Genomic DNA, 57,671 nt, shown 5'->3' with positions numbered 1-57,671 from the left:
ACTACTAATAATCAGCAATTTTAAAAAAAATCGTAAATTTGCATCATGATAAAAATAGGCAATATACAACTGCCGGAATTTCCACTTTTGCTGGCTCCAATGGAAGATGTAAGTGATCCTCCGTTCAGAAGACTATGTAAAATGCATGGTGCGGATTTGATGTATTCAGAATTTATTTCTTCTGAAGGTCTGATTCGTGATGCTATCAAAAGTCGAAAAAAATTAGATATTTTCGATTACGAAAGACCTGTAGGAATTCAGATTTTCGGCGGAGATGAAGAAGCAATGGCAATGTCTGCAAGGATTGTTGAAACTGTAAATCCTGATTTGGTCGATATTAATTTTGGTTGTCCTGTAAAAAAAGTTGTTTGCAAGGGAGCCGGAGCAGGAGTTTTGAAAGATATTGATCTAATGGTTCGTCTTACAAAAGCTGTTGTAAGCTCTACAAGTCTTCCTGTGACAGTAAAAACCCGTTTGGGTTGGGACAGTACTTCGATTAATATTGACGAAGTTGCAGAACGTCTTCAGGAAACAGGAATTAAAGCCTTGACAATCCATGCAAGAACGCGTGCTCAGATGTATAAAGGCGAAGCAGATTGGGAGCATATTTCAAGAATTAAACAAAATCCTAACATTGAAATTCCAATTTTCGGAAACGGTGATATCGATTCTCCTGAAAAAGCTTTAGAATATAAACAAAAGTATGCATGCGACGGAATTATGATCGGTCGTGCAGCAATTGGCTATCCTTGGATCTTTAATGAAATTAAACATTTCTTCAAAACCGGAGAGCATTTACCTGCACCAAAAATTGAAGACAGATTGTTGGCTGTTCGTCAGCACGCAGAATGGAGCGCAGAGTGGAAAGGCGAAAAATTAGGTCTAATTGAAATGAGACAGCATTATAGCAATTATTTCCGTGGAGTGCCACATTTTAAGGATTTTAGAAAGAAATTCTTAGAAGTATTCACTTTAGAGGAAATGGACGCCTTGATTAAAGAAACTCAGGAATTTTACTCAGAATATTTAGCACAACAGGCATAAAAAGAAAACCATCAAAATTACTTGATGGTTTTTTATTTAATTTATTTGATACGTTTAATATCCTTCCGAGGCAGATTGATTTTTAATTAGCGCTAATGCCGAAGAAGTTCCGATTCTTTTTACTCCTAAATTAATCATTTTTTCGGCATCTTCCGGAGTTCTAACTCCTCCCGCAGCCTTAACCAGGAGTTTTCCTGCATTGGCAAGCATAATTTTTATACCTTCAAATGTAGCTCCGTTAGGTTTTCCATTAGTAGTTTCATAAAAACCCGTCGAGGACTTTACGAAAATTTTTGACAGATCGTTTTCAGAGAAATTTTCTTCTGCCCAATTGGATATATTTTTAGTTAATTCAGCGATTTGCTCATCAGTTAAAGCTGCAATTTCGATAATCCATTTTGTAATTTTATGATGCTGTAAACATAACTTTGTACATTTTACAAACTCTTCTTTTACTAAGTTTAAATCTCCTTTCAAATAAGCATTATAATTAATGACAAAATCCAGCTCATCCGCTCCGTCGGCAATTGCTTTTGTAGCCTCTGCAAGTTTTTTATCAATAGAATAGGTTCCTTCATGAAATCCAATTACAGTTCCTACCACAACATTCGAATTGTTTTCCTGAATATACTTTTTGATTTCAGAGACATAATCCGGACGAATCATCACGGCAAAAATTTTGTTACCAATCGCTTCCTGAGCAAGTTCTATATCTTTTTGTAAAGTTTCCTCATTTGAAAGCCCCGACTGTGCAGGTGTTTTCAAATATGTTGAATCCAAATATTGAGCGATATCCATAATCTGTTATACTTTCAATTGTCTGTAAATACCTTGTTCCAAAGATATAAAAGTTTCCGTTCTTGTCACTCCTTTTAACATCTGAAGTTTGCTGAGAATCTGCATCAGGTGGTCATTATCTTTACAAAGCACTTTTAAGAAAATCGTATAATTTCCTGTGGTATAATGAGCTTCTACAACTTCATTAACATCTTTTAAAGATTTTACCATATCCGGATAGTGACTCGGCTGATCCAAGAATACACCAATATAAGAAATGACTTTATATCCTATTTTCTTGGGATTAAGAAACGAAATTGAATTTTCAATTACTCCTGCCTGTTCAAGTTTTTTAATCCTCTGGTGAACTGCCGTTGTTGAAATCCCAACATTTTTTGAAATGTGTGCCAATGACGATTTAGCATTATCCATCAACATATAAATAATTTCCTTGTCAATTGAATCCAGCTGATAACTTGTGTTTTTTGAATTTTTCATTCTCTACTTTTTTTATTATTTATGTTTTTACGTTTTTACAAATCTCTGAACTTTACAAAAACAGGAAAATGATCGCTGTAGCCTCCTAAATAACGGGTACCCGCATATGTTCGGAAGGGCCTGCCTTCAAAATTTCTGTCCCGACTGCTGAGTTTTTCAGAATTAAATATTTCGGCATTCTGAAATAAAAGACCATTATTACCATTGAAAAAAGACTTTGATAATATAATCTGGTCAAACAGCAATCCAGATTTATAATGAAAAGTAGAATAATTTCTTGTGGAAAACAACTGCTGAAAAGGGTTTTCCAACACCTTTACATGCGCATCGTCATAGAGAATTTTTACTAAATTTTCATCATCCGGGTTTTCGTTAAAATCACCACACAAGATTACATTTTCTTTATCTTCATTCACAATATTCAAAATCCGCCCCCGGATTTCATTAAGTATAAAGTCTCTTTTGGGTTTGTTAATATCTTTCTCGCGCTTAGAGGGAAGATGGGCGATAAAAACATTAACAACCTGTTCTTTATATTTCACTTTTGAATAAAGTACATCCCTAGTTGTGTCGTAATTTCCTGTGTTTTTGTTTATAATTTCAAAGAAGAATGTAATTGTTTCTGAGTCTATTACCTCAACTTTATTTTTATCATACAATAATGCTACATCTACCTTTCTCTCATCCATAGAATTATAATGTACAATCCCATATTCCGAATTAAAAGGTTCCATCTCCACAAGATCTTCTAAAACTTTCCTTCCGGAAACTTCAGAAAGACCGATCATAAAAGGCAATATGCCATTTTCCTCCTTCATCAGCTGAAAAACATGCGCTATTTTAGAGAGTTTATTAGTATATTTTCTTTCATCCCAATTCCTCAGTCCCGACTTAGTAGGGTCTAATTTATGTTTTGGTTTGGGATCGGGTAAAAATAAATTTTCAACGTTGTAAAAACTGAACAGCTCATCAACACGCTTTTCTAAATTATTAAAATTTAACATTTTAATTCTAAACTGTAAATTTATTATTTTATTTAATATATCATTAATTATTTTATAAAACTTTCACATTAATTTTATTTTTAAAAATATAAAACTAAATGAAAATTTTAACTAAAATAAGTTTTATAATTAAAATTTTCAATCATCGCGGGACATCAATCATTAAATTATGCTGCTATTAAAAGATAATTGAGTAATATTTTAACTACAAACCAATTTACAATAATTATTATTCAAATTGTGAAATTAGTCCTTTTATTCTAACAGATCAGGACGTTTTTCTTTCGTAATTCTTACCGCTTCATCATGACGCCATTCTTCAATTTTAGCAAAATTTCCGCTTAAAAGAATTTTTGGGACTTCCAGTCCTTTGTAAACTTCGGGTCTCGTGTAAATCGGTGGCGATAACAAATCATCCTGAAAACTGTCTGTTAAAGCACTTTGTTCATCATTCAAAACTCCCGGCAACAAACGGATAATAGAGTCCGCAAGAACACAAGCCGCCAATTCTCCACCCGTAAGCACATAATCTCCGATAGAAATTTCTTTGGTAATATGAAGATCTCTCACACGTTGATCGATACCTTTATAATGACCGCACAAAAAGATCAGATTATTTTTAATAGAAAGTGTATTGGCTATTTTTTGGTTTAAAGTTTCACCGTCCGGTGTCAGATAAATCACCTCATCATATTCTCTTTGAGATTTCAATTCAGAAATACATTTATCCAAAGGCTCAATCATCATTACCATTCCTGCTCCGCCTCCATAAGGCTCATCATCAATTTGTCGGTGCTTATTGATTGCCCAATCCCTCAAATGGTGAAAATGTACTTCTGCCAATCCTTTATCCATCGCTCTTTTCAGAATAGAAGTCTGAAATGGGCTTTCCATCAATTCCGGAAGTACGCTTATAATATCAATTCTCATTGTAATGTTTCGTTTTTCTTATTGGGCGAAATTATTAATCTCAAGGAAGAATCTTTGTTGAAGTAGCTCCACATCCAGTTGAAGAATACGGCAAGCTTATTTCTGACACTCAAAATCAACATTAAGTGTAGGAACATCCAAAAATACCACGCAAAAAATCCCTGGAATTTTATAAATGGTAAATCTACAACTGCTCTGTGTTTTCCGATGGTTGCCAATGATCCTTTATCGTCGTATTCATACTCAGCCCAATCATCAGTTTTCTTTAAAAGATTTTTTCCTAAATTTTTCGCCTGATTAATCGCTACGTTTGCAACCTGTGGATGACCTTGCGGATATTTTGGAGTTTCCATATAGGCAATATCACCAATTGCAAAAATATTATCGTAGCCCTTTATTTTGTTATATCTGTCTGTAATATATCTGTTTTTGACTAAATTTTCTTCCTTAAAACCTTCTACCACATTTCCGGTAACTCCGGCTGCCCAAATTACATTATTTGACGGAATTGTTTTACCGCTTTTCATGAAAACTTTGTCACCATCATAATCCGTCACATATTCCTGACTAAGAAAAGTTACTCCTAAATCTTTTAAATATTCTTCAGATTTTTGCTGGGCTTCAGGACTCATTACAGCCAAAGGCTTTTCCGTTGAACTTACTAAAATGATTTTAAGATGATCAAAATTCATGTAAGGATAATCCCTGGGAAGAATTTCTTTTTTCATCTCGGCAAAGGCACCGGCTAGTTCTACCCCAGTCGGTCCGCTTCCTACGATGACAATATTCCAGTTTCCGTCGTCACTGCGGCTTTTCTCAAGAATCAGCTTCTCGAAGGTTATTAAAATATGATTTCTGATGCTTATCGCTTCCTGAGTATTTTTCATCCCGAAAGCCTTACCTGCAAGATCCTTATTTCCGAAAAAATTCGTTTTACAGCCCGTTGCAATGATCAGCTTATCATAAGTAAATTCTGCTTCGTCGGTAATTACTTTATTATTTGCTGTATCAATTTCTTTAACTTCCGTCAAACGAAACTGCGTATTTCTGGAACGCTGAAAAATTTTTCTGAAGGGGAATGAAATATTGGAAGGCTCAATTCGTCCGCACGCGACTTGATAAAAAAGAGGTTGAAACATGTGGTGATTTACCCTATCTAAAACAATTACTTTTTTATTCTTGTTATTTAGCGTTTTTGCAAGTTGCAGCCCCGCAAAACCTCCTCCGATAATGATGATCTTTTCGCGTGTTTCCATAGTACACAAATTTACTGATTTTATTTAGCATTTAGAAGTGAAAAAAGTTAGTTTTGCAAAACTTTATCACACAAAGATGTACAGCAAAAAGACCGCCAAAAAGATCCATAAAAACCGTCGGAAGAATTATTTTTTCCGACGAAAAGTAGTGTTGGCAATTCTGATTATTGCCTTAATCGGAACAGGTTTATATTTAAAGCAATCAATAAGTTACTATTACGCATTATACTTTAATAAATTCACACACAAAAAGCTGCACAACAACGAAACTGAAACATTGAGAATTCAGAAAATTCTTTCTAATAATCTTGATAAAACTTATGGATTTGATGTTTCTCATTATCAAAATAAGAAAGATATCAAATGGGACAGTTTAACGATCGGCAACAAAACAATTCCACTGGAATTTGTGGTGATGAGAGCAACAATGGGAAACCGGAATGCTGATAAACATTTTTCCGATTTTTGGGAACAGGCAAAAAAGCAAAATCTCATTCGTGGAGCTTATCATTTTTACAGAGCTGATGAAGATCCGGTAATTCAGGCGAATAATTTTCTGGAAAATGTAAAACTGGAAGGCGGGGATCTTCCGCCGATCTTAGATATTGAAAAAATCCCGAAACGTAAAACGAATAAAAAACTGCTTGAAGATCTAAAGGTCTGGTGTAAAATTGTAGAGGAAACTTATGGCGAAAAACCAATTATTTACACTTATTATCATTATTACAAAGACTTTTTAAAAGGCGAATTTGATGATTATCCGCTTTGGTTAGCGAATTATAATGATGTTCCTACTCCATCACCCGATTCTGACTGGGATTTTTGGCAGTTTACAGAAAACGGAATCGTTCATGGGATAAATACAAAAGTAGATCTGGATATTTACAATGGGAGTTCTTGGTCTTTAAAAAGGCTGACATTGGATTAACCTTTAAATGGTTTTCTCTGTACCCATTCTGTTTTTGGGGAAAGTGACGGGAAAATATTCTTCATGAAAGGATTAACGATGAAATTATTATGTTTTATCAACCCGAAAATCTCAGTGGGTTCTGCACCGATGGTAGATTTTATTTCTAATGCTGTTCTTCCGAAAATAATTCTTTTAAAATGATGGTTAATTCCAAATTCTACCATATCCAAAAGCATGTTTAAATAGATCTGCTTTTCTTTTTGGCATTCTTTATTATAGCCTAAAAAATACGTGTCAATATCTTCATTATTCAAAATCAAGGTATAGAAACCAATTAATTTTTGCCCTAAAAAATAACCGAAGATTTTAAAATTTTCTTTCAGATTTTCCTTCATGCTTTCAAAATGATCTTCCGGAAGAAAAAATGTATTGAAGAGCGCATTATCAGCTACATTTTGATAAAGAAGATTCATTTCAGACTGATATTTTTTCAAACTGCTTAAATCTAATTCTCGTTTCTCAATTCCTTGCAGTTTCTTTTTTGCCGATTTGGCTCTGGCTCTGTATTTTTTCGAAAAATCATTCCTGTAATCTTCAAAATTTCTCCAGTTTTCTCTTATATCCAACATCATATTCGGCTGAACAGAAAACCTGAAATAAGCTTCGTGATTTTCATCGTTAAAATACTTTACAAAATTCGACTGATAATCTTTGTAAATAATTAAAGAAGTTTTCCTGACTTCATATTGCATTTTACAAACTGCTTCATCCAAAAGAGGAATAACCTGCTCCAAAGTAATTTTTGAAGCATCAAAATAAAAACCGTTTTGTCCCGTCAACATATTATTTCCGAGAATCATCACATCTTTGCTAAACTGTTTCGCTGCAAAATTTCTGATGCTGCAAAAGACTTCATTTTTCTGAAAAGTCTTATGCTGAATAAAATTTATATATTGAAATAAAACCCCGCCAATCAATCTGTTATCCTGAAAAAATCCCATAAAATAACATTGCATATTTTTTGGTTTCGAAGTTTCAAGGACATGAAAATATTCTTTGGAAAGCATGATATTATGATTTCCTATGACAGTATTCCAGTTTTCAGGCAAAGCGGAAACTGTATTGTATATTGTTAAATTATATGACATAAAAAAGGCCACACAAATGTAGCCTTATCTTTTAAACTGTTAAAATTATTTTTGAGTAACCCAATGGAAACCGTCAACCGCATACCAACCACAGATAATTCCACCCATAATGGTAATGGTGACCGTCCAATATGCAGAATTGATCATCGTATATTTCCACGATTTTCTTTCAAACATTGCATTGATTGCCGTCAGCGGAAAAACAAATAAAAATCCTGCCATGAAAGAATGCAGTGCGCCATGGCCAAATGATCGGTAAGCCATCCCGTAATCTTTCATAAAAGCGTGGTAAGAATCGTTTGCATTCATTTCGTCACCACCCACCATTCCGAGAGCTCCGAATTGATGTATCGTAACAAACTGCAGAAAAAGAGCCATTAATCCGGATAAAATCACAGAAAAAACAAAAACCCCAATCATTGAACCTTTCATTTTTTCTTCTGTTAATCCTACTTCCTGCATCCATGCTTTTCCGAAAACTTTCGGATGGTACCAGATAAATCCCATAATCAATGGGACAAGTGCGGCTACGAAAATAGCCCAATAGTTGATTTGTGTCATCGTTTTAATTTTAAAATAATCTTAAAATATAAAGCTACATTAAAAATCAATATAAAATGAATTTAATTCAATAAATATTTACTTTTAACAAGTATTCAGTAAACAAATTAATATTTAACGAATAATAATTTAAAACATTGACATATTTGATTATTAATCTCAAATTAATAAAAATAATAAGAAAACTGAACGCTGATGCATGTTTTATCATCCTTTTTTCTGGTTACATTTTCGTACTTTTGCAGCTTAATTTAAGTATCAAACTCTAATGAATTACGTTTCTGTTGAAAATCTCACCAAATCCTATGGTATAAAAGTTTTGTTCGAAAATATTTCGTTCCATGTGAATGAAGGTGACAAAATTGCCATCGTTGCCAAAAATGGAAGCGGAAAATCTACCCTTCTGAAAATCCTGATGGGAAAAGAAATCGCAGACAGCGGAACTGTGAGCATTAATAAAGATATCCAGGTTGTTCTTTTTGATCAGGAGATCGAGTTTGATTCTAATTTAACGATTGATGAGTTTATGATGACGCTTGATTCTGCACCAATTCAGGCGTTAAAAAATTATCATAAGTCGCTATTGTCTACAGATTATGATTTCATTGAAAAAGCTTTAGCTGAAATGGAAATTCATAAAGCCTGGGATCTGGAAAATGATATGAAACAAATTCTGTCCCAATTGAAAATCACCGATCTTGAAGCAAAAATGGGAACTCTTTCCGGAGGTCAGATCAAACGTGTTGCTCTAGCAAAATTATTGACAGAAACCAGAGCCGAACACAGACACACACTTCTCATCATGGATGAGCCGACCAACCATCTTGATGTAGAAATGGTAGAATGGCTGGAAAGTTATCTGAGTAAGGCAAAAATCACTTTAATACTGGTAACCCACGACAGATATTTTCTGGATGCAGTCTGCGGAATTATCTGGGAAATGGAAGATAAAAATCTATATTTCCATAATGGCTCTTATGCGACGTATCTTGAAAACAAAATGATTCGTGAGGACAATATGAACGCAACCATCGATAAAGCCAACAACCTTTACAGAAAGGAACTGGAGTGGATGCGAAGACAGCCTAAGGCGAGAACTACAAAATCTAAATCCAGACAAGATGACTTTTACGAAACTGAAAAAATAGCTAAAACCGACACCAGAAAAGAATCTCTTGAGTTAGATTTCGAAATGAAAAGACTCGGAAATAAAATTCTGGAACTTAGAAATATTTCTAAAAGTTACGGAGATAAGTTATTGTTAAAAGATTTCAGTTACCAGTTTCAAAGAGGAGAAAAAGTAGGAATTGTAGGAAAAAATGGTGCCGGAAAATCTACATTACTGAATATCATTCAAGGGCTTGAACCAAAAGATTCCGGAGAAATTGAAACGGGAGAAACCATTAAATTCGGTTACTTTTCACAAAAAGGACTTAAATATAAAGAAGACGAACGGGTAATTGATTTCATTAAAGAAATTTCTGAAAACTTTCCTTTAGCCAACGGGAGAACGATTTCTGCATCACAGTTTTTGAGATTATTCTTATTTGACGATCAGACACAATACTCTCCTATTTCTAAACTTTCGGGTGGTGAAAAAAGAAGGCTGCATCTGATGTATATTTTGTATCAGAATCCTAACTTTTTGATATTTGATGAACCTACCAATGATCTTGACCTTCCTACTTTGACGGTATTGGAAAATTTCCTACTGAATTTCCAGGGAAGTTTGATCATCGTTTCTCATGACAGGTATTTTATGGACAGAATTGTTGACCATATTTTAGCGTTTGAAGGTGAAGGAAAAATCAAGGATTTTATCGGAAACTTCTCAGAATACAGAGAGAATTTAAAATTAGAAGAAAAAAATCCGAAAGCTGTAGTAGAACAAAAAGTTGAAACACCTGCTCCAACTCCCGTTACAAAACCTCAGCAACAAGCTTCGAAAAGAAAACTTTCTTTTAAAGAACAAAGAGAACTGGAAACCATTGATAAAGAAATTCCTGAATTGGAAGACCAACGTGCAAAAATTCTTGAGCAGCTTAATAACGAAACTGAATATGAGAAAATTGCAAAACTTTCTGCCGAATTAGAAACAATTTCTGAAAAACTAGAAAATCATGAAATGAGATGGCTTGAACTTCAGGAGATATAATGAGCTTTAGGGTTGGAGGGTTTTAGAGTAAAAATGTTAATAATTTTTGTCATCAGCATCAGGTTTTAAAACTTAAATGTAACACATCAAACGCTCCAACCCTCTCATCCTCCAACTCTAAAACTCTCCAATTCTCCTACAAATAAACCACCTTTCCTTCTTTAGAACTTTCCATTGCAGCGTCTATGATTTTCATATTCCTGATAATCTCCCCCGCAGGCGAAGGCAGAGCATATCCGAAAACAATGAATTCATAAATCTGCTGATAATAATTCATATAATTTCCTGGGTCGCTAAGTGTAAAATATCTTTCCTCTTCCTTATTTTCATTTAAAAAATTAAGAATTCCGTCATCGTCTCTTAAAGGCAGAACCCAATTTTCACCGTATGTCGGAATTGATCCTGCAACCAATTCATTTTCCTGATTATCACTCCTTTCCTGTAAAAAGCTTCCTTTTTCGCCCTGAAGAATATAAGCATAATGCGCTTCTTTACTGAAAACAGAAGATTTCAATCTTACTCTCAGATCATTCTGATAAAATAAAATAATTTCAAAATAATCATTGGCAAATTCCTTTCCTTTCATTGAAAAAACGTCTGCAAACAATTTTTCAGGGAAACCAAAATATTGTACTGCCTGATCTACCAAATGAGATCCCAAATCGTGAAGAGATCCGGAACCCGTAGCGTCAGGATTTTCTTTGTGAGCTTTTCCGCTAGGCTCGGTTCGGAATCTGTCGAAACGGATTTCAACTTCTTTAATACTTCCCAACATTCCTTCGTTCATTACTTTCTGAACCTGAAGATAATCACGATCAAATCTTCTGTTTTGATAAACACTTAAAAACAATCCCTTTTCTTCAGCAAGTCTTACCAATTCTTCTGCTTCGGCAACATTTACTGTAAAAGGTTTTTCAACAATTACATTTTTCCCTGCTTCCAAAGCCATTTTTGTATATTCAAAATGAGTCTGAACAGGCGTATTGACTACAACCAATTCAATATCTGCATTTTCCAGCATTTCTTTTACTGAACGATAAATTGTCGCATCAGGATATTCTTCTTTAGAATCTTCCTTACTTCTTTCTACCACCGCAGACATTAAAAATCCCGGATGTTCTTTTAAAAAAGGAGCATGGAAAATTTTTCCGCTCATTCCGAATGCACAAAGTCCTACTTTTACCAATTGCATAATCAAATTTTTAAACAAATATATTCATAAAATGCTTTACTGAGTTACCCACTATTTATTACCAATACTATTTTCTTTAAAAAAAATGATAAATGTCACAATAATTATTTTTAATAATTCTAAATAAACCCGAACAATTACTTACTTTTGCGACTTATTTAAAACCACTCTAAATAATAAACTAAAAATGAAAAAGGAGCTAGTAACCTTAGGATTATTATTCATAACCGTGTCCTTAAGTGCACAAATGAAAAACGTTGAAGCTGACACGGTCAGAGTTCAAAGTATTGAAGACGTTAACCTTTACAAGACAGGAAATCCAAACAAAGCAAAATCGTTATCTACAAAATCAAATTTGACGGTAATGGAGACTCCACAGCCAATTGCCATTATTTCTCATGAAATAATTGAACAACAACAGGCAAAACAGTTGAGCGATGTTCTTCAAAATGTAAATGGTATTTACCTGACTTCATCAAGAGGAAATTCTCAGGACAGCTTTGGCGGACGTGGTTTCATTTTAGGGAATGATAATATTTTCAAAAACGGATCTAGAATAAACAGTGGGGTTTTTCCTGAAGTTAGTGGCCTGGAAAGAGTTGAAGTCCTGAAAGGTGCTAATGCAATGCTTTACGGAAATACGGCAGCAGGTGGTGTTATTAACATGATTACAAAAAAGCCTAAGTTCAATTTTGGAGGAAGTGTAGGAATGAATGCAGGAAGCTGGAATTCTTACAAACCAACAGTTGATATTTACGGACCCCTATCCAAAAATATTGCCTTCAGAGTAAACGGAACTTACGAATATGCCGAAAGTTTCAGAGATGTTGTAGAGTCTAAAAAGTATTATTTCAATCCTTCATTTTTATTTAATTTAAGTGATAAATCACAATTAATTGTAGAAGCAGATTATCTTAAGAATGACTTCACTCCTGATTTTGGGATTGGATCCATTACTGAAAAAGATCAAAGTTATAGATTAAATGATGCTGTATCCAGAAACGTTTTCTTTGGAACTGACTGGCAATATCAAAACGTACAGCAAGCTTCTACCAATGTAACTTTCAACCATCAGTTCAGCGAAAAATGGTCTTTGAATGCCACTGCCTCTTACCAAAACTATACTAAAGATTATTTTTCTTCTGAAAGAGTACAATGGACTTATGATAAAGTTCAAACCAATCGTCTTTCCTGGGCAAGACCTTTTGGTAAAACTTACAACGAGCAAAACTATACTTCAGCGCAAGTAAACTTAAATGGTGAATTCAACACAGGAAAAATCAATCATAAAGTTCTAATTGGTTCTGATGCAGATTATAGTCAAGCAGATTCTTATGCATACACTTTGGCTACTACCTCTAATGTTTTATTTTTAGATGACCCTTCAACATGGGGAAGCATTAATATGCCAAATTCTACTCTTGCTACCAAAAATAGAATCAACACAAGGAGAATCGGGATATATGCTCAAGATTTCATTAGCTTAACAAAACAACTTAAAGTTATTGCAGGTGTAAGATGGTCTTATGTAGAAAACATGCCGACATTAACAACGCGTTTTGCATCAAATGATAAAATTCAAGTAGCAAATTCATCAACTTCGGACAATGCATTTTCTCCAAAAGTAGGTTTGGTATATGCTCCAAATGAAAACCTTTCAGTTTTTGCAACATACACTAACTCATTTGCTTCAAATGCAGGGTATACTTCAGATCAATTTGGTGCGGTAAATACAAATCAATCTGCAACACAAATTCAAAATCAGCTAGCTACTTTATCAAGACAAAGTATAAAACCATCAACAGTTGATCAGTATGAAGTGGGTGTTAAAAAGAACTTCTGGAACAATGCTTTAGCAGTTAACTTAACGGCTTACCAGATCATGTATAACAACTATTATCAAACATATTGGTTTGTTCCTGCAACTACACCCAATGCAGCGCCAGTAAATTCAACAGATACCAATCTTAAAGAATTGGCAGGAGATATGAGAAGCCGCGGTGTGGAATTGGACATTACAGGAAATCCGACAGAAAATTTATCGATTATCGGAGGTTTCTCTTATAATAATTCTGTTTACCTAAACACTCCTGAAAAAGGTTATATTGAAAATCAAAGATTAGTAAGAACTCCGGCTACAACAGCAAATGCATCCGTTTTCTATAAATTTACGAACTATGTAAAAGGTCTAAAAATTGGTGCCGGAATTTATTACATTGGAGACAGAATCGCAGGATGGAATGATACAAAATCTACCAATGTAAGCAGAGGGAATGTAACCAGAATGTTTGATTTAAAAGACTACACAACAGTTTCTTTATCTGCAGGTTATGAATGGAATAAATTCTCAATCCAAGGAAAAGTAGGAAACCTTTTCGATGTAGTAAACTATAATGTACACGAAAATTACTCTGTTAATCCTATTACGCCAAGAAATTTTTATTTCACTTTGACGTATAAACTTTAACATTTTAATATTATTAATAATTTCTTCATATAAAGTGGGAATTGCAATTTTGCAGTTCCCACTTTTGAACTTAAAAAAACAAACAATAAGATATGGATAAAATCAAGGACACAAGAAGTTTCATGAGAATTACACACCGTTATTTGGGATATTTCCTTGCCGGAATTATGGCAGTCTATGCGTTAAGCGGTGTTTTATTGGTTTACAGAGATACAGACTTCCTGAAAAATGAAAAAAAATATGACAAGGTTATCGGCAAAAATCTTTCTGAAAAAGAATTAGGCAGAGAATTAAAGATGAAAAACCTTGAAGTGGAAAAAACAGAAGGAACAGTTTTAAAATTCAAACAGGGAACTTACGATTCGGCGACAGGGCAGGCAAAATATTCAAAAAAAGAGCTTCCTTTCGTTTTGGATAAAATGACGAAACTTCACAAAGCTCAATCAAAAGATACACTTTCGCCCTTAAACACTTTTTTTGGTATCTCATTATTTTTCTTTGTGATCTCAAGTTTCTGGATGTTTAATCCTAAAACAAAAGCCTTCAAACGTGGAATGATTTTTACCATTGCAGGGCTTATTATTTCTATACTTTTATTAGTGATATAAAATTGTTATACTTTTAATTTTAATCCTGAAATTCGTTAATCTTTATATACCTGAATAAACAAGAATTACTTAAAATTCACTAAACATTGATTAGTCTGGCACATTTATTGATTTTCTGACAACTACAAATAGTAAGCATTAAACATTAAAAGTATAAATTATGAAAAAACTAATTTTAACAGGAATACTAGCGGCGGCAGGTTTAGTTACAACTATGAATGCTCAAATTCAACAAGGTAACTGGCTAGTAGGAAGTAGTTTAATATCTAGTAATTTTGGATTAAATACGGGTGGTGGATACAACATCGGTTTACAGCCCAAAGGAGCATATTTTATAAAGGATAATGTGGCAGTTGGTGGATATGTTGATTTAGGATTCAACAAGGTTACCAATGGAAGCCCTACAGAATTTACATATGGAGTTGGAGCTTTAGGACGTTACTATCTTTCTCCAGGAGAAAAAGGTGTAGATAATTTATTGAACCACGGACGTTGGTTCCTTGAAGGAAACGTAGGTATTGGCGGTAGATCTGTTGAGAATGCAGACTCTACAACCGGACTAGATTTCGGAGCAGGCCCAGGATATTCATATTTCATTACTCCTAATATAGGTTTGGAAGGTTTAGTAAAATATAGAGGAAGAGCAGGTTTTGGCAGTGAAGGTTTAAATTCAAACATCTCGTTTAATTTAGGTTTCAGTATTTACATTCCCACTTCAAAAGCTAAACAAGTCGCAAATGACGTAAAATAAGAATCACTTCACACACACATATACACTTAAAATTGAAATCGCCCCGGAAAAATTTCCGGGGCGATTTTCGTACAAATTAAAACTAAACTATAAAAAATCAAATAAATCATGTATTGGGTTGGGGCGTATATCTCAGATACGGCTTTATTTCTGTCACTCCTTTCGGGAATATTTTTCTGGCATCTTCTGTTGAAATTGACGGTGGAACGATCACATCTTCTCCATTTTCCCAATTTACAGGAGTTGCTACTTTATGGGAATCAACTAACTGTAATGAATCCAGCACTCTCAAAATTTCATTAAAATTTCTTCCTGTTGAAGCAGGGTAAGTGATGATTAACCTTACTTTTTTATCAGGATCAATAATCAATAAAGAACGAACTGTCGCCGTCACAGAAGCATTGGGATGAATGAAATCATACAGTTCAGAAATCTTCCTGTCTTTATCTGCAATGATAGGGAACTGTACCTTCGTATTTTGCGTTTCATTAATATCATTAATCCAGTTTTGATGATCTTCTACTCCATCTACACTCAAAGCAATTACTTTAGTTCCTCTTTTATCAAATTCCGACTTTAGTTTTGAAGTATATCCCAGCTCGGTAGTACAAACCGGTGTATAATCTGCAGGATGAGAAAACAAGATCCCCCATGAATCTCCTAAATATTCATAAAAATTGATGTCTCCTGCAGAAGTTTCTGCCTGAAAGTTCGGTGCTGTATCTCCTAGTTTAATTGACATAATATTTTGCTCTTATTAGTCTACAAATTTAGTAGAGTTTTTGGAACTGGCAAAATTTTTGTTTAAAAATTATATCTTTAACTAAAAAAAATTCCAATCATGCAGAAAAATGGTTTAGGTTATATTGATGTTGTGTATAATGTATTAGAAAACTGGTATTTAAAATTTGCAGAACTTACTCCAAAATTGATTGTAGGAATTCTGGTATTTTTATTTTTCCTCATCACCAGTAAATATTTAAGCCAAATTGCTGTAAAACTTTTCCATAAATTCTTCCCTAAAAGCCAAAAAGAAAGTTCATTAGTTACTCTGATTAGTATTTTCAGATTTTTAATTATGGTTATGGGAACTTTCATTTCCCTTGAAATTATGGGATTCAGTGGTTTTCTTTGGAAATTTATCGGAAGCCTGGGAGTTGCAGGGGTAATTGCAGGGGTTGCTTTGAAAGATCTTGTTTCAAGTATATTTTCAGGAATGTTGATTGGAATTGATAAAGCCTTTAAAGTCGGAGATTACATCACGATAGGAGCACATTCCGGAACCGTACAGGAAATCGGATTTCTAACAACAAAAATCATTACTGACGACGGAAAAAAGGCATATATTCCGAATCAGGTTGTTTTTACTGCTCCCTTTTATAATATTACGGCTTCACCTCAGCGAAGAATTATTTTAAATTTTGAAATTCCTGCAGATGAAGATATCAACAAAGCTCAAAAAGGAATTTTAGAGATCATCAAAAATCTGGAAAATGTTGATAAATTGGACACTGCAGAAGTTATTTTCACAGACCTTAAACAGGGAGTTTTTAATCTTCAGGCAAAATTCTGGATGAAAGTGGGAGCCAATATGGTTCAGCTAAAAAGTGAAGCTTATTTAAAAATAAAGCAGCAGTTTGACTCAGACGGAATTCAGTTGGTAACTCCTACAAGCATCAATATTACCAATGGAGAAAATTTAATCAACGAAAATCACGATTAATAAAAAAGCAACCGTTAAATGGTTGCTTTTCTTTTTTTATATATGTGCTTTATTTGTCAAGCTGTTATTTTTAAATTATCAAACTCTTTTCAATATGATATTTAAAAAGATTTTCTTTCCTTGAGACGTCAATTATTGCCGGCAATTTGAGATTGACAATTAAGAAAGAAAGAAAGAAGTATAGATCTATTTTCACTGTAAAGCTTAATCATTTTAAAATGAATACGTTATATTTCTAAAAAGGTATTATTTAATAGATTTATTTTTTGAAATACTGTCTTTTTTAGACATTTTGGCTACGGAATCATTTTCAATTTTAGCTTCTCCCATCTCGTAACTCTTATTATTTCCGGTATCAATTTCTGTATCTACAACTGCAACCCCGGTAGTCACTGTACAATATTCTCCTTTTTGCTTTGAACATCCTGCCAAAAATAATATCAAAGAAAAAACAGCTAATGTTATTTTATTATTTTGAAAATAAGGAGGAATATATTTAAAGAGTTGAGTTTTTATCTTCTCAGATTTATCCGGTTCATTATTAGTTAATTGATGATTATAGAATCTTCCGCAAATACTTTCATCTCTTCTTTCGACAAAAATCTGTTGAATTTCTTCAGGTTGTTTTTCTGTAAAATCAATTACACATTTACTGCAAACAGAACAAAATCTACCCTTTTCCTGAAGAGACATCAATTCCCATTTTTCTGAACAGGGATTCGGAATATGTATATTTTTCATCAAATACTATTTAATTTAAAAATGAAAAAACCGTTCCAAAAATGAAACGGTTTTTAATTTATATAAAAATTTTAGTATTAAGCTAAAACTTCTTTTACTTTGTTTGCAGCTTCTTCTAAAGTAATTGCAGAATGTACAGGAAGACCTGACTCGTCAATTAATTTTTTAGCTTCAACAGCGTTAGTTCCCTGCAATCTTACGATCAATGGAACCGGAAGGCTACCCATTGCTTTGTAAGCGTCTACAACACCTTGAGCAACTCTGTCACATCTTACGATACCTCCGAAGATGTTGATCAAAATAGCTTTTACGTTTGGATCTCTCAGGATGATTCCGAAAGCAGTCTGTACTCTCTGAGCATCAGCAGTTCCACCTACGTCCAGGAAATTTGCAGGACTACCTCCAGATAATTTGATGATATCCATTGTTGCCATTGCAAGACCAGCTCCGTTTACCATACAAGCAACGTTACCGTCTAGCTTTACGAAGTTAAGACCAGCTTCACCAGCTTCAACATCCATAGGATCTTCTTCTCTCGTATCTCTCAACGCTTCAAGATCTTTGTGACGGAACAATGAGTTACCATCCAAAGTTACTTTAGCATCTACCGCGATAATTTTGTTATCAGAAGTCTTTAATACAGGGTTGATTTCGAAAAGAGAAGCATCAATTCCTACATAAGCATTATATAAAGACGTAATGAATTTTGTGAATTCTTTGAAAGCATTCCCTTCAAGACCTAAGTTGAAAGCAATTTTTCTAGCCTGGAAACCCTGAAGACCCAAAGCAGGATCGATCAGTTCGTTGTGGATCAAATGAGGAGTTACCTCAGCAACGTGCTCAATATCCATACCACCTTCAGTAGAATATACGATTGTATTTTTACCTTCAGCTCTGTCTAAAAGAATAGAAACATAAAATTCTTTAGTTTCAGATTCTCCAGGATAATAAACATCTTCTGCAACCAAAACAGAGTGTACTTTTTTACCTTCAGCAGAAGTTTGTGGAGTTACCAACTGCATTCCGATGATGTTTTGAGCGTTTTCTTTAAGCTTATCCATGTTTGGAGAGAACTTAACACCACCACCTTTACCACGACCACCTGCGTGAATTTGTGCTTTTACAACCCAAGCCTGCGCTCCGGTTTCAGCAGTCAATTTTTCAGCAGCAGCTACAGCTTCGTCTACATTATTAGCCACAAAACCACGTTGGATTGCTACTCCGTACTTTGATAAAATCTCTTTTGATTGATACTCGTGAAGATTCATATTATTTTTATTATTTTATTTTAAAATTTAAAGGTTGACAAATTTACTAAAAAGACACGGAAGTTCAAGTTTATTGACTTTAAATTTTAAGTCCAAAGAACTTGATTTTTAACATGTCTTAGATTTTGTACTATTCTCCGGATAATTTTTCAGACTGCAAATCGATAAAAGGAATTTTAACACCTCAAAATTCAGCTAAAAGCTCAGTGAAATATTCAAGACGATCAAATGTTTTGATGAGCCGCCTTCTTCTGTTGGTTTTCATTTTAATTTATTTTTAAAAGATGATCATCATTTGTTGTTGATATTTTCAAGTCTTTGCTGAGTGTTAATGCCTTTGTCAACGAAGAAAAACGCTATAAAACCCTTGTGAACTTTAATTGAGAGCTTCGACAGGCTCAGCATGACATTGCTAATACTAACAGCTTTGACGCTCGCTTCGCTCGCGCTTTTATTCTTAAATTTACAAAAGAGCTTTTTGTGATTATCTTTTTCAACCCTGTTAATATATCGGTCTGAGCCTGTCGAAAACTTATTTATTCTTAAATTCTATTTTTAGCAAAATAAAAAATCAACATTAGCCAGCTAAGAATCATAAATAATCCTCCAAGCGGAGTAATTGGACCTAAAAATTTAAGATTTGCTCCTAAATAATCCTGAAGACTCAGGAAATAAATACTCACGGAAAATAGGAATGTTCCCACAATCATCAAAATTGAAGTCCATTTTTCCGAAGGTGTTTCGAATTTTAAAATGTAACCGATAATCAACAAAAAGAATGCTGCATACATTTGATATCTTACTCCTGTTTCAAAACTTTCGAGCCTTTCCACAGACAAAATTTTCTTTAAAGCGTGCGCGCCGAATGCACCCAAAATTACGGATAACATCCCGTATACGGCACCAAAAACTAAAGTTATTGTTTTCATTTTATTAATTTATTCCAGCGGATCCTTTTTAGCAAATCCGTTTTTATTTATAGTTTAAAATCTTAAATATTAATGATATGGCTCCGATTCCGACAAAAATCCATGCGAATTTTTTATTCCGAGCAAAACCCGGATGTTTAGTCAACTTTAGAAATATTCCGAAAGCCAACATAAAAGCTGCGACAATAATTCCAAACATTATTGGCCTCTTAATCTGTTAAATTCATTGATAACCTCATGATGCGTTACCGTTTTATCTTTGAAGTAGGTCACAAAATGTTGCTTTTCTTCTTCGGTTGCTCCCATTTGGTTTAAAATATTCAACAGGTGCATTTTCATGTGCCCTTTTTGAATACCCGTCGTCACCAAAGAACGTAACGCTCCAAAATTCTGAGCCAGTCCTGAAACCGCCAAAATACTCATCAATCCCTGAGCAGAAGGCTTTCCAAGAAGTGCTAAAGAGAATTTTACCAATGGATGAAGATTCGTCAAACCGCCCACAACTCCCACAGAAATCGGAAGATCGATCCAAAATCTGAAAATCCCGTTGTCGGTTGTACAATGTGTCAAAGAAGAATATTTTCCGTTTCTCGCTGCGTATGCGTGTGCGCAAGCTTCAGTCGCTCGGAAATCATTTCCTGTTGCGATGACAACTGCGTCTACTCCATTCATAATTCCTTTATTATGAGTTGTCGCTCTGAAAGGTTCAATTTCAGCTATTGTTACAGCCTGTTTGAATTTTCTTGCAAATTCTTCGTTTGAAATTCCGCTGTCGTCTTTTAAATCATCAATTTTACAGGAAACCTCGGCTCTTACAATACAATCCGGTGTAAAGTTGGAAAGAATATTCATCACGATCTGTAAAGTATTTTTCTCTTCCTGTGTAAAATCTTCACTTGTCGCGACCTCCTGCTTCAGTGTTTTCCCGAACTGTTCAAGACAAGAATTAATAAAATTAGCGCCCATAGAATCTACCGTATCAAAACTTGCTTTAAGCTGGTAATAATTAGGCATTTCAGCAGTTTTGTCCACTAATTTTATGTCTAAAATTCCGCCTCCGCGATTTCTCATGTTTGCAGTGATCGCTTCCGTAGCATCCAATAGTTTTTTCTTTAAATTAAAATTAAAGAAATGCTGCAATTTGTGAGATTCTACATCAAATATAAAATGAGTATGACCTAATTTTTCATTATTGATGATTGTAGTTTTAAAGCCTCCTTTATCAATCCAGAATTTTGCAGCCTTTGAAGCAGCTGCAACAACAGAGCTTTCTTCAACCGCCATTGGAAGTGCGAATAATTTTCCGTCAATTAAGAAATTCGGGGCAATTCCGTAAGGCATATAGAAATTGGATATCGTGTTTTCAGAAAACTCATCATGAAGTTTCTGAAGATCAGTATTTTCGTTCCAATATTGATTTAATATATTTTGATATTCTGTATTTCCTTCAAGGTATTCGTTTACAAGCCAATCGATTTTTCCCTGTTTTGTTAATTTGGAAAAACCTTCTACCGGTTTATGATTCATAACATAAATTTAATGACCGTAAATATAGTAATTTTGTCTCTGCCAATTGTTGATAACTTCCATCAAAAAAGGTTGACGTTTATCAATTTTGGAACTACATTTGAATAAAATATTATTTTAAAACTATTTTTTTAATAAATTAAAGATGAATTTTGACCGCCTCAAAGAAAAGCTCGAAATCCTCGCCGATGCAGCGAAATATGACGTTTCCTGTTCATCAAGCGGAGGTTCGAGAAAGAATAAAAAAGGCGCTTTGGGAGACAGTTCCGCAAGCGGAATTTGTCATACCTATACCGAAGACGGACGATGTGTTTCGCTCCTCAAAATTCTTTTAACCAACCACTGTATTTATGATTGTGCTTACTGCGTTTCGAGGAGTTCGAATGATATAAAAAGAGCCGCTTTTACGGTTGATGAGGTTGTTGATCTAACTATCAATTTTTACAGAAGAAATTATATTGAAGGCTTATTTTTAAGTTCAGGCATCTTCAAAAATGCTGATACAACGATGGAACGTTTGGTTCGTGTTGCGAAAAAATTACGTCTTGAAGAGAATTTTAACGGATATATTCATTTAAAATCAATTCCGGGGGCAAGTGACGAATTGATGCAGGAAGCAGCTTTGTACGCCGACAGATTATCTATTAATCTTGAAATTCCGACAGAAAGCGGATTGAAATTACTGGCTCCTGAAAAAAACCGACAGGACATGCTTAATCCGATGAAATATATTCAGAACGGAATCGCTCAATATAAAGATGAAAAGAAAATTTTCAGAAAAGTTCCGAAATTTGCTCCTGCCGGACAATCGACTCAAATGATTGTTGGGGCTACGAATGAAAATGATTTACAGATTATCAAAGTTGCGGATCATTTTTATAAAAATTTCAATCTTAAAAGAGTGTATTATTCCGGTTATGTTCCTGTTTTGGAGGATAATAGGTTACCTTCTTTGACGACAGAAGTCCCGATGCTTCGTGAAAATCGTTTGTATCAATCAGATTGGTTGATGCGTTTTTATGGTTTTAAAGCTGATGAAATTTTAGATCCGAATATGCCGTTTTTAGATCTGGAAGTTGACCCGAAATTGAGTTGGGCACTAAGACATCTACATCAATTTCCTATTAATTTACAAACTGCAGATTATCAGATGATTTTAAGAATTCCGGGAATTGGCGTGAAAACGGCTCAGAAAATCGTGAGCGCAAGACGTTTTCAGGTTTTGAATATGGATCATTTGAAAAAATTGGGAGCAGCCGTGAATCGTGCTAAATATTTTATTGATTTTAATACCGGAAATGCTTTTTTGAAATATTTGACGGATCAAAATTTGAGAAAATTATTAATTGGCGGAAGTTCTTCGAAGTTTCATAATCAGTTTTCGCAACAGTTGACATTATTTTAACAAAAATTTAAAATTTCTACGATTAACAGAATAAAATTATTTCCTTATTATTACTCTAATAAAAAACTTAATAATTATGGGAAGTGTATTTGGACACATATTAGACATTCGCCTTTTCGGTATCAATCCTGACAGTACTGCAGATCAAACAGCACTTATACAAGATGCTATCAATCAAGCAGCAACATTAAGAAAACAATTGTATTTTCCGAATGGAACATATTATATAAAAGCTGATGATAATCCACTTAATTATCCTGATTTTTTAAGAGATTCAGGAGGCTTGGCTTTGCAGGATAATTCTGATTTATTATTGGAAAATGACGCTAAATTTTATGTCATCCCCAATAATAAAAAACAATATAATTTATTTAGAATTTACAATAAGAAAAACGCAAAAATAAAAGGTGGAATATTAATTGGAGATAGATATTCTACTGAGAAAAATGGAATTACAGGAGAATGGGGTTATGGTATAGCTGTTTCAGGAAGTGAAAACGTCTATATAGAAGACGTTCAATCTATTGATATGTGGGGAGATGGTATTAATTTACAATTTGCAGAACCTGATACAAGCACATACCTTGATTGTAAAAATATTCAGATTACAAATATTCATTGTTATAACAATAGGAGACAGGGAATGTCGATTGAAAGCGGAATAGATGTAATAGTGCAAAATTCTATATTTGAGAAAACAAACGGAACAGGACCAGGTTGTGGAATTGATATTGAGTCAGCCAGTATTAACAGCACTGTAAAAAATGTAATTATACAAAATTGTGTTTTCAGAGACAACGCTTCGAGTGGAGTTTTGATAATGAGCCGAGTAGATGGTGCAAGTGTTTTGAATTGTAAATTTGAAAATAATCAAGATTTAGAGGGACAATTAAAATTATATAGCAATATCGGGAATATAAAAATTTTCGGAAATACACTAATCGGTGATGGAATCAAGGCTGGCGGAGCATCTTTAATCAATGGTTCTAATATTCAATTTATAAATAATACTATAAAAAATGGAATATTAAAAATTGTAACAATAAACAATGGCAGTAATAATGAAATAAACATTACCGATAATTTTTTTAGTTCGGATTTTAGTTTCTGGTCTCCATTTTTTACTGACGGTTCTCATGAAATTAGTATAAATTTCAGAAATAATGTTATTGATTACAGAAATGTATCTGATTTAAGCAATTCTATTGGTTTAAATCTTTCAAATATTACAAACAGCAATTTTACGGATAATAAATTTTATAATATTATTGGAATAAATGTAATTGGAAGTAATAATACATTCAAGAATAATATTATTGACAAGACTTCTTCTACTTCTATCGTTGTGACTGGTAATTATAATATTATATCAGGAAATAGAATTATTAATCCATGCTATATTTATGATGTCTATGCAGTATTTAATTTAGATGGAAACTTTAATTCTGTATTTGAAAATACTGTTGAAAAAACTATTTCTACAGTATCCCAAAATTTGGTTAATTTATCCTCAACCAGCAAAGGGAATAGCTTCTTTTCAAATATTTCTTATCCAATCACAATAAACATTGGTTCTACAGATCCTTCTAATTATTTTAAAATAAAAGATAATTTGCCTGCAGCCTCAATTGTTGGAAAAGCTGGAGATGTAAAAAAAGATAATACAGATTATTACTTATGTGTTGAATCTTCGGAATTAGATGATTTAGGAAACATTACTCAAAATGCAATTTTTAAACAGATTGTTTAGAATTCGTAAAAATATTATATGACCACCCTACTCTACGACGGAAGCTTCGACGGACTTTTTACAGCGATATTCGAAGTTTTTGAATATAAATATAAGGATGTGGAAATCGTAAGTAGGGAAAGGTTTCATCAGGAAAATATCTTTGCAGAAATTCATGAAGTGATTACGCAAAATAATAAGTCTGAAAGGGTTTTAAACAAATTGGAACAAAATATTGGCAGGTCTGGTGTTCATCAGTTATTAAAAGTTTTTTTATCAGAAGATCCTGAACAGGAACAGCTTATTTTATCTGCAGTAAAACAATCAATTCAACATCCGACCGAAAATATACTGCAAAATTATGCGGACAATCATATTTTAAATATTTCAAAAATCTGTAAATCCGTTGACAGAGAAAGACATCGAATGACCGCTTTCGTAAGATTCGAAAAAATGCAGGACGATGTTTTCTTTGCCAAAATTGATCCTGATTTTAATGTAATTCCTTTAATATTAAAACATTTTAGAGACCGTTATCAGGATCAAAAATGGATGATCTATGATTTGAAAAGAAATTATGGAATTCTTTACGATCTGGAAAATTGTGATTTCTTTTACCCTGATGAAAAATTAAATCTCCACCAATATCAACAGAAATTTCACAATGAAGAAACTCAATATCAAACGCTTTGGCAACGGTATTTTACGAAGACTAATATTGTGGAAAGGAAGAATTTGAAATTGCATATTCAGCACGTCCCCAGAAGATACTGGAAATACCTTACTGAGAAACATTGATTTTTTCACATCTTGACAATTCTACAGTGAAAACAGCATAATATATTTTCAACCCGACAAATTTTAGACAATTTTAATAATTAATATTCAAAACTCTTATAAAGTTACTGCCATTATCTGAACTTGTTTTTGTAAATTTGTGTTCGAAATTTTTTACTAGATGAAAGAGAGTGCTGTAAAAAAAATTGCAGTTCTTACTTCAGGAGGCGATTCTCCGGGTATGAATGCAGCATTAAGAGCGGTGGTAAGAACCGCAAATTATTATAATATAGAATGTTACGGAGTAAGAGAAGGCTACAATGGTCTTATTCACGATGATTTCCTGAAAATGGGACCTCGTTCCGTAAAAAACATAATCAATCAGGGCGGTACCATCTTAAAATCTGCCCGTTCCAAAGAATTCAGAACCTTTAAAGGACGTCAGCAAGCTTATGACAATTGCGTGAAATACGGAATTGATGCTTTGGTATGCATCGGAGGTGACGGAACTTTTACCGGAGCAAAAATCTTTAATGAAGAATTCGGAATCAAAGTAATTGGTGTACCGGGAACTATTGACAATGATATTTTCGGAACAGACAATACCATTGGATATGACACAGCCTTAAATACAGCCATGGATGCAATTGATAAAATCCGTGATACGGCAACATCCCACAACAGAGTTTTCTTTGTAGAAGTGATGGGTCGTGATGCCGGATTTATTGCTTTAAACAGTGGTTTGGCAACAGGTGCTTTGGATATTTTAATTCCTGAAAAAAGAGATAGTCTGGATGAGTTATTTGCTAACTTCAGAAATGCAGAAAAAACAGGAAAGGCTTCAAGTATTGTGGTGGTAGCAGAAGGCGAAAAATTGGCCAACATCTATGAACTGGCTGAGAAAACTCAGAAAGAATTTCCTGATTACGACATTAGAGTCGCTATTTTAGGCCATATTCAGAGAGGAGGATCACCAAGTTGTGCTGACCGGGTTTTAGCAAGCAGGTTGGGTTATGGAGCTGTTGTAGGGCTTATGGAAGGGCAAACTAATGTAATGGCGGGAATGCGTTCAAATGATATCGTATATACAGAAATCGAAGAAGCCATTAAAAAACACAACGAAATCAATAAAGATCTTTTACTGATTTCAGAAATTTTAGCAATCTAATATTTTTAATATAATTTAAAACAAACTATTATGTCAACAATTAAAGTAGGTATCAACGGGTTTGGTAGAATTGGACGTCTTGTTTTCAGAGCAATGACTGAAAGAGACAACATCGAAGTAGTAGGAATCAATGACCTTATCGATGCTACATACATGGCTTATATGCTTAAATATGATTCTGTACACGGTATTTTCCCGGGTGAGGTTTCTGTAGAAGGAAACGATCTTGTGGTAAACGGAAAAAGAATCAGAGTAACAGCTGAAAGAGACCCAAACAACCTTAAGTGGAACGAAATCGGAGCTGATTATATCGTTGAATCTACAGGTTTATTCTTAGATAAAGAAAGTGCTGCAAAGCACATTAATGCAGGTGCAAAGAAAGTAATCCTTTCTGCTCCTTCTAAAGATGATACGCCAATGTTTGTAATGGGTGTAAACCACAAAGAACTTACTGACGATATCAAAATTTTATCAAACGCATCTTGTACTACAAACTGTTTAGCTCCTTTAGCTAAAGTAATCCACGATAACTTCGGAATCGTAGAAGGTTTGATGACAACTGTACACGCTACAACAGCAACTCAGAAAACTGTTGACGGTCCTTCAATGAAAGACTGGAGAGGTGGTAGAGCTGCTCTAAACAATATTATTCCTTCTTCTACAGGTGCTGCTAAAGCGGTAGGAAAAGTAATCCCTTCATTGAACGGAAAACTAACAGGTATGTCTTTCAGAGTACCAACTGTTGACGTTTCTGTAGTAGATTTAACGGTAAGATTAGAAAAAGCTACTTCTTACGATGAGATTTGCGCTGCTATCAAAGCTGCTTCTGAAGGTGAATTAAAAGGTATTTTAGGATACACTGAAGATGCTGTAGTTTCTCAGGATTTCGTAGGAGATAAGAGAACTTCAATCTTCGATAAAGATGCCGGTATCATGCTTTCTCCTAACTTCGTAAAACTTGTTTCTTGGTATGACAACGAAATGGGTTATTCAAACAAGTTGGTTGATATGTTGATCCACGCTGCTTCTTTATAATTAAGAAAAATCAGTAATGATAATATAAAACCTTCCGATTGGAAGGTTTTTTTAGTTTTTACCCCCAACATAAAAATCTAAACAATAAAATAATGAATCCCCTGCAAAATTTGCAGGGGATTCCAGTTTATCCTTTTCAAACAGCTAACAGAAAATTCTAAACTATTTTTGACATATTCGTAAACGATTGTAACTTAATGATATTTTCCTCATATAAAAATACGAAGAAATGAACTATAAAACAGAACGTTTTAGAAATGAGTTTTCATGATTACTAGCTAATGCAAATTTTAAAATTTTTTCAACACAAAAAAATCCCCCTTTTGTAGTATTTTTAAGAAAACTTTAACTATTTTAGTCACTTAGGTTAGATATGGATAATTCTGAGAAAAAACATCCTTTAATTGAAGTCTGGAATACGTATTCAGGTCTAAGAAAGGAAATTAAAAACATTTCAAACATTCCTCCCATTGAGCAGATTCTTGGGGAAATGTTTGCTATTGGCGAATTTTATTATTACGCCATAAATCTTACCAATAGTACTATTTCGCATCAACATCCAAATCTTTTAAAACTTCACGGACTAAAAAAATATCCTGAAAATTTAAAAGAAATTATTGACCTCACACATCCTGATGACATCGAATTTATTATAAAAGCCGAACAAAAAGTAGTTCAAAAAATGATGGAAATAGGTCGCGAACATCAGCTTTATTTAAAAGCCAGCTACTGTTTCAGAATGAAAACTGCCGCAGGAAACTATGAATTATTTCATCATCAGGCTGTTCTTACACAGGAAGATGAACAAAAAAACCTGATACAATCTATTAATATTCATACCAATATCAATCACATTACAAAAGAAAATCCACATACGGTTTTGATTTCAGGGATTGGATTGAGAAACGATTTCCATCAGATAAAAATTGAAAATCCGCCAGCATTTGAAAACTTTTCAGAAGTAAATTTAACCAAACGAGAAACTGAAATTTTAGCACTTATTGCAAAAGGATATTCCGGATCAGAAATCTCAAAAATGTTGATTTTATCAGAACACACCGTTCGCACCCACCGAAAAAACATTTTAATGAAAACTCATTCCAGAAACGGTAAAGAATTATTGAGAAAAGCATTTGAGTGGGGATTAATTTAAATAATTTTAATTTTCCATAATAAGATTCAATTCATAAGCTGACAAATCTCACTACGGAATTTCGGCTTAAAACTTGTATTTTTATCCTTAATGGAAAAAGCAATTTTACAACCACGTTTCAGAGATTCATCGCATTTTAAAGACTTTTGGACGAAAGGTAACGGACAACAGCTTCTCGAATTCTCAGGTGCAGAAGTAAGCTTCGATGACTTTGAAAAATTTTCACCTTATTTTTATCATGTCGATGAAATTGGTGACCAGGTTGTAAAAGATGTTTATTTGACCAAAAAATTTCACGAAGCATCCAGAGAAATCGAACAATATATCCGAAACGGAGTTTCAGAAAATGACAACATTCCTGAAAGTGTAAAAACACTCTTTTCGCAGACCCAGAAAATTCCGGATTGGCTGGATTATGACCTTATCAAAAGCGGTGCAGAACTCTGCATGAGAAGTAATCTGGACTCGCTGATCTCTCTTCGGGACTATTGTTTAATCGGAGGTTATGATTACGCTTACCTCAACAAACCTTTGATTGCCACAGAAGCCTTGAAAAAAGGAGCAGTCAAAAGGCTTTCTGAAACACTGGATTTTTGGGTCAACACAACAAGATATGATGCCTTGGAAATCCATAAGAAAGGGTATGAATTTGCTATAAAAACCCGGTTAATTCATTCTTACGCAAGACTTTCCATTAAAAAGCATTACAAAGACTGGGACACGGAAAATTGGGGAGAACCAATCAATTCGTGGGATATGATGGCAACTTACATTGGTTTCAGCCTGGTTTTCATGCACAGTCTTCACAAATTGGGAAACACATTTTCTGTTGAAGAAGAAAAAGGACTTTTTCACCTTTGGAAATATGTAGGATATCTTTTGGGAATTCCCGAAAATCTTCTGCCTAACAATAAAAAACAGGCAACACAATATTTCTATTTATGGACTTCTATTCAGCCTCCAGCCGATAAAGATTCTGTTCTTCTCGCCCATTCTTTGTTGAATGAATCTTTGGAAAATCCTATTTTAAAATACAAATTCCAAAGGAAAAATCTTCGTTATCTCCACATCTGCTGCACTTGGTTTTTGCTAGACGATGAGGTTTGCAAAAGACTGGAGATCCCTAAGGTTTCTAGTAGAAAAGCTTTTCCGAGAACTAAATGGATGATCAATAAAATCTATGATACATTAGTTAGCCGACAGGCCAGAATCAACAAAGGAAATAAAGACCAGATGAAAGTATTGAACGACTATCACAATATTACCCAAAATTCGAATTTTCATTAAAATTTTTCTGTTATTATTATTCTTTGCCAATTGCTCGTAATTTATTTTTAGGAGCTTAATCCCGCTATCCACTCATACTCCTCACTCCAACGCTCTCCCACACTCTAACCCCACAATTCTCCAACTCCCAGTTGCGGGGTAACCGTTTCTATCGGGGCTAAAACTCCGGTCATCAATATAAAAACTGCTATTATCAACAAGCTCAAGGAAATAAAATATTTCTGTAAAAAAGTGATTTGTTTTTATTTGCATTCACTTCATTTTGAATGAGATCAATAGGCAAACTTTATATTTTTTTAACTATAAAAACAGTTTCGGAGAGTAAATAATATTAGTTTTTGATAGTAAATTTCTGTATTTTTGAACAATTATTTTAACAACAGATGAGCAACATAGAAGATAAGAAAAAAGCATTGGCATTAGTGCTTGACAAGCTAGATAAAACATACGGAAAAGGAACAGTAATGACGTTGGGTGACAACAGTGTTGACACTACAATTGAAGTTATTCCTTCCGGATCTTTGGGATTAGACATCGCTCTTGGAGTAGGCGGATATCCCAGAGGAAGAATTATCGAAATATACGGACCTGAATCTTCAGGTAAAACAACTTTAACACTTCACGCAATCGCAGAAGCTCAAAAAGCAGGCGGAATTGCAGCATTTATTGATGCAGAGCACGCTTTTGACAGAGGCTATGCAGGAAAACTAGGTATCGATCTTGAAAACCTGATCATTTCTCAACCGGACAATGGTGAACAGGCTTTGGAAATTGCTGATAACTTAATCCGTTCAGGAGCAATCGACATTGTTGTGATTGACTCTGTCGCTGCATTGACTCCAAAAGCAGAGATAGAAGGCGAAATGGGAGATTCTAAAATGGGTCTTCACGCAAGACTGATGTCTCAGGCTTTGAGAAAATTAACGGCTACGATTTCAAGAACAAAATGTACGGTAATTTTCATCAACCAGTTGAGAGAAAAAATCGGTGTGATGTTTGGAAATCCTGAAACAACAACCGGTGGTAACGCATTAAAATTCTATGCTTCAGTAAGAGTTGATATCAGAAAAGCAAGTGCACCCATCAAAAATGGTGATGAAGCAGTGGGAAGTCGTGTGAAAGTGAAAATTGTGAAAAACAAAGTAGCTCCACCTTTCAAAATGGCAGAATTCGACATTATGTACGGTGAAGGTGTTTCCAAAACAGGAGAAATCCTAGATCAGGCTGTAGAACAAGGAATCGTAAAGAAAAGCGGTTCTTGGTTCAGCTACGAAGAAACGAAACTTGGGCAGGGTCGTGATGCAGTAAAAGATGTGTTGAAAGACAATCCTGAACTTGCAGAAGAATTGGAAAACAAGATCAAAGAAGAATTGAAAAATAAAGTAAAATAATTTTTTTGATTTTTAAAATATTTGAAGACAGCTTTTTTAGGCTGTCTTTTTTGTTTTCCAACTGATTACGCAAATGATTGTGGAAATTTTTGAAAAAATATTTGTAGGAATTGTAGTCAACATAAATTTTCATTTTTAAATTGATTTGTTTTAAACCACCCCGTCAAAAATTCATTCTGAATTTTCACCATCCCTCCAAAGGAGGGGAGTTTTCAGAGCACTTATAAACAGGCTAATTCATAATTCATAATTCATAATTCATAATTCATAATTCATAATTCATAAATACAAAAAAATGCCAATCTGTCACTTTCTGTTGCATGGTATTTTTTTTGCGAAGAATAAAACAAATCAAAATTAAATTATTATGACTAAAGGAAATATTAATGTATCTGTGGAAAATATTTTCCCGCTTATCAAGAAATTTCTTTACAGTGATCACGAAATATTCTTAAGAGAATTAATCTCAAATGCAACGGATGCGACTTTAAAATTAAAGCACTTAACGAGCATCGGAGAAGCAAAAGTTGAGTACGGAAATCCGCAACTTGAAGTGAAGATCGATAAAGAACAAAAAACACTTCGAATCATTGATCAGGGAATCGGGATGACTGCGGAAGAAGTTGAAAAATATATCAATCAGGTTGCATTTTCGGGAGCTGAAGAATTTTTGGAAAAATACAAAGATTCAGCAAAAGATTCTGGAATTATCGGTCATTTCGGACTTGGATTTTATTCTGCATTTATGGTTGCGGAAAAAGTTGAAATCGTAACTAAATCTTATAAAGATGAACCTGCTGTTCGTTGGATCTGCGACGGAAGCCCGGAATTTACTTTAGAAGAAACAACTGACAAAACAGACAGAGGAACAGAAATTATCCTTCATATTGCAGAAGATTCTTTAGAGTTTTTGGAAGAAAGCAAAATCCGTGAGTTGTTGTTGAAATATAACAAATTCATGCCTGTTCCGATTAAATTCGGGACTAAAACTCACACATTGCCTTTACCGGAAGATGCTCCGGAAGGTACTGTTGCAGAAACTGAGGAAGTCGACAATATCATCAACAATCCTACTCCGGCTTGGACAATTGCTCCTAGTGAATTGACAAACGAGGATTACATGAAGTTTTATCATGAATTGTATCCGATGCAGTTTGAGGAACCTTTATTCAATATTCATTTGAACGTTGATTATCCTTTCAACTTGACAGGAGTTTTGTTCTTCCCGAAACTGAGCAACAATTTAAATATTGAAAAAGATAAAATCCAATTATATCAAAATCAGGTTTTTGTAACGGATGAGGTGAAAGGTATCGTTCCCGATTTTCTAATGCTTCTTCGTGGTGTAATTGATTCTCCGGATATTCCGTTGAACGTTTCCCGTTCTTATTTGCAGGCTGACGGTGCGGTGAAGAAAATTTCTTCTTACATCACGAAAAAAGTTGCCGACAAAATGGCTTCTTTAATTAATGAAAACCGTCAAGATTACGAACAAAAATGGAACGACATTAAAGTTGTCATCGAATACGGAATTGTAACGGAAGAGAAATTTGCTGAAAAATCTGACAAGTTTACTTTATATCCTACAACTGACGGAAAATACTTCCTGTGGAATGAATTAGAAGAAAAGATCAAGCCTAATCAAACCGATAAAGATGGTAATCTGGTTGTTCTTTATACTTCAAATGCTGATGAACAGCATGGTTATATTCAATCTGCGAAAGATAAAGGATATGAAGTTATCTTATTGGATTCGCCTGTAATTTCCCACGTTATCCAAAAACTGGAAACTTCAAAAGATAAAGTTTCTTTTGTGAGAGTTGACGCAGATCATGTGAATAATTTAATCAAAAAAGATGAGCCAATCATTTCTAAATTAAATGAAACTGAAAAAGAATCATTGAAAAAGAATGTCGAGGAAACTATCAATGATAAGAAATTCACGGTTCAGCTTGAAGATTTAGACAGCACTGATGCTCCGTTTACAATCACTCAGCCCGAATTCATGAGAAGAATGAAGGATATGCAGGCAACCGGAGGTGGCGGAATGTTTGGAATGGGCGGTTTCCCTGAAATGTATAACTTAATTGTGAATTCCAACAGTGAATTTGCCAACCAGATTTTGAAAACAGAAAATACTGAAGAAAAAGAAGGATTGATAAAACACGCTCTTGATTTGGCTAAACTTTCTCAGAATTTATTGAAAGGAAAAGATCTGACTGATTTTATTCAGAGAAGTTATAAGCAACTGGAAAAATAAATTAACTATTTTATATTGTAGAACCTCGGAGCGAATATCGTTCCGAGGTTTTTTTTGAATAAATTTGTCTTAGAAATAGTAAATTTGGGGTTTTGCTAAAAAAATATGGATAAACACAATTTTCTGGATTCAGTTTCTTTAATCGGAATTTTTTTAGTGTCATTTCTTGCGTTGTTTTTGTTAACCGTAAAGACCAAACACAAATTGGGAAATCAGCTTTTTGCTTTTTTTCTTATCACAAATGCCATAGATGCTTCTAAATATTTGATTCATCATATTCCTGAAAATTTCATCAACCTTGAGGTTTTTCGTTGGAGTATTGTCTATTTAGTTCCGGCATTGTTTTATCTCTATGCAATGTCAGTTTGTTATTCTAACTTCCGATTAAAAACGAAACATTTACTGCACGCTATTCCGTTTGTTGCTTACAATTTGTATTTAATGTCGGGTATTTATTTTGAAAATACAGCTATGAAACTGTATTTTATAAAGAATATGAATCAAATGCCCATAACGCAATTTTTTCAATTTCTTTTCGAATTGCTATTTCAAGTTTATTTTATTGCTTCATTTCTTGTTATTAGAAAATCTAGGACTGTTTATCTTGAGAATTATACGAATCCGAATATTTCTCTGATTAATGCTCTTTACAAAATAACAATTGTATATTATCTCTTACATTTTTTAGTGCTTCTAAGATGGCTAGTTACTTTTACCATTGGTTTGGGAGAGGTCAGACAATGGATTGTAACCCTTGATGGGTTTACATTTTTATTTTGTACTTGCTGGTATCTATTTATTGCATTAAACAATCCTGAATTTTTCAGAGGGGTGAATTCTCATCTGAAACCTATTACAGAAGTTGCTACAAAACAAAAACCTAGTCTTCTGGTAGCAGAAGAAAAAAATAAGCAAATCGAATTTTTAAAAGATTTTATGATTTCGAACGAGCCTTATTTAGATTCATCATTGACAATTCAGGATTTATCTGAGCAGGTAAAAATGCCAGTTAAAGATTTATCTACTTTGATTAACTTGTATATGGATAAACACTTTTTTGATTTCGTAAATGAATATAGAATTGAAAAAGCGATGCAAGTCCTTAGAGATTCTTCTCAAAAAGAACTGACTGTTTTGGAAATCTTGTACCAAGTTGGTTTTAATTCCAAATCTTCGTTTAATACTTCTTTCAAAAAATATACAGGAAAAACACCAACAGATTATAGAAAACAAGCTTTGTAAAATCAAATTATTTTCAAAAAATGGGTTCGATTTTTTTTAATCGGTCGCGTTCTGAGACGTTTTAAAGCATCTTTGCAGAAAGTTTTTAAACAATCAATAAATTCTTATCTGAAAATTAATTACAATGAAAAACCGACTTTTCTTACTATTAATAACTGCTTTCTTAACAAACTTTGTTTCCGGACAAGAATTAAATAATTTCTTTTCTACACTTTCTGACAAAAATCTTTTTAACGGAAGTATTGTGATTTCAAAATCAGAGAAAACTATTTTTTCTAATCATTATGGATTTTCTACTATTGAAACTAAAGAAAAACTCAATGATAACTCTCAATTTCCAATTGCATCAATAACTAAAACGTTTACTGCAACGGCAATTCTGCAACTTCAACAGAAAGGAAAATTGAATATTAACGAGCCTGTTCAAAAATATCTGACTGATTTTCCTTATCCGGATATTACTATCAAACAATTGCTTAGTAATACTTCTGGATTGGCACAAGAGTATAATTTGTTTGATACGATCATCAAAGAACAACCCGAAAAAATCATTTCGAATCAGGATATTATTCCGACTTTTATTCGTTTCAAAACACCACTCTCATTTCCGTCTGGAAGCAAATGGGAATACAATAATGTCAATTTTTGCCTTGCTGCGTTAATTATCGAAAACGTTTCTGGGATCAGTTATGCAAATTATTTGGAGAAAAACATTTTCAAACCTGCAAAAATGCAAAATTCATTTGTTCCGTTGGATCGAAAAATTAAAAGCCCAAATCAAGTTGAATTATACGCTTATCCGAACTTTTATTCAATGGAATGGGTTAACACGAAAACTCTAAAGGAACCTTTTTTAATCTACGAAAAAAGTAATTTTTATGGCCCCGGTGGGATTGTAAGTACGGCTTTAGATTTACAAAAATATCAAAAGGCATTGTTCAGTTATAAAATTTTGGGCAAGAAAGAATTGGAACAAGCTTTGACTCCTACAAAACTAAATGATAGAAAAACAGTTACTTATATGATTGACGGAAAAGAAATCAGTTACGGTTTGGGTTGGGAGATGTACACGGATGAAAGAGAGGGAAAAATAGTTTTTCACGATGGTTCTATTACCGGATTGACGAGCATTTTATTGTATAATATTACTAAAAATCAAAGCATAATTTTACTTTCTAGTTCTGGAAACTTGTCTATTTTTCCTATTTCTAATGCTATTTTAAATTTAGTTAATAATAAGCCTTACAAAATTCCGGTTAAAAATCTTTCGAGAATTTATGGAAGTTTTGTTGAAAATGGAAATAAGGAAAAAGCAAATGAATTAATCCGGCAATATTTGAAAGATCCAAATAGTTATGAAGTTTCAGAAAGAGACTTTAATAGATTAGGTTATCAATTTCTGAGACTTCAAAAGTGTGATAACGCTTTGCAGGTATTCAATTCTGCGACATTAATTTTTCCAGTGAGTTGGAATGTTTTTGACAGCTATGGTGAAGCATTACTCCAATGTGGTAAAAAAGAAGAGGCGATAAAAATGTATCAAAAATCTGTTATGCTAAATCCTAATAATGAAAATGGGAAACAAATACTTTTAAAAATTGAAAAATAAATTGGGTTGAAAATTGAAGAAATTTTGCTTTTAGGTGATATTATATTTAGGGTTCCGGGGCGACAAAGTCGCCCCGGAACCTTTTTTATCGTTTATTTTCGTAGGGCTTTGCCCAACGCTGGGTTAAGTCGCCACTTTGTGGCTCCGATTACATTATAATTAAAAGGCTTCGACAAGCTCAACCTGACACGTGAATATCATCACGCAAAAACATTTAGTATTAGAAATGTCAGGCTGAGAGCTTGTCGAAGCCTTAAATCATAACCCATCAATACTAACTTATAACTCCGTCATTGGATCCCAAAACAGCTTCTTAAAATTTTTAATTCTAAAGTTTTCCACCTCAATTCCTTCTGCTTCTAATTTTTTTTGAAATTCAGGAACGGATAAAGTTCCTGAGCTCGAAATTACACGATGAGCAGGAACATCTTTCGGGCAGCCACCCATTGCTTTTCCCACATGGCGGGAATGATTGGGATAACCTACTGCTTTTGCAATCGCTCCATAACTTGTCACTCTTCCTTTGGGAACAAGTTTTGTGATTTCCCAGACTTGTTGTTTGAATATTTCGTTCATTTTCTTATTTCATTTTATCAAAAAAACTTTAAAAAATTAATTATTTACGTTATAAAGAAATTTTACTCCACAAAGTTTATTAATTTTTGTTTTGCATCATTTTTGGACTTTAAGTTTTAAAATCCATTCACTAAAAATATAAAGTTATGAAAAAATCGTTTTTCCGCTTAATGAATACAATCAATAAAGCGATATTACCGAAATTGAGTAATAAAGATCCTAATAAACTGACCAAAATTCAGAAAGCGATTTTGGCGTATCGTTATTTTGTGCTGGTTAATTCTTTAGAGTAGGTATTTAAGGATATTTTTGAAATAATATTAAAAAAGAAAGAATTTATCTGATTTTAGCAATGAGATTTCTGCACAATTTATAGAGTGGTTTTTCAATACACAGATAAATAATAATCGAACATATCCACAATAAAACAAAATTGCGGTCGGGCAAATAAATGTAGGATTTCAGTTTCATATTGAAATAACTGAGATGAATAAGATAGAAAACAAATGAGGCATTCCCCAAAAGAACAAATATTTTTGTAGACAATATTTTGGATACAAATGTCTTTTCTGACATCAATCCCCAAAAGAAAACAGCAATAGCAACAGGCAGAAAAAACTCATGAATTACCCTTCCTTCCCAACGTTCCACACCATGTGAAAAACTGTGTTTGGCAAAAAAAGCGATCGTAATAATTAAAGCGATCATTGAAATTCCGCCCAAAAGTGTCGGCTTTTTTAAACCTTTCAAAAACTGTATCCCTTTTTCCTGCTTCATCATGTAAGCCAGTAGCATTCCGAAGAAAAACTCCAGACTTCTCCCGAAAAAAGTATTTCCTACCATAAATTTTAAAGGATATAAAAAGCCTTCTGGATTGCCATTATACCAATGCAGACCATAACCTATTCCCCAACTAAAAAGAAAAAGACCTAACAAAAATGAAACACAATATTTCCAGTTTTTCTTTAGCAATAAAAACAAAAAGGGAGAAAACAGGTAAAAGAAAAATTCTACAGTGAGCGACCATGCCTGTACAATTCCTGAAATAGAATATTTGTCAAATAGAGAATAAAAAAGCGAGTACTGCAAGAAGTAAGTATTCACATCTTTAGAATATTTTACATCCAGAAAATAAGCACTTAACAGAATCCAATACAATGGAAAAATCCTCGCTATACGGAGCAAAATATATTTTAAATAAGATTTTTTAGAATCTAAAGGTGATTCTTCATACCGATAAGCCAGTAAAAAACCACTCAAAACAAAAAAGACGGTTACACCTATATGCCATTCACTAATAAAGCGCATAACCACGAACGGTAAATCATGACGCCAGTATTTACGGTTATGATAAACGAATACCATAATCGCTGCAATAGCACGCATCCCTGTGAGAGCATCAAATTTATTTTTGTTAAGATTATCCAAAAGCTAAAAAAATAAAAGGCTTACATGATAAGCCTTTTATCTAAAATTTTATAATTCTATTATTAATTTTCTAAAATATAAGAGAACATCAATGGTGCACAGATGGTTGCATCACTTTCAACGATAAACTTCGGTGTAGTGATATCTAGTTTACCCCAAGTGATTTTCTCGTTCGGAACAGCTCCCGAATAAGAACCGTAAGAAGTCGTTGAATCTGAAATCTGACAGAAATAAGACCAGAAAGGAATGTCATGCATTTCCATATCCTGATACAACATCGGTACAACACAGATCGGGAAATCTCCTGCAATACCACCACCAATCTGGAAGAATCCAACACCTTTTCCTGCTGAATTTTTAGTGTACCAATCTGCTAAATAAGTCATGTATTCAATACCTGATTTCATCGTTGTTGCAGTTAATTCTCCTTTGATACAATAAGATGCAAAGATGTTACCCATTGTAGAATCTTCCCATCCCGGAACTACGATTGGCAGGTTTTTCTCTGCCGCAGCAATCATCCAAGAATTTTCTCTTGGAATTTCATAATACTGTTCCAAAACTCCCGAAAGAATCATTTTATACATAAATTCGTGCGGGAAATATCTTTCTCCTTTCGCTTCAGCATCTTTCCAGATCTCAACGATGTGTTTCTGCAGTCTTCTAAAAGCTTCTTCTTCAGGAATACAGGTATCAGTAACTCTATTCAAACCTCTTTCCAACAAATCCCACTCATCCTGAGCCGTTAAATCTCTGTAATGAGGAACTCTTTCATAGTGAGAATGTGCTACAAGATTCATCAGATCTTCTTCAAGGTTTGCACCTGTACAAGAAATAAAATCTACTTTATCCTGACGGATCATTTCAGCCAAAATTTTCCCCAACTCTGCAGTAGACATTGCTCCCGCTAAAGTGATCATCATTTTTCCGCCATCTTTAAGATGTGCAACATAACCTTTAGAAGCATCCACCAATGCTGCTGCATTGAAATGAAGGTAATATTTCTCTATGAACTCGGTAATCGGTTTGCTCATTTTTTATAATTTTTGCAAAGATAATTATTTTTAAAGTTTTTGGGCACATCACTTTTCAAAACTATTCCCGTATTTCCTTAGTCTTTAGAATTTAAATTTTCTGTTTTCTTTTTTTTCTGATAATTTCTTTTTGGTATCTAATCTTTTTTGTTTTTGCCCTTTCGAAGGTTTTGTGGCAAATCTTTTTTTAGGAATAAATAAAGCTTTATCTACAATTTCCAGAATTTTTTCGATGGCTTTGTTTTTATTCATTAATTGAGTTCTGCTTTCAGAAACCGTTAAAAATAAAAAACCTTCCGCATTGATTCTGTTTTTTAATTTGTTTAGAATTAATTCTTTCTCATCATCATTAAAAAATTCAGATTCATTGATTCGCCAAAGTACCGTAACAGAAGTTTCCACTTTATTCACATTCTGACCTCCTGCTCCACTGCTGCGGGAAGTTTTGAAGTTGAGTTCTTTTGAAAAATCTTTCATTTTTAGTTTGACTAATAAATTAAAAGGTAAAGATAAAGACTTTACAATATATTCTTTAATTCGATTCTGTTTACTTTTCCGTTCGGAGTTCTTGGTATTTTTTCTATGAAAATAATCTCTTTCGGTCTGTGAAAGTTTTTCTCAAAAGATATTTTTGAAATTTTTTTCATCAAATTTTCTGATTTTTCCCCTTCAATAATCAGCACCAGTTTTTGTCCCAGACTTTCATCATTAACTCCTAAAAAAACAACTTCATTAGGAATTTCTTTTTTAACCAAAGCTTCCAGCTGTTCGGGAAAAATTTTTGCTCCACCGGAATTAATTACATTATCAATTCTACCCAAAAACCTGAATTGATTTTTGTTCTTAATTTCAACTAAATCATTAGTTTGCAAAATTTCCGAATTTAGATTAGGTGCGAAAATTTTCAGACATCCTTTTTCGTCCGTAGAAATTGAAACATTTTCAAAAACAGTAAAATAATTTTCAGCTTCAGGTAAAATTTGCTTTAAACCAATGTGAGAAAGGGTTTCCGACATTCCGTAAGTTTCGAAAATATGCCCTGAGTTTCCAATTTCAGACCTGTAATCATTAAGTTTAGTTTTTAAATTTTCAGAAACTGCAGCCCCACCAATAATCAGATTTTTTATTAAATGTAATTTATCCAAAGAATTTTCAACCTGTAAAGGGGTCATTGCACAGAAATCAACCTCATCATTGATATTTTCAAGAGGGTTTGTGGATGGATCGACAATAATCAACTTTAATTTTCTAATAATTGAACGAACAACCATCATTTTCCCTGAAATATATTCTACAGGCAGACAAATTAAAGCGGTGTTACCTTCTTTCAATCCTAAAAAATCACAAGTCATTTCCGCAGAATTCATCATTTTCTTTTTTTCAATATCAAAAACTTTCGGAACACCCGTAGAGCCCGAAGTCTGTACCTTTACGGTAGTAGAATCAGAAAACCATTCTTCTGCAAATTGTTTAATTTTTTTTTCAAATTCCGTCTCGAAGGATAATTGATTAATATTGAGATTATTGAAGTCTATCTGCATAATTTCCGTGGATAAAAAGTAGAGTAAATGTAAAAAAAATTGTAAAAAGTTCTTGCATATAATGAAAAAATCTGTAAATTTGCATCACCAAAATAACACAGACCTATAGTGTAACGGTAGCACTCCGGTTTTTGGTACCGTCAGTCGGGGTTCGAATCCCTGTGGGTCTACGAAAACCATCCTTTTAAGGGTGGTTTTTTTATTTATAAGATTTTCACATCTTCCCTTCCTAAATATTCTCGTTTTTTTTTTCTGAAAATTGAATTCCGATAAAATTATTTAAAAATATATTGTGTCATGCAGAACATTTAATAAGGAGTTCATGTTCGATTAATACTAATATTCTAATCTTGCAAAAATTTTTTACAATGAAAAAAATATTCTTTTTTCTTACCCTTGCAATGGGATTAGTGAATGCTCAGGATAACTCCAAACATGTTGTTTTAGTAAGTATAGATGGTCTAAGACCCGAGTTTTATCTAAATCAGGAATGGTCTATGGTAAATCTAAGACAAATGATGAAAAAGGGAGCTTATGCCAATGGAGTTCGTGGTTCTTTTCCTACAGTTACTTACCCTTCGCATACAACCATCGTAAGCGGTGTATTACCTGCAAAACATGGAATTTATTATAATACACCTGTTCAGCCTTTGGGAATTACAGGAGAATGGTTTTGGTTTTATAAAGACATTAAAGTTCCGACGATTTTCAGTGTGGCAAAAGAAGCGGGTCTTACGACTGCCGGTGTAAGCTGGCCTGTAACAGTAGGAGCTCCTATCACTTACAATTTACCGGAATATGTATATCTTCCAAAAAATAAAGGTGAGAAAAAAGATGAAGTAAAGGCAATGAGCATGGAGTCTACTCCTAAAGAACTTTTTCAGGAAGTGCAGGATTATGCTGTAGGAAAATTCGGGGAGTATGGAGCGAGTTTAGATTATATGGTGAGTGATCAAAACAAAGCAAGAATGGCTGCCTACATTTTAAAAAGATACAAACCCTCGTTTTTGGCACTTCATATCGCAGCGACTGATCACTTTGAACATGAAGAAGGCAGAGATGGTGATAAAGTTCGTTCCGCAGTAGTCGGTGCAGATGTCGCTATTAAAACTCTAATCGATGCGGCAATCGCAGCAGGAATAGAAGAAAATACAACTTTTATCATCACAGGAGATCATGGTTTTGTGGATATTCACAGCCAGTTTAATCCAAATGTAATGTTGGCAAAAGCAGGTTTATACAACAATGACAAAAAAGAAGACTGGAAGGCCTACTTTCAGGCAAGTGGAGGGTCTGCATTTTTACATCTGAAAAACCCTAATGATAAAGCGACTTTAAGTAAAGTCAATGAACTTTTAAACAATCTTCCGGAAGGATATAAAAAACTGTTCCACGTTTTAGATAAACAACAGGTTGCAGAAGCACAGGGAGATCCTACCGCATCATTGGCTTTAGCTGCATATCAAGGAGTGAGTTTTGGAGCAACAGCTACTGGGGAATTACTGAAAGCAGCAGACGGAGGAACACACGGTTATCTACCAACCGATTTCAAAGAGATCCAGACAGGATTTGTAGCTTTTGGAAAAGGTATTAAAAAAGGAACTGTACTTCCGCTAATGGGGCAGGAAGATATTGCTCCGTTAATCGCATATTTATTAAATCTTAATTTAAAAACAGACGGAATTCTTTATCCGGGATTATTGACTAAATAAGAAAACAAATTTTATTTTAAATTAAAGGCTGTCTCAAATAAAGACAGCCTTTTTATCTTTATATATAAAAAAATTACAGATATTCTTCAGGAATTGAAACATTGTTCTTCTTCATATAGTCTAAAAGATCGTGGAATTTTTCTTCATAATCATTCCCGCATTTATGAGAAATACTGCAAATTTCCGAAGGTTTTATTTCTAAAATATTTGAGATCTTCGTTAAAATTTCAAGATTGATCTTCACTTTAGAATTTTCGATATCAGAATATGCTTTCTGAGAAATTCCCATCTCAAAAGCCATATATTCCTGAGTAAAATCCTTACTTCTTCTTATTTTCCTGATATTTTGACCACATATTTTCATCTCTTTCGTTTTTAGTAGTTTTCGGTATATTTTAGAAGTATATCTATTAGACTTACACAAAGTTAGTGAATACCTTTGGCAAAACATTATCACGCTACATGATATTTAAAACTTAAGTTAAAAATTTACTTAAAACTTCTGTTTTAAAGGAAAATATCACTTCAGTATAACACATAGGAATTATGGAGACGCAGAAATTTAATTATGACAATAATATTGTCAGAGCATTTCTCTATGCTACAATTGCATTCGGTTTAGTCGGTTTTTTACTCGGACTTACCGCTGCGCTGATGCTTTTTTATCCTGAACTTCCGGAATTTTTATTCGGAACAGATGATACAACCATTAAAAGTTTAGCATCGGGTAATATTCAGGGATTGATTAATACACAAGGAGCTTTAGGCTTCGGAAGAATCAGAATGTTGCATACGAGTGCGGTAATTTTTGCGTTTGTCTGTAATTCCTTTTTCTGTGGTGCTTATTACAGCATGCAGAGACTGCTTAAAACAAGAATGTACAGCGATACCTTATCATGGATCCACTTCTGGACATGGCAAATCATGATTGTTTCTGTAGTTATTACTTTCTTAATGGGAATTAACACTTCTAAAGAATACGCAGAACACGAATGGCCGATCGATATTTTAATTACTATTTCGTGGGTGGTTTTTGGGATCAATATGTTCAGAACGATTGCAAAAAGAAGAGTAAGACACCTTTATGTGGCTATTTGGTTTTACATGGGAACATGGATTGCGGTAGCAATGCTTCATATCTTTAATAATCTTGAAATCCCGTTATCTTTCACAACTTGGAAATCATACTCAATCTATGCAGGAGCAAAAGATGCTCTGGTTCAGTGGTGGTACGGTCATAATGCAGTTGCATTTGTATTGACAACTCCGGTTCTCGGTTTAATGTATTATTTCTTACCAAAAGCTGCGGATAGACCTGTGTTCTCTTATAAATTATCAATCATCCACTTCTGGTCATTGATCTTCGTTTATCTTTGGGCAGGACCGCACCACTTACAATACACTGCGCTTCCGGCTTGGGCACAAGCGGTGGGAACAGGTTTCTCCATCATGCTGATTGCTCCATCTTGGGGAGGAATGCTGAACGGACTTCTTACATTGAGAGGAGCCTGGGATAAAGTAAGAGAAAATCCGATATTAAAATTCTTCGTAGTCGCCGTTACTTGCTACGGAATGGCAACTTTCGAAGGACCTTTATTAGCTACAAAATCTTTAAATAAAATCGGACATTACACAGACTGGGTTATCGGTCACGTACATATCGGAGCATTGGGCTGGAATGGTTTCATGGCATTCGGAATTGTATATTATCTTATTCCTGTAATGTGGAGAACCGAGCTTTGGTCTAAAAAATTAGCTAACTGGCATTTCTGGCTGGGAACTTTAGGAATTATTTTCTATGCCGTTCCAATGTATATTTCAGGATTCACACAGGGGTTAATGTGGAAACAATTCAACCCGGACGGAACTTTAGTCTGGAAAAACTGGCTGGATACCGTTACTGCAATTATTCCTTATTATAAAATGAGATTTTTGGGAGGTCTGCTTTATCTTTCAGGAGCAATTCTAATGGTTGTGAATGTTATTAAAACTGTCAGAAAAGGATCTTTCCAGAAAAATGTTCCCGCAGAAGCTCCGGCTTTAGCAAATATCGGAACAGAAAGAAAAGAAGGCGAAGGAATTCACCTCTGGATCGAAAGAACTCCGGGAATAATGGCAATATTGGCTTTAATTACTGTTGCGATCGGTGGTCTGGTAGAAATTATTCCAACTTTAACACTAAAACAAAGTGTTCCCACAATTTCAGCGGTAAAACCTTATTCACCGCTAGAATTAGAAGGAAGAGATCTATACATTCGTGAAGGCTGTAACGCTTGTCACTCACAGATGATCCGACCTTTCCGTGATGAAATTGTAAGATTTGAAGGTAAAAACGGACAATATTCGAAAGCCGGAGAATTTATTTACGACAGGCCATTTCTTTGGGGATCAAAAAGAACAGGACCGGATTTACAGAGAGAAGGTGGAAGAAACCCGGATTCATGGCACTTTAAACACATGTACAATCCAAGAATTACATCTGCAGGATCTATTATGCCGCGTTTTCCTTGGTTAATTATCAACAAATTAGACAAAACAAAAATGGTGGATAAAATGATATTAATGAAAAATTACTTTGACGTTCCCTATTCAAAAGCTGAAATAGATTCCGCAAATCAATGGGCAGACAATCAGGCAAATGGGATCGTTAAGAGAATTTATTCTGAAGCAAAAGATGTCAAAGACCAGGTTGAAAAAGATAAGGCAGCAAAAGGATCATCATTCGTACCGTTGGAAAAAAGAGAAATCGTAGCTATGATCGCCTATCTGCAAAGATTAGGTACAGACATCAAAACCACCCAGATCCAAACTGCAAGTGCAGAATAATTAAAATTAATTTAAAATGAAAACAAGAACCCCAATTTCAGTATACATCCTTCTCACAATAGGTTTGACGATCATGGCGTTCGAAATGTTCGCGCACGATTCAGGATATTTTTCTTCACCATTTTTCTGGGGATTGATGTTGATTGCAATCATCTTGCTTTTAATTATGAACTCCATTGGAGATTTAATTGAAAATCAAAATTTCACTGCATTATCCGAAGAAAAAAAAGCGGAATATTTAAAAGAGAAAAACACACCTTATTTTTTGAAACTTTGGAACTCGGCATTCAAAAAACAGTCTGCAACACAGGAAAAAGATATTCTGATCGATCATGGTTTTGATGGGATTACAGAACTCGATAATTCACTTCCAAAATGGTGGATTGGCTTGTTTTATTTCGGATGTATTTTCTGTGTCGTCTATCTTACAGCTTTTGCATTCACAGATTACGCCCATCCGGAAGCGGAACTGAATCATGAAACCAAAACAATGCTCGCTTCCATCGAAGAATTTGAAAAAACAGCGCCTCAAATCACGCTGGAAAATGCAAAATACAGTGCAGACAATATCGCAGAAGGTCAGGAATTATTTAAAACAAACTGCGTAACCTGCCACGGAGAAAACGGAAAAGGCGGAATCGGTCCAAACTTAACAGACACTCACTGGATCAATGTAAAACAAAAAAGTCTCTTCAAAAATGTGATCTGGATGTTGGAAAACGGTTCACCAAACAATCCTACCATGCGCCCTTTAATTAAAGAAGGAACAATTACCGGAAGAGATGCCGAGAAAATTGCAGCTTACATCTATCACATCAATCAGGAAACCGCTCCGATTACTCCCGTTCAAGGTGGTGCAGCTCCTCAAGGTGAGGAAGTAAAATGGGAGAATGGAAATGACTGATAAAAATTTATTATCTCAACATATGTAAATTATCCACGCCCCCTTTGAATAACTAAACTAACATTGAATATTCATTTTTGCTAAAACCTTTTCAACATTAATAAAAATGATATAAAAGGGGGCTTTTAAACAACTAGAAATCCGGGCTTTGGCTGTCTCCATCAACTAATTCACTTGACAATTAACTAAACTAAATTCCATAACGGGACAGTCAAGGCAGGATTTTTGTATTCGCAAAGGGTACCACAACAGATAATTAGTACATTTAGTATTATTATATTTGTTTAAACCCAATCACTCTTGAAACTAAAAATCAACAAAAGAAAACTCTTAAGGCGTTTTTTAATTACCATTATTTCTATATTGGTATTTTTTACGCTGCTTATTCTTAGCTTGAGACTTCCGGTAGTTCAGAATTTCATCAAAGACAAGCTGGTTGTTTATCTTGAGAAAAAAATCAAGACAAAAGTAAGTCTGGAAAGGGTTTATATAGGATTTCCAAACAGTCTTGTGATGGAAAATCTGTATTTAAAAGGACAGGAAATTGATACTCTTTTGGCGGTAAAAAAACTCGATGTCGGGTTGAACATGCTTAAACTCGTTAATTCCACGGCAGACATTACTTCGGTAGATTTAGAGGGTGCAAGAGCAAACGTGGTGAGAAAACCGGATGGAAAATTCAATTTCGATTATATTATTGATGCTTTTGCGACGAGTGATAAAGAAGAAAGTTCATCGAAGCCCTTCATTATTTCTTTAGATAAAATTAATTTAAAAGATATCGGCGTTACTTTCGACGATCAGCAATCCAGAAATGACATAAAACTTTACTTCAAATCTTTTGATACAAGAGTAAAAACGTTTGATTTAAGCAACAACAAATATGCCGTCAATGATATTAATCTTGACGGATTAAGGCTAAAACTTAAACAGGATCTTATCGAAGAAGTTTCCAAAAAGGTGGAAAAAAAGGTCGATTCTTTGAGTAGCAAAAAGCCGATGCAGATCGGCTTGAGAGGAATAAAACTGACTAATTTCAACATTGATTATGGTGATGACAATACCAAAACTTTTGCAAAGGTTCTATTTAAAGAATTAAGCACCAAAGTCAACAAACTTGACATGGAAAACAACGCTTATAATGTTGACAACGTTTTCCTTTCAGGAGCTGATATTAATGCTAATCTTTATCTACCTGCACAAAATGTCAATCCGGAAAATACCAAAGAACCTGAAGTTTCAAAAGCCACAGATCAGCAAAAAGCTTTAAGTTTATTGCTCGGAAAATTGGTTTTAAACGATGTAAAAGTTGCTTATAACAATACTGCAATCACTCCTACAAAACAGGGAATGGATTTCAATCACCTGAATTTTTCCAAAATGAATGTTGAGGTGAGAAGTTTCAAAATGCAGAACAATACATTTGCAGGAAGTGTAAACTCAGCGGAAATTCAGGAAGCGAGAGGGTTGGATATTCAGAAATTCAATACGGATTTTGTTTACAATCAAAAAGAAGCCTATTTAAAAAATCTTTATTTACAGACTCCGAAAACGATTCTGCGTGATGAGGTTATTTTAAATTATAATTCTATCGAGCAATTAAGTTCCAACTTGGGAGCGGTAAAAATCGCAGCCAATATTAAAGATTCTAAAATCGGGTTCGCTGATATTTTAAATTTAGTCCCGACTTTAAGAAATACGGTTCCTTTCAATAAATATCCGAATGCTATTTTAAATGTCAATGCGAATGTAAAAGGAAATGTCAATGATTTGCTGATCAACAATCTGAAAGTTTCAGGTTTGGATCAGTTGAGAGTTGCAGCTTCAGGGAGAATCAAAAATGCGATGAATCCTGATCAATTATACTACGATCTGAGAATTGCAGAATTATCTTCATCAGCAAAAACGATCTTTAATTTAGTTCCTAAAAATACGATTCCATCCAATATTTCTCTGCCTTCCAACATGAGCATCAAAGGGACGGCAAAAGGTACAACTAAAGTGGTAGACGCCAATCTGAACCTCTACTCTACTCTTGGAAATGCCGCTGTTATTGCTAAAGTTGATATGCGAAGAAAAAATCATGAATTGTATGATGTGAAAGCCAATCTTCAGGGATTACAGATCGGAAAAATTATTCAGAATAAAGATATTGGAGCCGTTTCAGCACAAATTTATGCGAAAGGAGAAAGTTTTGATTTCAAAAATGCCAATGCTGATCTGAAAGGTCACGTTGCTTCCGCAGTTTACAAAGGCTACCGTTATCAAAATATGAATCTAACAGGAAAAATCCTACGCGGAGCTTACAATTTTATTTTAAATTCAAAAGATCCAAATGCGAATCTGATGCTAACGGCTTCCGGAGTTTATAATGAAAAAAATCCTACGGTAAAAATCAATGGGGAAGTCATTAAACTGGATCTAAACAAACTTGGTTTCTATAAAGATCCGATGATCCTTGCAGGAAAAATTGACGGAGATTTTACGAATTTAGATCCTGATCATTTGAATGGTTATTTAAATCTAAAAGATTTTGCATTTTCTGATACCAAAGAAGTTTATCCGGTTCAGGAAGTCAATTTAAAAGCTTCTTCAACGAATGATTCCACTAACATTATTTTCAATTCCCAGATTGCTGATGTAGAATTAAAAGGAAAATATAAATTAACTCAAATATTTGGTGCTTTAACACAAACTGTTAATCAATATTACCAGTTCCAGAAACCAAATAAATCTCAGAAAATTCAGGCAGGACAGTTTTTTACTTTTAATGCAAAAATTAAAAATGATGATCTGATCAGAAAATTCGTTCCGGATCTGAAAAGTTTTGAAACCATTAATTTAACCGGAAACTATGATGCCGATTCACAAAAAATTGAAATTGACGGACAGATTCCACAACTTCTCTATGGTGAAAATTCTATTGAAAATGCAACTTTAAAAGTCACCAACGAAAATCAGGCTTTACAGTATAATTTATATGTTGCAGGATTAAAAAGTTCCAGCTTTGCTTTAAATAAGATAGGAATTAACGGAGATATTGCCAATAATATTATCAACTACAACATCACCACAAAAGACGAAAAAGATGCCACTCAGTTTTTAATCGCAGGAAATGCAAAATCGTTAAATGATATTACTGAAATTTCATTAAATCCAGACGGTTTAAAATTAAATTACACCGACTGGACTGTTGCAGAAGGAAATAAAATCCAAATAGGTAAAAATGGAATTCTTGCCGACAATTTCAGACTTTCCAATGCAGGAAGTGAAATTTCATTGCAGTCTGAATCTCAAACTCCAAACTCTCCTTTAAATGTTTCGTTGAAAGATTTTAAGATTGAGACCATCACAGAATTGATTAAAAAAGATACGGTTTTAGCAAAAGGAACAATCAACGGAACGGCTCAGTTACGAGATTTAACTAAAAAAATGACCTTTACTTCTGATTTAAATATCACAGATTTATTTGTATATGGAAATCCAATCGGAAACCTTGCAGTGAAAGTTAACAACTCTTCACCGAATCTTTTAAACGCCGATATTGCCCTTTCCGGAAATAATAATGACGTGAAAATTTTAGGAGATTACAACACTTCTTCCAGCACATTTGACCTGAATATGGCAATTAATCAGCTTCAAATGAAATCTGTACAGGGATTCTCAATGAATGCGATTACAAATACAGAAGGCTACGTTTCGGGAAATTTAAAAATTACAGGAACCACAGATAAGCCTGACATTTTAGGTAAAGTAAAATTCAATGATGTAGGATTGGAAATAGCTAAAACAGGAAGTGATTTCAGAAAACTGAATGACGAAATCGACTTTACGAACCGTGGAATTGAGTTTAACAATTTTAAAATCAATGATAAAGACGGAAATTCACTGAATATTGACGGTCAGGTTTTAACGCAAACTTACAGAGATTTTGCCTTCAACCTTGATGTAAATGCCAAAAATTTCAAAGTCGTAAATTCTGAAAAATCCAATGATGCCATCATGTACGGAATTCTTGCTATTGATGCAGGATTACATATTCGTGGAAATTCAGATCTGCCGAAAGTTGACGGACGATTGGCAGTTGCAGACAATACAGATTTCACATTTGTTCTGCCTCAGTCCTCTCCTACTTTACAGGAAAGAGAGGGAATTGTCGAATTTATCGACCAGGATCAGGTTGTTTTAAATAAAACCGTTAAAGCAGATTCTTTAAACGCCCAAAGCCGCATTAAAGGAATGGATGTGAATGTCAATATTGAAATAAGTAAAGAAGCCAAATTATCTTTACTGATTGATAAAGCAAACGGAGATTTTGTAAAACTACAAGGTGAAGCGGAATTGACTGGAGGTGTTGATCCTTCCGGAAAAACTACCCTTGTCGGTGTTTATGAAGTAGAATCCGGAAGCTATGAAATGACGGTAAGTGTCTTAAAACGTAAGTTTGATATTCAAAAAGGAAGCACCATTACCTGGACCGGGGAACCGACGACAGCGAATCTTGATATTACCGCAGTTTATAAAACCGAGGCTGCACCGATTGATTTAGTTGAGCAGCAAATCAGTGGAGAAGACGCCAGAACTTTGAATCAGTTTAAACAAAGAATTCCTTTCAATACTTTATTAAAAATGAAAGGTGAATTACTGAAACCCGTCATTACATTTGACATTACAACCGATGAGAAAAACAATGCCGTTTCTTCAACCGTAACAGATATTGTGGATCAAAAACTGTCTCAGCTGAGAACTCAGGAATCTGAAATGAACAAACAGGTTTTTGCTTTATTGCTTTTAAACAGATTTATCGGTGAAAATCCGTTTGAATCCGGGGCGGGATTATCCGGAGAAATGTTGGCAAGACAAAGTGTGAGTAAAATTCTTTCTCAACAATTGAATAATCTCGCATCTGATCTTATCAAAGGAGTTGATCTTAATTTTGATTTAGAATCTTCTGAAGATTATTCCTCAGGAGCTAAAAATACAAGAACAGACCTTAATGTCGGACTCAGCAAAAAACTGTTAAACGACCGACTAAAAGTTTCGGTAGGAAGTAATTTCGCATTAGAAGGAGATGCCCGTCAAAATGAAAATATGACCAATATTGCAGGAGACGTAACAGTTGATTACAGCCTTTCTAAAGACGGAAGATATATGCTTCGTGCCTACAGAAAAAATGAATATCAGGTTGCTCTTCAGGGGCAGATCGTGGAAACGGGATTAGGATTTATCATTACACTGGATTATGACAAATTCCGGGATATTTTCCAGAAATCAAGAAATAAAAAGCAAAGAGAATCCAGAAAAAATAAGCAAAACCAAGCCGTAGAATTTAAATAATGAAAAAAAATTATCCAACATACTTTAAATATTTATTCACTTTCGGAATGGCTTCGTTTACACTTTCATGTAGTAACACGAGATTTCTGAAAGAAGGTCAGATGCTTTATACCGGCGCAGAAGTAAAAATTAAAAACGATACTATTTCGAAAAAAGAAAAGAAAGGGCTTCAGACCGCACTGGAAGCCAATCTTACTCCAAAACCAAACTCATCATTTTTAGGTTTAAGACTCAAATTATACTTTTATAATATTGCCAAAGAGCCGAAAAAAGATAAAGGTTTTAATTATTGGCTGAAATACAAAGTAGGTGAAAAACCTGTCTTATTAGGTGATGTCGACCGCGAATTCAATAAAGATATCATTGAAAATTATTCTGAAAATAAAGGATATTTCAATGCAAAAGCAACTTACGATACGGTTTCTAAAAATAAAAAAGCGCAGGTTATTTATACCTTAAGACCGGGAGCGAGATATCTGATCAGTGATGTGAAATTTCAGAAAGATTCTTCATTGGTTAATCAGGAAATTCAGAATATTGCAGGTAAAACTTTCCTGAAAAAAGGTCAGCCTTTTGATCTGGACGTCATTAAATCTGAAAGAGAAAGAATTGATAACAGCTTAAAAGAAAGAGGTTTCTATTATTTTCATCCTGATAATATTATTGTTCAGGCAGACAGTACGGTCACCAAAAATCATAAAGTTGAACTTAATGTAAAATTAAAAGACAACACCCCCGATCTTTCTACGCAGCAGTTCACCATTGATAAAGTTATCGTTTTTCCTAACTACAATATCCGGGATGTAAAAAATGGAAAATACGACGTTCCAATGAATGCCGATTCCCTTCAAAAACATGCTCAGGATGATATTTATGTAATCGATCCCCAACATAAATTTAAACCGAAAATTTTCGACAGGGCTTTATATTTCAAAAAAGGAGATTTATACAACAGAACAGATCATAATCTTACTTTGAACCGTTTGATCAGTTTGGGAGTTTTTAAATTTGTAAAAAATGAATTCGTAGTTTCAGATTCTTTACAGCATAAATTTGATGCCTATTATTTATTAACTCCAAAAGAACTTCAATCCCTTCGTCTGGAAGCTTTAGGAAGAACAAACTCTGCCAATTATGCAGGAAGCGAATTAAATTTAAACTGGACGCACAGAAATTTTTTCAGAGGTGCAGAACAGTTTAAAGCTTCTGTTTATGGTGCTTTCGATGTACAAATCGGTGGTCCGGAAAATGCAAAAAATATTTTTAGAATGGGTAGCAATGTACAGCTTTCGATTCCTAGAATTGTGGCACCATTCCGTTTTAATTCATCGAGCGCTTTTGTTCCGAGAACGAATATCACTCTTGGTTACGAATTTCAAAACCGTACAGAATATTATACCTTAAATACTTTCAGCGGTTCATTTGGTTATGTCTGGAAAGAAAATGCAAGAAAAGAACATGATTTAAAAATTATTGATATTACTTATGTTTCTCCGGCAAATATTACAGATTTATACCTTGAAAAATCTGCAAATAATGATGCTATGAAAAGAGTGGTTGAAAAACAATTAATTTTCGGACCAACTTATTCTTATACCTATACCAATACAATGCTGCCGAAGCCAAACACAATGTATTACAAAGGAACATTGGATTTAGCAGGAAATATTACAGGTTTGGTGACCGGAGCAAACGCAAAAAAAGATAAAGAAAAAACTATTTTCGGAGTTCCTTTCAGTCAGTATGCTAAAATTGAAAATGACTTCAGGTTCTATCACAAATTCAATGAAAAAACTTCTCTAGCCACTAGATTTATTGGGGGAGTTGCCTATCCTTATGGAAATTCTGAATATATTCCTTTTTCAAGACAGTTTTTTTCGGGAGGAAGCAATAGTGTAAGAGCCTTCCGTGCAAGAACTTTGGGACCGGGAAGTTTTGACCCAAGAACAATTCCTGATGGCTATTATTTTGACCAGTCAGGTGATATAAAATTGGAATTAAATGCAGAATACCGTGCTAATCTTTATAAATTTTTAAATGTTGCCGTCTTTGCCGATGCAGGAAATGTCTGGCTGATTAATGAAGATGCAGACAGGCCGGGAGCCAAATTTTCCAAAGATTTTTTAAGTGAAATTGCCGTCGGAGCCGGATTTGGTCTGAGACTTGATTTCTCTATTCTGATTTTAAGGCTGGACTTGGCAATGCCACTGAGAGTTCCATACTATGAAAAAAATGACAGATGGACATTCGACCGAATTAATTTTGGAGATTCAAGCTGGAGAAAAGATAATCTTATTCTGAATATTGCTATCGGATATCCTTTTTAATTAATAAACGATTACGGATGATAAAGCATATAAAATTCTTCTGGGAAACTTTAAAAGAAACATTCAAAGAATGGAATAACTCAACAGCATCAAACGATTCTGCGAGTTTGGCTTATTATGCGATTTTTTCAATTCCGGGATTATTAATTATTATCATCTGGATTGCCGGATATTTCTTTGGGGAAGAAGCTATCCGTGGAGAAATCAGCAATCAGATAAGCGGAATTATGGGACAGGATGTTGCCAAAAGTATTCAGGATATGATTGCAGGAGCTTTAATCGACAAAGAAAATGTGATTATGAAAGCTGTAGGAATTGGTTCGCTGGTTTTTGGTTCTACGACTCTGTTTTTTCAGCTTCAGCATTCTTTGAATACGCTTTGGGATGTGAAAGCTGCTCCCAAAAAAGCTCTTGTAAAGTTTCTTTTAGACAGAGCAAATTCGTTGGGAATGATTCTTATCATTGGTTTTTTATTAATGATTACCATGGTTCTCTCCTCCCTGATCAGTATTTTAAATAACTGGATTACTGCCTATTTTGGCCTGGAAACTTATGTAGCGGTACAATTGGTAAATTTTACCATTGGTTTTGTAATCGTAATGTTTCTTTTTGCTTTAATATTTAAGGTTCTTCCTGATGTGAAAGTTAGCTGGAAACCCATTTGGAAAGGTGCTTTTCTGACAACCATTTTGTTTACGTTAGGTAAATTTTTATTGAGCCTTTATTTCGGAACGGCAAAACCTACTTCCGCTTTTGGAGCCGCCGGAACTGTGATTTTAATTATGATGTGGATTAATTATTCATGTATGTTGATTTTCTTTGGCGCGGAATACACAAAAATTTATGCTTATAAAAAAGGATATACTATTATTCCTTCAAAACATGCAAAATGGAGCGATGCGAAGTTGTATGAAGATAGTTTGAAAGAAAAAACCGATGTTTAAAAAAGTTTAATTTTTCACAAAATAAAAAACCTTCAGAAGTTCTGAAGGTCTTTGTTTACATTCTGTTTACTGTTTGTATTCCCAGTAAGTTTAATGATTTTTTTATTGTTTTTGCCGTAAGATCTGATAAATTCAAACGGAATTGTTTTAAATTTTCATCCTCACTTTTCAAAATTGGGTTAATCTGATAAAATGAATTGTAAGATTTCACCAAATCATAAACATAGTTTGCAACCAGCGCAGGACTCAATAATTCGGCTGCTTTTTCAACGATTCCTTTATAATTAGATAAAAGCATAATCAATTCTTTTTCATACTGATTGAAATCAACATCAGAAGTTTCCTTATGTTCGAAGTTTGCTTTTGATAATAAAGACTGAATACGAGCGTAAGTATACAAGATAAATGGTCCTGTATTTCCAATAAAATCAATACTCTCTGCAGGGTTGAAAAGCATTTTTTTCTTCGGATCAACCTTAAGCATAAAATATTTCAATGCAGCTTGTCCTATTATTTCATAAGAAATTTCCTTTTCTTCGTCCGAAAGACTTTCCAATCTTCCTTGTTCCGTTGCTTTTAATTTTGCTTCTTCATACATCTCTTGCATCAAATCATCTGCATCGACTACAGTTCCTTCACGGGATTTCATTCTACCGTTCGGAAGTTCAACCATTCCATAAGACAAATGATACAACTGATCTGCCCAAGAATATCCTAATTTCCCTAAGATTTTAAATAAAACCTGGAAGTGATAATCCTGTTCGTTCCCAACAGTATAAATTAATTTCTGGATATTTCCTTCTTTGAAACGCTCTACTGCAGTTCCCAAATCCTGAGTCATGTATACAGAAGTTCCGTCTGAGCGCAATAATAATTTCTGATCCAAACCATCTTCCGTAAGGTCACACCAAACAGAACCATCTTCTTTCTGATACAAAACTCCTTTATCCAAGCCTTCCTGAATAAGATCTTTCCCTAAAATATATGTATTACTTTCGTACTGAACCTGATCAAAATCTACTCCTAATCTTTTATAAGTTTCGTTGAAACCTTTGTAAACCCAAGAGTTCATTTCGTTCCAAAGATTTCTTACTTTTTCGTCTCCATTTTCCCAATCTAAAAGCATTTTTTGAGCTTCTTTCATTAACGGAGCATCTTTTTTTGCCTGTTCTTCGGAAATACCTTGTTCTACAAGTTCAGAAATTTCTTTTTTATATTCCTGATCGAATTTTACGTAATAATTTCCAACGAATTTATCACCTTTTGTTCCCGTTGCATCAGGAGTTTCTCCCTTACCGAATTTTTCCCAAGCCAGCATTGATTTACAGATGTGAATTCCTCTGTCATTGATAATTTGAGTTTTTATCACATCATAACCCGCTTCTTTAAGAATCTGAGCAACAGAAAAACCTAATAAATTATTTCTGATGTGTCCTAAGTGAAGAGGTTTGTTGGTATTCGGAGAAGAATATTCTACCATTACCGTAGAATTTTTCTTTTCTATTGTGTCGAAATCATTCGTAATAGATGTAAAATTATCTACAAAAAACTGATTTTTAACTTTAACATTAAGAAAACCTTTTACTACATTGAAACTTTCCAATAATTCAGTTTGTTCTGTTAAAGCTTCACCTAATTCCACCCCAATACTTTCCGGGTTTTTCTTTAATTGTTTCACCAATGGGAAAGTCACGATCGTAAAATCTCCTTCAAACTCGGTTTTATTTTCCTGAACTTCCAGATTAATGTCTTTCAACTGATAGACATTTAAAATAACCTCCGAAAGCTTCTCTTCTATTATATTTTTAATATTCATCTGTTTATACTGATTTTTCAAAAGCTATATAAATTAGCTTTGATTTATTTTTGAAATACAAATATACGGAAATAAAAAAACCGCCCGAAGGCGGAATAAATATGAAGGAAATTAAATTATTGTTTTGTGAATACCAAACTGGCTTCATCATTTCCAGGTATATTATCCAGATCTTTTGAAGTATCAGTAATCTTCAATTCTGTATTGGAAAAATCTTCCACTTGTTTTTTTAAAGTTTTAACAATACCATTTTCATTATAACTAAGAGTTAAAATTTTATTCATATTATCATAGTTCCAATTTCCCGAAAATGAATCATATAAACTACAATCTGTTCCTGAACTCGAAATTCCGTATCTTTCATAAACTCCTGAAAAATTTGTATTTACAAGAATCTGTCCTTTTCTTTCGCAATCAGATAACGGATATGTTTTACCCTTGTATTCATACCTTGCAGGTTTCCAAACCCCACTAATATTAGGAGCTTCAATGATTGTATCTTGCCTATCATCATCATTTGAACATGAAACAACAACAGCTATCAGGATAAATAGGTTTACAAATAATCTCATATTTTATTATTTAAGAAAAATATTCCTGTACAATTTTACAGGAATATTTTCCATCTATTTCAAATTAATTAAAAAACATCCCAGAAAACTTTCGTAGTGACTTTATCGC

46 protein-coding genes and 1 tRNA gene (1 of these 47 only partly in view) are annotated in these 57,671 nt (G+C 34.0%); 25 read left to right on the top strand and 22 right to left on the bottom strand.

Annotated features, from left to right (window positions below; translation table 11 throughout):
- Positions 1-45 precede the first annotated feature (45 nt).
- Positions 46-1,044 (top strand): tRNA dihydrouridine synthase DusB, encoded by a 999-nt coding sequence (dusB, locus tag ABD745_RS01605; protein WP_047399494.1) that lies wholly within the window; start codon positions 46-48, stop codon positions 1,042-1,044.
- 54 nt (positions 1,045-1,098) lie between these two features.
- On the opposite strand, the gene deoC is transcribed toward dusB, so the two are convergent.
- The 5 genes from deoC to ABD745_RS01580 all read right to left on the bottom strand — a co-directional run bounded on the left by deoC (position 1,099) and on the right by ABD745_RS01580 (position 5,509).
- Positions 1,099-1,842 carry a deoxyribose-phosphate aldolase gene (gene deoC / locus ABD745_RS01600; protein ID WP_425549776.1) on the bottom strand — a complete coding sequence of 248 codons (744 nt, stop codon included), beginning with the start codon at positions 1,840-1,842 and terminating at the stop codon, positions 1,099-1,101.
- A 6-nt stretch (positions 1,843-1,848) separates the two neighbouring features.
- Positions 1,849-2,319, bottom strand: a complete 471-nt coding sequence (locus ABD745_RS01595; RefSeq protein ID WP_047399491.1) for an Lrp/AsnC ligand binding domain-containing protein — start codon at positions 2,317-2,319, stop codon at positions 1,849-1,851.
- Between the two features lie 35 nt (positions 2,320-2,354).
- Entirely contained in the window at positions 2,355-3,323 is a 969-nt protein-coding gene (locus ABD745_RS01590; RefSeq protein ID WP_344824164.1) for an endonuclease/exonuclease/phosphatase family protein, read from the bottom strand.
- A gap of 255 nt (positions 3,324-3,578) precedes the next feature.
- Positions 3,579-4,253, bottom strand: a complete 675-nt coding sequence (trmD, locus tag ABD745_RS01585; protein ID WP_344824162.1) for a tRNA (guanosine(37)-N1)-methyltransferase TrmD — start codon at positions 4,251-4,253, stop codon at positions 3,579-3,581.
- Entirely contained in the window at positions 4,250-5,509 is a 1,260-nt protein-coding gene (locus tag ABD745_RS01580; protein WP_344824160.1) for an NAD(P)/FAD-dependent oxidoreductase, read from the bottom strand. Before ABD745_RS01580 ends, trmD begins: the two co-directional genes overlap by 4 nt.
- A 76-nt stretch (positions 5,510-5,585) precedes the next feature.
- On the opposite strand from ABD745_RS01580, the gene ABD745_RS01575 reads away from it, so the two are divergent.
- Complete coding sequence (locus ABD745_RS01575; protein WP_344827173.1) at positions 5,586-6,437, top strand: glycoside hydrolase family 25 protein; 852 nt, start codon at positions 5,586-5,588, stop codon at positions 6,435-6,437.
- On the opposite strand, the gene ABD745_RS01570 is transcribed toward ABD745_RS01575, so the two are convergent.
- On the bottom strand, positions 6,434-7,567 hold the full coding sequence (locus ABD745_RS01570) for an 8-amino-7-oxononanoate synthase (protein ID WP_344824158.1): 1,134 nt from the start codon (positions 7,565-7,567) through the stop codon (positions 6,434-6,436). The genes ABD745_RS01575 and ABD745_RS01570 overlap by 4 nt on opposite strands.
- Before the next feature lie 45 nt (positions 7,568-7,612).
- Positions 7,613-8,128 carry a DUF1761 family protein gene (locus tag ABD745_RS01565; RefSeq protein ID WP_052185981.1) on the bottom strand — a complete coding sequence of 172 codons (516 nt, stop codon included), beginning with the start codon at positions 8,126-8,128 and terminating at the stop codon, positions 7,613-7,615.
- A gap of 268 nt (positions 8,129-8,396) precedes the next feature.
- On the opposite strand from ABD745_RS01565, the gene ABD745_RS01560 reads away from it, so the two are divergent.
- Positions 8,397-10,283 carry an ABC-F family ATP-binding cassette domain-containing protein gene (locus ABD745_RS01560; RefSeq protein WP_344824152.1) on the top strand — a complete coding sequence of 629 codons (1,887 nt, stop codon included), beginning with the start codon at positions 8,397-8,399 and terminating at the stop codon, positions 10,281-10,283.
- A 136-nt stretch (positions 10,284-10,419) separates the two neighbouring features.
- On the opposite strand, the gene ABD745_RS01555 is transcribed toward ABD745_RS01560, so the two are convergent.
- A complete protein-coding gene (locus tag ABD745_RS01555) occupies positions 10,420-11,475 on the bottom strand; it encodes a Gfo/Idh/MocA family oxidoreductase (RefSeq protein ID WP_344824149.1) in 1,056 nt (351 codons plus the stop codon).
- Positions 11,476-11,662: 187 nt separating this feature from the next.
- Here ABD745_RS01555 and ABD745_RS01550 point away from each other — a divergent pair, with 187 nt between their 5' ends.
- The 3 genes from ABD745_RS01550 (at position 11,663) to ABD745_RS01540 (ending at position 15,301) form a co-directional block, all read left to right on the top strand.
- Positions 11,663-13,942 carry a TonB-dependent siderophore receptor gene (locus ABD745_RS01550; protein ID WP_344824147.1) on the top strand — a complete coding sequence of 760 codons (2,280 nt, stop codon included), beginning with the start codon at positions 11,663-11,665 and terminating at the stop codon, positions 13,940-13,942.
- A gap of 92 nt (positions 13,943-14,034) precedes the next feature.
- Complete coding sequence (locus ABD745_RS01545; protein WP_344824144.1) at positions 14,035-14,550, top strand: hypothetical protein; 516 nt, start codon at positions 14,035-14,037, stop codon at positions 14,548-14,550.
- A gap of 160 nt (positions 14,551-14,710) precedes the next feature.
- Positions 14,711-15,301, top strand: a complete 591-nt coding sequence (locus ABD745_RS01540; RefSeq protein ID WP_344824141.1) for a hypothetical protein — start codon at positions 14,711-14,713, stop codon at positions 15,299-15,301.
- Between the two features lie 106 nt (positions 15,302-15,407).
- Here the strand turns inward: ABD745_RS01540 and ABD745_RS01535 are convergent, their stop codons facing one another.
- Positions 15,408-16,043, bottom strand: a complete 636-nt coding sequence (locus ABD745_RS01535; protein WP_344824138.1) for a peroxiredoxin — start codon at positions 16,041-16,043, stop codon at positions 15,408-15,410.
- 99 nt (positions 16,044-16,142) lie between these two features.
- On the opposite strand from ABD745_RS01535, the gene ABD745_RS01530 reads away from it, so the two are divergent.
- Complete coding sequence (locus tag ABD745_RS01530; protein ID WP_344824135.1) at positions 16,143-17,024, top strand: mechanosensitive ion channel family protein; 882 nt, start codon at positions 16,143-16,145, stop codon at positions 17,022-17,024.
- A 246-nt stretch (positions 17,025-17,270) separates the two neighbouring features.
- On the opposite strand, the gene ABD745_RS01525 is transcribed toward ABD745_RS01530, so the two are convergent.
- The 4 genes from ABD745_RS01525 to ABD745_RS01510 form a co-directional block, all read right to left on the bottom strand.
- A complete protein-coding gene (locus tag ABD745_RS01525) occupies positions 17,271-17,765 on the bottom strand; it encodes a hypothetical protein (RefSeq protein WP_344824132.1) in 495 nt (164 codons plus the stop codon).
- Between the two features lie 77 nt (positions 17,766-17,842).
- Entirely contained in the window at positions 17,843-19,033 is a 1,191-nt protein-coding gene (gene sucC, locus ABD745_RS01520) for an ADP-forming succinate--CoA ligase subunit beta (RefSeq protein ID WP_047399473.1), read from the bottom strand.
- A gap of 542 nt (positions 19,034-19,575) precedes the next feature.
- Positions 19,576-19,962: a DUF423 domain-containing protein gene (locus ABD745_RS01515; protein ID WP_344824129.1), complete on the bottom strand. Its 387-nt coding sequence runs from the start codon at positions 19,960-19,962 to the stop codon at positions 19,576-19,578.
- 198 nt (positions 19,963-20,160) lie between these two features.
- A complete protein-coding gene (locus ABD745_RS01510; protein ID WP_344824126.1) occupies positions 20,161-21,489 on the bottom strand; it encodes a hydroxymethylglutaryl-CoA reductase, degradative in 1,329 nt (442 codons plus the stop codon).
- A gap of 145 nt (positions 21,490-21,634) precedes the next feature.
- Here ABD745_RS01510 and ABD745_RS01505 point away from each other — a divergent pair, with 145 nt between their 5' ends.
- The 11 genes from ABD745_RS01505 to ABD745_RS01455 all read left to right on the top strand — a co-directional run bounded on the left by ABD745_RS01505 (position 21,635) and on the right by ABD745_RS01455 (position 36,545).
- Positions 21,635-22,894, top strand: coding sequence for a putative DNA modification/repair radical SAM protein (locus ABD745_RS01505; RefSeq protein ID WP_344824124.1), 1,260 nt, complete (start codon positions 21,635-21,637; stop codon positions 22,892-22,894).
- Between the two features lie 76 nt (positions 22,895-22,970).
- Positions 22,971-24,644, top strand: a complete 1,674-nt coding sequence (locus tag ABD745_RS01500) for a right-handed parallel beta-helix repeat-containing protein (RefSeq protein WP_344824121.1) — start codon at positions 22,971-22,973, stop codon at positions 24,642-24,644.
- An 18-nt stretch (positions 24,645-24,662) separates the two neighbouring features.
- A complete protein-coding gene (locus tag ABD745_RS01495) occupies positions 24,663-25,421 on the top strand; it encodes a TIGR03915 family putative DNA repair protein (protein WP_344824118.1) in 759 nt (252 codons plus the stop codon).
- A gap of 160 nt (positions 25,422-25,581) precedes the next feature.
- Positions 25,582-26,568, top strand: a complete 987-nt coding sequence (gene pfkA, locus ABD745_RS01490) for a 6-phosphofructokinase (RefSeq protein ID WP_047399465.1) — start codon at positions 25,582-25,584, stop codon at positions 26,566-26,568.
- A 30-nt stretch (positions 26,569-26,598) separates the two neighbouring features.
- A complete protein-coding gene (gene gap, locus ABD745_RS01485; protein ID WP_047399464.1) occupies positions 26,599-27,603 on the top strand; it encodes a type I glyceraldehyde-3-phosphate dehydrogenase in 1,005 nt (334 codons plus the stop codon).
- A 373-nt stretch (positions 27,604-27,976) separates the two neighbouring features.
- Positions 27,977-28,756, top strand: coding sequence for a response regulator transcription factor (locus ABD745_RS01480; protein ID WP_344824113.1), 780 nt, complete (start codon positions 27,977-27,979; stop codon positions 28,754-28,756).
- A gap of 90 nt (positions 28,757-28,846) precedes the next feature.
- The gene (locus ABD745_RS01475) at positions 28,847-30,043 is read left to right on the top strand and encodes an oxygenase MpaB family protein (RefSeq protein ID WP_344824110.1); all 1,197 of its coding nucleotides are present in this window, start codon (positions 28,847-28,849) and stop codon (positions 30,041-30,043) included.
- Between the two features lie 383 nt (positions 30,044-30,426).
- On the top strand, positions 30,427-31,434 hold the full coding sequence (recA, locus tag ABD745_RS01470; RefSeq protein WP_344824107.1) for a recombinase RecA: 1,008 nt from the start codon (positions 30,427-30,429) through the stop codon (positions 31,432-31,434).
- Between the two features lie 367 nt (positions 31,435-31,801).
- Positions 31,802-33,694, top strand: coding sequence for a molecular chaperone HtpG (htpG, locus tag ABD745_RS01465; protein WP_344824104.1), 1,893 nt, complete (start codon positions 31,802-31,804; stop codon positions 33,692-33,694).
- A gap of 105 nt (positions 33,695-33,799) precedes the next feature.
- Positions 33,800-34,936, top strand: coding sequence for a helix-turn-helix domain-containing protein (locus tag ABD745_RS01460; protein WP_344824101.1), 1,137 nt, complete (start codon positions 33,800-33,802; stop codon positions 34,934-34,936).
- 124 nt (positions 34,937-35,060) lie between these two features.
- A complete protein-coding gene (locus ABD745_RS01455; protein WP_344824099.1) occupies positions 35,061-36,545 on the top strand; it encodes a serine hydrolase in 1,485 nt (494 codons plus the stop codon).
- A 279-nt stretch (positions 36,546-36,824) separates the two neighbouring features.
- Here ABD745_RS01455 and ABD745_RS01450 read toward each other — a convergent pair whose 3' ends face one another.
- The 5 genes from ABD745_RS01450 to ABD745_RS01430 all read right to left on the bottom strand — a co-directional run bounded on the left by ABD745_RS01450 (position 36,825) and on the right by ABD745_RS01430 (position 41,124).
- Positions 36,825-37,121, bottom strand: coding sequence for an MGMT family protein (locus tag ABD745_RS01450; protein WP_344824097.1), 297 nt, complete (start codon positions 37,119-37,121; stop codon positions 36,825-36,827).
- A gap of 336 nt (positions 37,122-37,457) precedes the next feature.
- Positions 37,458-38,549, bottom strand: a complete 1,092-nt coding sequence (locus ABD745_RS01445) for an acyltransferase family protein (protein ID WP_344824093.1) — start codon at positions 38,547-38,549, stop codon at positions 37,458-37,460.
- Between the two features lie 62 nt (positions 38,550-38,611).
- Positions 38,612-39,583 carry a deoxyhypusine synthase family protein gene (locus ABD745_RS01440; protein ID WP_055984018.1) on the bottom strand — a complete coding sequence of 324 codons (972 nt, stop codon included), beginning with the start codon at positions 39,581-39,583 and terminating at the stop codon, positions 38,612-38,614.
- Between the two features lie 84 nt (positions 39,584-39,667).
- A complete protein-coding gene (gene arfB, locus ABD745_RS01435; protein ID WP_344824088.1) occupies positions 39,668-40,060 on the bottom strand; it encodes an alternative ribosome rescue aminoacyl-tRNA hydrolase ArfB in 393 nt (130 codons plus the stop codon).
- A 41-nt stretch (positions 40,061-40,101) separates the two neighbouring features.
- Positions 40,102-41,124 (bottom strand): AMP-binding protein, encoded by a 1,023-nt coding sequence (locus ABD745_RS01430; RefSeq protein WP_344824085.1) that lies wholly within the window; start codon positions 41,122-41,124, stop codon positions 40,102-40,104.
- A gap of 99 nt (positions 41,125-41,223) precedes the next feature.
- Between ABD745_RS01430 and ABD745_RS01425 the strand changes: the two genes are divergently transcribed.
- Together ABD745_RS01425 and ABD745_RS01420 are read left to right on the top strand one after the other, a co-directional pair.
- Positions 41,224-41,294 (top strand) — tRNA-Gln (locus tag ABD745_RS01425).
- 198 nt (positions 41,295-41,492) lie between these two features.
- Complete coding sequence (locus tag ABD745_RS01420; RefSeq protein WP_344824082.1) at positions 41,493-42,836, top strand: alkaline phosphatase family protein; 1,344 nt, start codon at positions 41,493-41,495, stop codon at positions 42,834-42,836.
- Between the two features lie 73 nt (positions 42,837-42,909).
- On the opposite strand, the gene ABD745_RS01415 is transcribed toward ABD745_RS01420, so the two are convergent.
- The gene (locus ABD745_RS01415) at positions 42,910-43,200 is read right to left on the bottom strand and encodes a helix-turn-helix domain-containing protein (protein ID WP_344824079.1); all 291 of its coding nucleotides are present in this window, start codon (positions 43,198-43,200) and stop codon (positions 42,910-42,912) included.
- Positions 43,201-43,382: 182 nt separating this feature from the next.
- On the opposite strand from ABD745_RS01415, the gene ccoN reads away from it, so the two are divergent.
- The 5 genes from ccoN to ABD745_RS01390 all read left to right on the top strand — a co-directional run bounded on the left by ccoN (position 43,383) and on the right by ABD745_RS01390 (position 55,174).
- Positions 43,383-45,662: a cytochrome-c oxidase, cbb3-type subunit I gene (gene ccoN, locus ABD745_RS01410; RefSeq protein ID WP_344824076.1), complete on the top strand. Its 2,280-nt coding sequence runs from the start codon at positions 43,383-43,385 to the stop codon at positions 45,660-45,662.
- Between the two features lie 16 nt (positions 45,663-45,678).
- Positions 45,679-46,566 carry a cbb3-type cytochrome c oxidase N-terminal domain-containing protein gene (locus tag ABD745_RS01405; RefSeq protein ID WP_344824073.1) on the top strand — a complete coding sequence of 296 codons (888 nt, stop codon included), beginning with the start codon at positions 45,679-45,681 and terminating at the stop codon, positions 46,564-46,566.
- A gap of 300 nt (positions 46,567-46,866) precedes the next feature.
- Positions 46,867-51,903 carry a translocation/assembly module TamB domain-containing protein gene (locus tag ABD745_RS01400; protein ID WP_344824070.1) on the top strand — a complete coding sequence of 1,679 codons (5,037 nt, stop codon included), beginning with the start codon at positions 46,867-46,869 and terminating at the stop codon, positions 51,901-51,903.
- Positions 51,903-54,230, top strand: coding sequence for a translocation and assembly module lipoprotein TamL (tamL, locus tag ABD745_RS01395; protein ID WP_344824067.1), 2,328 nt, complete (start codon positions 51,903-51,905; stop codon positions 54,228-54,230). Before ABD745_RS01400 ends, tamL begins: the two co-directional genes overlap by 1 nt.
- A gap of 17 nt (positions 54,231-54,247) precedes the next feature.
- The gene (locus ABD745_RS01390; protein WP_344824064.1) at positions 54,248-55,174 is read left to right on the top strand and encodes a YihY/virulence factor BrkB family protein; all 927 of its coding nucleotides are present in this window, start codon (positions 54,248-54,250) and stop codon (positions 55,172-55,174) included.
- Positions 55,175-55,229: 55 nt separating this feature from the next.
- Here the strand turns inward: ABD745_RS01390 and argS are convergent, their stop codons facing one another.
- From argS to ABD745_RS01375, 3 genes are all read right to left on the bottom strand, one after another.
- Positions 55,230-56,990, bottom strand: a complete 1,761-nt coding sequence (argS, locus tag ABD745_RS01385) for an arginine--tRNA ligase (RefSeq protein ID WP_344824061.1) — start codon at positions 56,988-56,990, stop codon at positions 55,230-55,232.
- Between the two features lie 116 nt (positions 56,991-57,106).
- The gene (locus tag ABD745_RS01380) at positions 57,107-57,562 is read right to left on the bottom strand and encodes a lipocalin-like domain-containing protein (protein WP_344824058.1); all 456 of its coding nucleotides are present in this window, start codon (positions 57,560-57,562) and stop codon (positions 57,107-57,109) included.
- A gap of 68 nt (positions 57,563-57,630) precedes the next feature.
- A protein-coding gene (locus ABD745_RS01375) for a SusD/RagB family nutrient-binding outer membrane lipoprotein (protein WP_344824055.1) crosses the window boundary here: on the bottom strand, positions 57,631-57,671 show its end. It continues 1,471 nt past the right edge of the window; only the last 41 of its 1,512 coding nucleotides appear in the window; the start codon falls outside the window, past its right edge — the gene reads right to left on this strand; it ends in the stop codon at positions 57,631-57,633.

This window comes from Chryseobacterium ginsenosidimutans (genome assembly GCF_039536845.1).
GTDB lineage: Bacteria > Bacteroidota > Bacteroidia > Flavobacteriales > Weeksellaceae > Chryseobacterium > Chryseobacterium ginsenosidimutans_B.
This window is presented reverse-complemented; position numbering and strand designations above follow the sequence as displayed.

Excerpts from the sequence above, each read along its gene's own strand:
- ABD745_RS01475 (WP_344824110.1), top strand. The coding sequence starts at position 28,847 with ATGGAAAAAGCAATTTTACAACCACGTTTCAGAGATTCATCGCATTTT.
- sucC (WP_047399473.1), bottom strand. The coding sequence starts at position 19,033 with ATGAATCTTCACGAGTATCAATCAAAAGAGATTTTATCAAAGTACGGA.
- recA (WP_344824107.1), top strand. The coding sequence starts at position 30,427 with ATGAGCAACATAGAAGATAAGAAAAAAGCATTGGCATTAGTGCTTGAC.
- deoC (WP_425549776.1), bottom strand. The coding sequence starts at position 1,842 with ATGGATATCGCTCAATATTTGGATTCAACATATTTGAAAACACCTGCA.
- ABD745_RS01540 (WP_344824141.1), top strand. The coding sequence starts at position 14,711 with ATGAAAAAACTAATTTTAACAGGAATACTAGCGGCGGCAGGTTTAGTT.
- trmD (WP_344824162.1), bottom strand. The coding sequence starts at position 4,253 with ATGAGAATTGATATTATAAGCGTACTTCCGGAATTGATGGAAAGCCCA.
- ABD745_RS01595 (WP_047399491.1), bottom strand. The coding sequence starts at position 2,319 with ATGAAAAATTCAAAAAACACAAGTTATCAGCTGGATTCAATTGACAAG.
- ABD745_RS01480 (WP_344824113.1), top strand. The coding sequence starts at position 27,977 with ATGGATAATTCTGAGAAAAAACATCCTTTAATTGAAGTCTGGAATACG.
- ABD745_RS01415 (WP_344824079.1), bottom strand. The coding sequence starts at position 43,200 with ATGAAAATATGTGGTCAAAATATCAGGAAAATAAGAAGAAGTAAGGAT.
- ABD745_RS01565 (WP_052185981.1), bottom strand. The coding sequence starts at position 8,128 with ATGACACAAATCAACTATTGGGCTATTTTCGTAGCCGCACTTGTCCCA.
- gap (WP_047399464.1), top strand. The coding sequence starts at position 26,599 with ATGTCAACAATTAAAGTAGGTATCAACGGGTTTGGTAGAATTGGACGT.
- ABD745_RS01390 (WP_344824064.1), top strand. The coding sequence starts at position 54,248 with ATGATAAAGCATATAAAATTCTTCTGGGAAACTTTAAAAGAAACATTC.
- ABD745_RS01555 (WP_344824149.1), bottom strand. The coding sequence starts at position 11,475 with ATGCAATTGGTAAAAGTAGGACTTTGTGCATTCGGAATGAGCGGAAAA.
- ABD745_RS01405 (WP_344824073.1), top strand. The coding sequence starts at position 45,679 with ATGAAAACAAGAACCCCAATTTCAGTATACATCCTTCTCACAATAGGT.
- ABD745_RS01570 (WP_344824158.1), bottom strand. The coding sequence starts at position 7,567 with ATGTCATATAATTTAACAATATACAATACAGTTTCCGCTTTGCCTGAA.
- ABD745_RS01510 (WP_344824126.1), bottom strand. The coding sequence starts at position 21,489 with ATGAATCATAAACCGGTAGAAGGTTTTTCCAAATTAACAAAACAGGGA.
- tamL (WP_344824067.1), top strand. The coding sequence starts at position 51,903 with ATGAAAAAAAATTATCCAACATACTTTAAATATTTATTCACTTTCGGA.
- ABD745_RS01515 (WP_344824129.1), bottom strand. The coding sequence starts at position 19,962 with ATGAAAACAATAACTTTAGTTTTTGGTGCCGTATACGGGATGTTATCC.
- ccoN (WP_344824076.1), top strand. The coding sequence starts at position 43,383 with ATGGAGACGCAGAAATTTAATTATGACAATAATATTGTCAGAGCATTT.
- ABD745_RS01530 (WP_344824135.1), top strand. The coding sequence starts at position 16,143 with ATGCAGAAAAATGGTTTAGGTTATATTGATGTTGTGTATAATGTATTA.
- ABD745_RS01535 (WP_344824138.1), bottom strand. The coding sequence starts at position 16,043 with ATGTCAATTAAACTAGGAGATACAGCACCGAACTTTCAGGCAGAAACT.
- ABD745_RS01550 (WP_344824147.1), top strand. The coding sequence starts at position 11,663 with ATGAAAAAGGAGCTAGTAACCTTAGGATTATTATTCATAACCGTGTCC.
- ABD745_RS01495 (WP_344824118.1), top strand. The coding sequence starts at position 24,663 with ATGACCACCCTACTCTACGACGGAAGCTTCGACGGACTTTTTACAGCG.
- arfB (WP_344824088.1), bottom strand. The coding sequence starts at position 40,060 with ATGAAAGATTTTTCAAAAGAACTCAACTTCAAAACTTCCCGCAGCAGT.
- ABD745_RS01525 (WP_344824132.1), bottom strand. The coding sequence starts at position 17,765 with ATGAAAAATATACATATTCCGAATCCCTGTTCAGAAAAATGGGAATTG.
- pfkA (WP_047399465.1), top strand. The coding sequence starts at position 25,582 with ATGAAAGAGAGTGCTGTAAAAAAAATTGCAGTTCTTACTTCAGGAGGC.
- ABD745_RS01450 (WP_344824097.1), bottom strand. The coding sequence starts at position 37,121 with ATGAACGAAATATTCAAACAACAAGTCTGGGAAATCACAAAACTTGTT.
- ABD745_RS01500 (WP_344824121.1), top strand. The coding sequence starts at position 22,971 with ATGGGAAGTGTATTTGGACACATATTAGACATTCGCCTTTTCGGTATC.
- ABD745_RS01440 (WP_055984018.1), bottom strand. The coding sequence starts at position 39,583 with ATGAGCAAACCGATTACCGAGTTCATAGAGAAATATTACCTTCATTTC.
- htpG (WP_344824104.1), top strand. The coding sequence starts at position 31,802 with ATGACTAAAGGAAATATTAATGTATCTGTGGAAAATATTTTCCCGCTT.
- ABD745_RS01575 (WP_344827173.1), top strand. The coding sequence starts at position 5,586 with ATGTACAGCAAAAAGACCGCCAAAAAGATCCATAAAAACCGTCGGAAG.
- dusB (WP_047399494.1), top strand. The coding sequence starts at position 46 with ATGATAAAAATAGGCAATATACAACTGCCGGAATTTCCACTTTTGCTG.
- ABD745_RS01455 (WP_344824099.1), top strand. The coding sequence starts at position 35,061 with ATGAAAAACCGACTTTTCTTACTATTAATAACTGCTTTCTTAACAAAC.
- ABD745_RS01590 (WP_344824164.1), bottom strand. The coding sequence starts at position 3,323 with ATGTTAAATTTTAATAATTTAGAAAAGCGTGTTGATGAGCTGTTCAGT.
- ABD745_RS01545 (WP_344824144.1), top strand. The coding sequence starts at position 14,035 with ATGGATAAAATCAAGGACACAAGAAGTTTCATGAGAATTACACACCGT.
- ABD745_RS01505 (WP_344824124.1), top strand. The coding sequence starts at position 21,635 with ATGAATTTTGACCGCCTCAAAGAAAAGCTCGAAATCCTCGCCGATGCA.
- argS (WP_344824061.1), bottom strand. The coding sequence starts at position 56,990 with ATGAATATTAAAAATATAATAGAAGAGAAGCTTTCGGAGGTTATTTTA.
- ABD745_RS01430 (WP_344824085.1), bottom strand. The coding sequence starts at position 41,124 with ATGCAGATAGACTTCAATAATCTCAATATTAATCAATTATCCTTCGAG.
- ABD745_RS01380 (WP_344824058.1), bottom strand. The coding sequence starts at position 57,562 with ATGAGATTATTTGTAAACCTATTTATCCTGATAGCTGTTGTTGTTTCA.
- ABD745_RS01560 (WP_344824152.1), top strand. The coding sequence starts at position 8,397 with ATGAATTACGTTTCTGTTGAAAATCTCACCAAATCCTATGGTATAAAA.
- ABD745_RS01580 (WP_344824160.1), bottom strand. The coding sequence starts at position 5,509 with ATGGAAACACGCGAAAAGATCATCATTATCGGAGGAGGTTTTGCGGGG.
- ABD745_RS01460 (WP_344824101.1), top strand. The coding sequence starts at position 33,800 with ATGGATAAACACAATTTTCTGGATTCAGTTTCTTTAATCGGAATTTTT.
- ABD745_RS01420 (WP_344824082.1), top strand. The coding sequence starts at position 41,493 with ATGAAAAAAATATTCTTTTTTCTTACCCTTGCAATGGGATTAGTGAAT.